Source organism: Vibrio sp. 9-16B-A1 (assembly GCF_056726165.1).
Genome location: NZ_JBSDZD010000006.1, coordinates 115344 through 173014 on the forward strand (window position 1 = coordinate 115344; position 57671 = coordinate 173014).

Annotated in this window: 52 protein-coding genes (2 of these 52 cut by a window edge); 20 read left to right on the forward strand and 32 right to left on the reverse strand. The window is 53.5% G+C overall.

The genetic code is table 11. From position 1 onward, the window contains the following. Positions 1-771, reverse strand: the 5' portion of a protein-coding gene (gene dinB / locus ACVB80_RS11740; protein WP_481081468.1) for a DNA polymerase IV. It extends 282 nt beyond the left edge of the window; the window shows 771 of its 1053 coding nt (coding positions 1-771); the start codon lies at positions 769-771; its stop codon lies off the left edge, out of view. 140 nt (positions 772-911) lie between these two features. On the opposite strand from dinB, the gene ACVB80_RS11745 reads away from it, so the two are divergent. Next, complete coding sequence (locus tag ACVB80_RS11745) at positions 912-2135, forward strand: diguanylate cyclase (RefSeq protein ID WP_481081469.1); 1224 nt, start codon at positions 912-914, stop codon at positions 2133-2135. Positions 2136-2170: 35 nt separating this feature from the next. On the opposite strand, the gene nqrM is transcribed toward ACVB80_RS11745, so the two are convergent. From nqrM to bolA, 9 genes are all read right to left on the reverse strand, one after another. Next, positions 2171-2392 carry a (Na+)-NQR maturation NqrM gene (gene nqrM, locus ACVB80_RS11750; protein WP_481081470.1) on the reverse strand — a complete coding sequence of 74 codons (222 nt, stop codon included), beginning with the start codon at positions 2390-2392 and terminating at the stop codon, positions 2171-2173. A gap of 9 nt (positions 2393-2401) precedes the next feature. Next, entirely contained in the window at positions 2402-3406 is a 1005-nt protein-coding gene (locus tag ACVB80_RS11755) for an FAD:protein FMN transferase (RefSeq protein WP_481081471.1), read from the reverse strand. Positions 3407-3677: 271 nt separating this feature from the next. Then, the gene (gene nqrF / locus ACVB80_RS11760) at positions 3678-4901 is read right to left on the reverse strand and encodes an NADH:ubiquinone reductase (Na(+)-transporting) subunit F (RefSeq protein WP_481081472.1); all 1224 of its coding nucleotides are present in this window, start codon (positions 4899-4901) and stop codon (positions 3678-3680) included. Between the two features lie 17 nt (positions 4902-4918). Then, positions 4919-5515, reverse strand: a complete 597-nt coding sequence (nqrE, locus tag ACVB80_RS11765) for an NADH:ubiquinone reductase (Na(+)-transporting) subunit E (RefSeq protein WP_481081473.1) — start codon at positions 5513-5515, stop codon at positions 4919-4921. A gap of 7 nt (positions 5516-5522) precedes the next feature. Beyond that, positions 5523-6155 (reverse strand): NADH:ubiquinone reductase (Na(+)-transporting) subunit D, encoded by a 633-nt coding sequence (locus ACVB80_RS11770; protein WP_481081474.1) that lies wholly within the window; start codon positions 6153-6155, stop codon positions 5523-5525. Next, positions 6155-6931: a Na(+)-translocating NADH-quinone reductase subunit C gene (locus ACVB80_RS11775; protein WP_481081475.1), complete on the reverse strand. Its 777-nt coding sequence runs from the start codon at positions 6929-6931 to the stop codon at positions 6155-6157. The genes ACVB80_RS11770 and ACVB80_RS11775 overlap by 1 nt, the downstream gene beginning before the upstream one ends. Further along, the gene (locus ACVB80_RS11780; RefSeq protein WP_481081476.1) at positions 6921-8165 is read right to left on the reverse strand and encodes an NADH:ubiquinone reductase (Na(+)-transporting) subunit B; all 1245 of its coding nucleotides are present in this window, start codon (positions 8163-8165) and stop codon (positions 6921-6923) included. Before ACVB80_RS11780 ends, ACVB80_RS11775 begins: the two co-directional genes overlap by 11 nt. Before the next feature lie 3 nt (positions 8166-8168). Continuing rightward, entirely contained in the window at positions 8169-9509 is a 1341-nt protein-coding gene (locus ACVB80_RS11785; RefSeq protein ID WP_481081477.1) for a Na(+)-translocating NADH-quinone reductase subunit A, read from the reverse strand. A 482-nt stretch (positions 9510-9991) separates the two neighbouring features. Next, positions 9992-10306, reverse strand: a complete 315-nt coding sequence (gene bolA, locus ACVB80_RS11790) for a transcriptional regulator BolA (RefSeq protein ID WP_481081478.1) — start codon at positions 10304-10306, stop codon at positions 9992-9994. Between the two features lie 200 nt (positions 10307-10506). Between bolA and ACVB80_RS11795 the strand changes: the two genes are divergently transcribed. The 8 genes from ACVB80_RS11795 (at position 10507) to csdA (ending at position 18156) form a co-directional block, all read left to right on the forward strand. Next, complete coding sequence (locus ACVB80_RS11795) at positions 10507-11643, forward strand: methyltransferase (RefSeq protein ID WP_481081479.1); 1137 nt, start codon at positions 10507-10509, stop codon at positions 11641-11643. A gap of 43 nt (positions 11644-11686) precedes the next feature. Further along, on the forward strand, positions 11687-12259 hold the full coding sequence (locus ACVB80_RS11800; protein WP_481081480.1) for a YajG family lipoprotein: 573 nt from the start codon (positions 11687-11689) through the stop codon (positions 12257-12259). Then, positions 12259-12801 carry a peptidylprolyl isomerase gene (locus tag ACVB80_RS11805; RefSeq protein WP_481081481.1) on the forward strand — a complete coding sequence of 181 codons (543 nt, stop codon included), beginning with the start codon at positions 12259-12261 and terminating at the stop codon, positions 12799-12801. The genes ACVB80_RS11800 and ACVB80_RS11805 overlap by 1 nt, the downstream gene beginning before the upstream one ends. Positions 12802-12855: 54 nt before the next feature. Then, positions 12856-14241: an AmpG family muropeptide MFS transporter gene (locus ACVB80_RS11810; RefSeq protein WP_481081482.1), complete on the forward strand. Its 1386-nt coding sequence runs from the start codon at positions 12856-12858 to the stop codon at positions 14239-14241. Between the two features lie 354 nt (positions 14242-14595). Further along, positions 14596-15354: an outer membrane protein OmpK gene (locus ACVB80_RS11815; RefSeq protein WP_481081483.1), complete on the forward strand. Its 759-nt coding sequence runs from the start codon at positions 14596-14598 to the stop codon at positions 15352-15354. Between the two features lie 121 nt (positions 15355-15475). Next, on the forward strand, positions 15476-16360 hold the full coding sequence (gene panE / locus ACVB80_RS11820; RefSeq protein ID WP_481081484.1) for a 2-dehydropantoate 2-reductase: 885 nt from the start codon (positions 15476-15478) through the stop codon (positions 16358-16360). Positions 16361-16364: 4 nt separating this feature from the next. Beyond that, positions 16365-16961 carry a DJ-1 family glyoxalase III gene (locus tag ACVB80_RS11825; protein ID WP_481081485.1) on the forward strand — a complete coding sequence of 199 codons (597 nt, stop codon included), beginning with the start codon at positions 16365-16367 and terminating at the stop codon, positions 16959-16961. Position 16962: 1 nt separating this feature from the next. Next, the gene (gene csdA, locus ACVB80_RS11830) at positions 16963-18156 is read left to right on the forward strand and encodes a cysteine desulfurase CsdA (RefSeq protein WP_481081486.1); all 1194 of its coding nucleotides are present in this window, start codon (positions 16963-16965) and stop codon (positions 18154-18156) included. A gap of 108 nt (positions 18157-18264) precedes the next feature. Here csdA and csdE read toward each other — a convergent pair whose 3' ends face one another. From csdE to ACVB80_RS11850, 4 genes are all read right to left on the reverse strand, one after another. Continuing rightward, positions 18265-18699, reverse strand: a complete 435-nt coding sequence (gene csdE / locus ACVB80_RS11835; protein WP_481081487.1) for a cysteine desulfurase sulfur acceptor subunit CsdE — start codon at positions 18697-18699, stop codon at positions 18265-18267. A 197-nt stretch (positions 18700-18896) separates the two neighbouring features. Next, positions 18897-19697 carry a tRNA cyclic N6-threonylcarbamoyladenosine(37) synthase TcdA gene (tcdA, locus tag ACVB80_RS11840; RefSeq protein WP_481081488.1) on the reverse strand — a complete coding sequence of 267 codons (801 nt, stop codon included), beginning with the start codon at positions 19695-19697 and terminating at the stop codon, positions 18897-18899. Between the two features lie 64 nt (positions 19698-19761). Further along, a complete protein-coding gene (gene mltA / locus ACVB80_RS11845; RefSeq protein WP_481081489.1) occupies positions 19762-20865 on the reverse strand; it encodes a murein transglycosylase A in 1104 nt (367 codons plus the stop codon). 118 nt (positions 20866-20983) lie between these two features. Beyond that, complete coding sequence (locus tag ACVB80_RS11850) at positions 20984-21415, reverse strand: DUF2850 domain-containing protein (RefSeq protein WP_481081490.1); 432 nt, start codon at positions 21413-21415, stop codon at positions 20984-20986. Between the two features lie 147 nt (positions 21416-21562). Here ACVB80_RS11850 and argA point away from each other — a divergent pair, with 147 nt between their 5' ends. Beyond that, positions 21563-22885, forward strand: coding sequence for an amino-acid N-acetyltransferase (gene argA / locus ACVB80_RS11855; protein WP_481081491.1), 1323 nt, complete (start codon positions 21563-21565; stop codon positions 22883-22885). A gap of 219 nt (positions 22886-23104) precedes the next feature. After that, the gene (locus tag ACVB80_RS11860) at positions 23105-23332 is read left to right on the forward strand and encodes a hypothetical protein (protein WP_481081492.1); all 228 of its coding nucleotides are present in this window, start codon (positions 23105-23107) and stop codon (positions 23330-23332) included. A 201-nt stretch (positions 23333-23533) separates the two neighbouring features. Here the strand turns inward: ACVB80_RS11860 and recD are convergent, their stop codons facing one another. The 4 genes from recD to ACVB80_RS11880 form a co-directional block, all read right to left on the reverse strand. After that, positions 23534-25579 (reverse strand): exodeoxyribonuclease V subunit alpha, encoded by a 2046-nt coding sequence (recD, locus tag ACVB80_RS11865; RefSeq protein WP_481081493.1) that lies wholly within the window; start codon positions 25577-25579, stop codon positions 23534-23536. Next, on the reverse strand, positions 25572-29162 hold the full coding sequence (gene recB / locus ACVB80_RS11870; RefSeq protein ID WP_481081494.1) for an exodeoxyribonuclease V subunit beta: 3591 nt from the start codon (positions 29160-29162) through the stop codon (positions 25572-25574). The genes recD and recB overlap by 8 nt, the downstream gene beginning before the upstream one ends. A 202-nt stretch (positions 29163-29364) precedes the next feature. After that, positions 29365-32787, reverse strand: coding sequence for an exodeoxyribonuclease V subunit gamma (gene recC, locus ACVB80_RS11875; protein WP_481081495.1), 3423 nt, complete (start codon positions 32785-32787; stop codon positions 29365-29367). A 123-nt stretch (positions 32788-32910) separates the two neighbouring features. Continuing rightward, positions 32911-33882 carry a TDT family transporter gene (locus ACVB80_RS11880; RefSeq protein ID WP_481081496.1) on the reverse strand — a complete coding sequence of 324 codons (972 nt, stop codon included), beginning with the start codon at positions 33880-33882 and terminating at the stop codon, positions 32911-32913. Positions 33883-33982: 100 nt separating this feature from the next. Here ACVB80_RS11880 and ACVB80_RS11885 point away from each other — a divergent pair, with 100 nt between their 5' ends. Beyond that, positions 33983-34864, forward strand: coding sequence for a LysR substrate-binding domain-containing protein (locus ACVB80_RS11885; protein ID WP_481081497.1), 882 nt, complete (start codon positions 33983-33985; stop codon positions 34862-34864). Between the two features lie 155 nt (positions 34865-35019). Next, positions 35020-35541, forward strand: coding sequence for a MerR family transcriptional regulator (locus ACVB80_RS11890; protein WP_481081498.1), 522 nt, complete (start codon positions 35020-35022; stop codon positions 35539-35541). 60 nt (positions 35542-35601) lie between these two features. On the opposite strand, the gene ACVB80_RS11895 is transcribed toward ACVB80_RS11890, so the two are convergent. From ACVB80_RS11895 to ACVB80_RS11905, 3 genes are all read right to left on the reverse strand, one after another. Further along, positions 35602-35889 carry a type II toxin-antitoxin system RelE/ParE family toxin gene (locus ACVB80_RS11895; RefSeq protein WP_481081499.1) on the reverse strand — a complete coding sequence of 96 codons (288 nt, stop codon included), beginning with the start codon at positions 35887-35889 and terminating at the stop codon, positions 35602-35604. Further along, positions 35886-36167 carry a type II toxin-antitoxin system Phd/YefM family antitoxin gene (locus ACVB80_RS11900; RefSeq protein ID WP_481081500.1) on the reverse strand — a complete coding sequence of 94 codons (282 nt, stop codon included), beginning with the start codon at positions 36165-36167 and terminating at the stop codon, positions 35886-35888. Before ACVB80_RS11900 ends, ACVB80_RS11895 begins: the two co-directional genes overlap by 4 nt. A 62-nt stretch (positions 36168-36229) precedes the next feature. Then, a complete protein-coding gene (locus tag ACVB80_RS11905; protein WP_481081501.1) occupies positions 36230-36676 on the reverse strand; it encodes a YaiI/YqxD family protein in 447 nt (148 codons plus the stop codon). A 155-nt stretch (positions 36677-36831) separates the two neighbouring features. Here ACVB80_RS11905 and ACVB80_RS11910 point away from each other — a divergent pair, with 155 nt between their 5' ends. From ACVB80_RS11910 to ACVB80_RS11925, 4 genes are all read left to right on the forward strand, one after another. After that, positions 36832-37134 (forward strand): YebG family protein, encoded by a 303-nt coding sequence (locus tag ACVB80_RS11910; protein ID WP_481081502.1) that lies wholly within the window; start codon positions 36832-36834, stop codon positions 37132-37134. 239 nt (positions 37135-37373) lie between these two features. After that, positions 37374-38405, forward strand: coding sequence for a 2,3,4,5-tetrahydropyridine-2,6-dicarboxylate N-succinyltransferase (gene dapD / locus ACVB80_RS11915; protein ID WP_481081503.1), 1032 nt, complete (start codon positions 37374-37376; stop codon positions 38403-38405). Between the two features lie 132 nt (positions 38406-38537). Then, positions 38538-38840, forward strand: a complete 303-nt coding sequence (locus ACVB80_RS11920; protein ID WP_481081504.1) for a PTS fructose transporter subunit IIB — start codon at positions 38538-38540, stop codon at positions 38838-38840. Next, the gene (locus tag ACVB80_RS11925; protein WP_481081505.1) at positions 38837-39631 is read left to right on the forward strand and encodes a PTS sugar transporter subunit IIA; all 795 of its coding nucleotides are present in this window, start codon (positions 38837-38839) and stop codon (positions 39629-39631) included. The genes ACVB80_RS11920 and ACVB80_RS11925 overlap by 4 nt, the downstream gene beginning before the upstream one ends. Positions 39632-39664: 33 nt before the next feature. On the opposite strand, the gene ACVB80_RS11930 is transcribed toward ACVB80_RS11925, so the two are convergent. Beyond that, positions 39665-40510, reverse strand: a complete 846-nt coding sequence (locus tag ACVB80_RS11930) for a helix-turn-helix transcriptional regulator (protein ID WP_481081506.1) — start codon at positions 40508-40510, stop codon at positions 39665-39667. A gap of 356 nt (positions 40511-40866) precedes the next feature. On the opposite strand from ACVB80_RS11930, the gene ACVB80_RS11935 reads away from it, so the two are divergent. Next, positions 40867-42756: a PTS fructose transporter subunit IIABC gene (locus ACVB80_RS11935; RefSeq protein ID WP_481081507.1), complete on the forward strand. Its 1890-nt coding sequence runs from the start codon at positions 40867-40869 to the stop codon at positions 42754-42756. 352 nt (positions 42757-43108) lie between these two features. Here ACVB80_RS11935 and ACVB80_RS11940 read toward each other — a convergent pair whose 3' ends face one another. The 8 genes from ACVB80_RS11940 to ACVB80_RS11975 form a co-directional block, all read right to left on the reverse strand. Next, the gene (locus tag ACVB80_RS11940) at positions 43109-44212 is read right to left on the reverse strand and encodes an ABC transporter ATP-binding protein (RefSeq protein ID WP_481081508.1); all 1104 of its coding nucleotides are present in this window, start codon (positions 44210-44212) and stop codon (positions 43109-43111) included. Between the two features lie 14 nt (positions 44213-44226). Beyond that, positions 44227-47328 (reverse strand): beta-galactosidase, encoded by a 3102-nt coding sequence (locus tag ACVB80_RS11945; protein WP_481081622.1) that lies wholly within the window; start codon positions 47326-47328, stop codon positions 44227-44229. Positions 47329-47353: 25 nt separating this feature from the next. Continuing rightward, a complete protein-coding gene (locus tag ACVB80_RS11950; protein ID WP_481081509.1) occupies positions 47354-48169 on the reverse strand; it encodes a carbohydrate ABC transporter permease in 816 nt (271 codons plus the stop codon). Positions 48170-48171: 2 nt separating this feature from the next. Then, positions 48172-49086, reverse strand: coding sequence for a carbohydrate ABC transporter permease (locus ACVB80_RS11955; RefSeq protein WP_481081510.1), 915 nt, complete (start codon positions 49084-49086; stop codon positions 48172-48174). A 64-nt stretch (positions 49087-49150) separates the two neighbouring features. Next, on the reverse strand, positions 49151-50404 hold the full coding sequence (locus tag ACVB80_RS11960; RefSeq protein ID WP_481081511.1) for an ABC transporter substrate-binding protein: 1254 nt from the start codon (positions 50402-50404) through the stop codon (positions 49151-49153). 205 nt (positions 50405-50609) lie between these two features. Continuing rightward, positions 50610-51257: a DsbA family oxidoreductase gene (locus ACVB80_RS11965; protein ID WP_481081512.1), complete on the reverse strand. Its 648-nt coding sequence runs from the start codon at positions 51255-51257 to the stop codon at positions 50610-50612. Between the two features lie 133 nt (positions 51258-51390). Beyond that, positions 51391-52680 (reverse strand): HD-GYP domain-containing protein, encoded by a 1290-nt coding sequence (locus ACVB80_RS11970; RefSeq protein ID WP_481081513.1) that lies wholly within the window; start codon positions 52678-52680, stop codon positions 51391-51393. Positions 52681-52822: 142 nt separating this feature from the next. After that, the gene (locus ACVB80_RS11975; RefSeq protein WP_481081514.1) at positions 52823-53746 is read right to left on the reverse strand and encodes a LysR family transcriptional regulator; all 924 of its coding nucleotides are present in this window, start codon (positions 53744-53746) and stop codon (positions 52823-52825) included. 207 nt (positions 53747-53953) lie between these two features. Between ACVB80_RS11975 and chrA the strand changes: the two genes are divergently transcribed. Further along, positions 53954-55096, forward strand: coding sequence for a chromate efflux transporter (gene chrA / locus ACVB80_RS11980; protein ID WP_481081515.1), 1143 nt, complete (start codon positions 53954-53956; stop codon positions 55094-55096). Between the two features lie 204 nt (positions 55097-55300). Continuing rightward, a complete protein-coding gene (locus ACVB80_RS11985) occupies positions 55301-56455 on the forward strand; it encodes an HD domain-containing phosphohydrolase (protein ID WP_481081516.1) in 1155 nt (384 codons plus the stop codon). 380 nt (positions 56456-56835) lie between these two features. On the opposite strand, the gene ACVB80_RS11990 is transcribed toward ACVB80_RS11985, so the two are convergent. Both ACVB80_RS11990 and ACVB80_RS11995 read right to left on the reverse strand, forming a co-directional pair. Next, positions 56836-57480, reverse strand: a complete 645-nt coding sequence (locus ACVB80_RS11990) for an OmpA family protein (protein WP_481081517.1) — start codon at positions 57478-57480, stop codon at positions 56836-56838. A 21-nt stretch (positions 57481-57501) separates the two neighbouring features. Continuing rightward, positions 57502-57671, reverse strand: partial view of a TadE/TadG family type IV pilus assembly protein gene (locus ACVB80_RS11995; protein WP_481081518.1) — the 3' end only. The gene runs 1102 nt beyond the window's last position; only the last 170 of its 1272 coding nucleotides appear in the window; the start codon falls outside the window, past its right edge — the gene reads right to left on this strand; its stop codon occupies positions 57502-57504.

Here is a 57671-nt window from a genome sequence, read left to right on the forward strand (position 1 = left end):
ATCAAAACTTTTGATGTTCTGGCTGAACGTGCGCTCCACACCGACGGACTTGCGCTCACGCTCGGTCACGACCGGCCGGTCATCAATGCCCTGACTGCGCTTCCACAGCGAACCACCAAGGCGGCCAAAGCGGCTCAGCAACTCACGGTAATCTCCCTCACGAATATCCAGACAGGTATAGAAACCGGCCTGATTGAGTTTCTCCAGGCTGACCTTGCCGACTCCCGGGATTTTGGACAGGTCGAGTTTATCTATCTCCTGCTGCATCTTCTCCGGTGGGATCACATACTGGCCGTTGGGTTTATTCAGATCAGAAGCGACTTTGGCGAGAAATTTAATTGGTGCCACGCCGGCAGAGGCGGTCAGCCCCAGCTCATTCCAGATTTCATCACGGATCGCCTGGGCAATATAAGTCGCGCTGCCCTGATGCTGGCTGCAGTCAGTCACATCCAGATAAGCCTCATCGAGGGAGAGTGGCTCTATCAGGTCGGTATAGCGCTCAAAAATAGCCCGGATTTGGCGGGAAATGTCTTTATATACCTGCATCCGGCCGGGGATCACTACCAGCGAGGGGCAAAGCTTAAGCGCCTGGCCGGTCGGCATGGCAGAACGCACACCGAACTTACGCGCCTGATAGTTACAGGTACTGATCACACCGCGCTGCTTTTCGCTGCCTCCAACCGCCAGCGGAACATCACGGTAAGCGGGGTTATCACGCATTTCTACCGCCGCGTAAAAGCAGTCCATATCGATATGAATGATTTTTCTCATCGCAAAAACTGTATGTATGACCAGTACCAGAATCATAGCAGTAATTGCCCGGCATGAACAATGACAGATCCAGGATCCCTGCTTAAACTTATAACTGTCACTAATCAAAAGATTACAAAAGCAGAAAGACTGAGGTTATTTTGCCAAAACGAATTTTGGTGGTAGAAGACAGCCGGACCTACCGAAACCTGCTCAACATGCAGCTTTCACATGCCGGATTTGAGGTCACCCTGGCTGCCTGTTACGCCGACGCACAAACCATACTGACTGAGACTACGGACTTCATGTGCGCCGTACTAGACTACTGCCTGCCCGATGCAGAAAACGGCGAGATTATTGACCTTGTTCTGGGAGAAGGCCTGAGAGCTATCGTGCTGACCGGTCAGTTCAGCGATGTGATACGGGAAAGCGTTATCGCTAAAGGCGTGCTCGATTACATCACCAAAGACAGTACAGCCTCTGTCTCCTACCTGCTGCCGCTGCTCAAACGCCTGGCGAACAATGACATTCACAAAGCCCTGGTAGTCGATGATTCATCCATGGTGCGCAAACACGTTCAGTTTCTTCTCGAACATCAATATATTAAAACCCTGCTGGCCAGCGATGGAAAGGAGGCGCTTCGGCTCCTCTCCGAAAATCCGGATATTTCACTGGTAATCACCGATCACGACATGCCCGAGAAAGATGGTATTACCCTCACCCGCGAGATACGTCAGCATCATGACCGCAACCACCTCGCGATCCTGGGACTTTCCGGTAACAGCAACCGGACCCTGACCGCCCGGTTTCTCAAAGCCGGGGCCAACGATTTTCTCTACAAGCCTTTTAACCAGGAAGAGTTCTACTGTCGGGTCCAGCATATTCTGGATATGAAAGATGCCACCGATGAGCTCTACCGCCTCGCCAATCAGGATCCGCTGACCAGCCTGTGGAACCGGCGCTATATCTTTGAGTTCAATGAAACCGAGGATATCCTGCAGCGCAACGTCGCCATGATCGACATCGACTTCTTTAAACGGGTTAATGATACCTGGGGGCATGAGTTTGGTGATGCGGTGATCGTTGAAGTCGCCAATCAGCTTCGTCAGCATTTCGAAAACGACCTGGTAGCCCGCTTTGGTGGCGAAGAATTTTATGTTCAGAACAATGGTAACTATGGCCGCTTTATAGGGGGGCTTGAACAGCTCAGGCAGGATGTTGAAAAACTGACAATGAAATATGACGGAGAAGAAGTCCGGGTCACCGTCAGCGTGGGGGCAGTTTGCGGCTCATGTGAAGATGAACTGAACCGGCAAATTCAGATAGCCGATGAGCGGCTCTATCAGGCTAAACAGAACGGCAGAAACCGTTTAGTTACCGGGTAGCCAAAAGCCTGCCACCCGGTTTCATCACTCAGGGATCAGATAATCTGATCCTTTTTCCACTTCGCCTGACGGGCAGCACGGGCTTCACGCCTTTTACGTGCATCACACGGTTCAGGACAGTTGCAGACCTTTTCGATCCCCACCGCCCCAAGGCCACCACAGCTGCCTTTGACCACTTTTTTCTGGAAGATATAACCCACAGCCATTGCCAGAATCACGGCCAGAAATACCCCGAAAGTGACTAAAAACGTCGTCATGCCTGGTCCTTACTTCTTCATAAAGGGTTTAAACGCCTCAGAGTACAGCTCTTTAAAGCCATCCTGAGTCTTAACAATAATCATAGCCGCGATTTGGTTCTCATTGGCCATTTTAAGGCCCTGCTCATCACCCATGACCATGATACCAGTAGCCAGGCCATCTGCAGTCATACACGACGGGTGCAGTACAGTAACCGAAACCACTTTGTGATTAATAGGCTTACCGGTCTGCGGGTTGATGATGTGAGAGTAACGTACACCATCCTGCTCGAAGTAGTTACGGTAATCGCCCGAAGTGGCAATCGCCATCTCGCCCGGCTCGATGATCTCCTGAATAGCCCGCTCTTCAACGTTCGGCTTTTCAATCGCGATACGCCATGGAACCTGTTTGCCGTTGACCCCTTTCAGGCGGATTTCACCACCGACTTCAACCATGTAGTCTTCAACACCCTGAGACTCCAGGTAATCCGCGACTACATCCACACCCCAGCCTTTGGCGATAGTAGACAGGTCAACATACAGCTCCGGCAGGGTTTTACTCAGGGTGTTACCCTCAACGCTCAGGTGAGTAATACCTGTCATCGCTTTACGCGCTGCCAGTTCTTCATCGGTTGGCACCACGTCCGGGCGGGCTTCCGGGCCAAATCCCCACAGGTTAACCAGCGGGCCAACGGTCACATCCAGCGCGCCCTGGGTCAGGTGATTGAGGCGAATCGCTTCTTTAACCACTACCGCAGTCTCTTTTGATACCTCAAAAGGGGCATCGCCACGGAACTGATTAAAACGGCTCAGCTCCGAAGTCTTGCGATAAGTCGACATCTGGTCGTTAACCTGCTCCAGCAGCTTATCCACGCCCGCCTGCAGGTCCTGAGACGACGGCGTACCCTCGCCCGGCAAATATTTAACGTTGTAGCTGGTCCCCATGGTCGGACCGGAAAAATGCACCTGCTCAGGCGCCTGGCTGCAAGCCGCAAGGGCAAAAAGAGAAGCGAATACAACAAGCCACTTTTTCACTTGTTTAACTCCTGTTGATTATTAATAGATAAAATAGGAATGAGGATGGGTACTGGGTACTGGGTACTGGGTACTGGGTACTGCAAGCAGGCTGAACTATACCAGTCTTACCATAAAGTCAGAGCTGTCAATTTTCGTGGCAGCTTCAGCAAGATCGCCCATAAACCCAGGACCTGTAAGCGAAGCGCCCCAGAATCCCCATTCTCATTCCTACTAAAAACAAATGGCTGACTCCGAAGAGCCAGCCATAGATTCAACTACTTACGCTGTGTTAGCCGCCGAAGTCATCCAGCAGGATGTTTTCGTCTTCTACACCCAGATCTTTCAGCATGCCGATAACAGCCGCGTTCATCATAGGTGGACCACACATGTAGTATTCACAGTCTTCAGGTGCTTCGTGATCTTTCAGATAGTTCTCGTAGATAACGTTGTGGATGAAGCCGGTGTAGCCATCCCAGTTATCTTCCGGAAGCGGATCAGAAAGCGCACAGTGCCATACAAAGTTGTCGTTTTCCGCCTGCAGCTTATCGAAATCTTCTACGTAGAACATTTCACGCTTCGAGCGGGCACCGTACCAGTAAGACATCTTACGCTTAGACTTCAGACGCAGCAGCTGGTCGAAGATATGTGAGCGCATTGGCGCCATACCTGCACCACCACCGATGAAGACCATTTCAGCGTCAGTGTCTTTCGCGAAGAACTCACCAAACGGACCAGAGATCGTACACTTATCACCTGCTTTCAGAGACCAGATGTAAGATGACATTACGCCCGGAGGCGCATCCGGCTTGTTCGGCGGCGGAGTCGCGATACGCACGTTCAGCTTGATCAGGCCTTTCTCTTCAGGGTATGAAGCCATTGAGTAAGCACGGATCGAAGGCTCATTTACGATTGACTCGTAACGGAACAGGTCAAACTTGTCCCAGTCCTCACGATACTCGTCAGGAATATCGAAGTCAGCGTATTTGATGTGATGCGGTTCAGCTTCAATCTGAATATAACCACCCGCGCGGAACGGAACTTCTTCACCCTCAGGGATCTTAAGCACCAGCTCTTTGATGAAGGTTGCTTCGTTGTCGTTAGAAAGAACTTCACATTCCCACTTCTTAACACCGAAGATCTCTTCAGGAAGTTCGATCTCCATGTCGGTTTTCACTGCAACCTGACACGCCAGACGCTCACCTTCACGGGCTTCACCTTTGGTTACGTGGTCAAGCTCAGTCGGCAGAATATCACCACCGCCCGCTTTTACTTTCACGCGGCACTGACCACATGAACCACCACCACCACAGGCAGAAGAAACGAAGATACCAGAACCAGCCAGGGCGCCAAGCAGTTTACCGCCAGGCTGGGTGACGATTGCCTTCTCAGGGTCGCCGTTTACAGAAATGGTGATGTCACCAGACGGTACCAGCTTGGATTTGGCGAACAGAATCACCAGCACCAGAGCCAGAACAATCAGTGTAAACATCACTACACCCAGAATAATGTCCATTGACTATTCCTTATACCTTACAGTTGCACACCGGAGAAGGACATAAAGCCCAGCGCCATCAGACCCGTGGTGATAAAGGTGATACCCAGACCACGCAGACCCGGAGGCACGTCCGAATACTTCATCTTCTCACGAATACCCGCAAGGGCAACGATAGCCAGCATCCAGCCCACACCTGAACCGAAGCCGTAAACCACAGACTCAGCAAAGTTGTAGTCACGCTGCACCATGAAAGATACACCACCAAAGATCGCACAGTTAACCGTGATCAGAGGCAGGAAGATACCCAGTGCGTTGTACAGCGGCGGGAAGAAGCGGTCCAGAACCATTTCCAGGATCTGTACCAGCGCCGCGATAACGCCGATAAAGGTGATGAAGTTAAGGAAACTCAGGTCAACACCTTCAACCAGCGCACTGTCTTTCAGTACCAGGTTGTACAGCAGGTTGTTCACCGGTACTGCAATAGTCAGTACCACGATAACCGCAACGCCCAGACCAAAAGAGGTCTTAACTTTCTTGGACACCGCCAGGAAGGTACACATACCCAGGAAGAAAGAAAGCGCCAGGTTTTCGATGAAAATCGATTTCACCAATAAGCTAATATAATGTTCCATAACGACCTTACTCCTTCGCTTCTACTTGTTCAGGTCTGATGGTCCGGATAATCCAGATCATGAAACCAATCAGGAAGAAGGCAGAAGGTGCCAACAGCATCATACCGTTTGGCTGGTACCAGCCACCGTTGCTTACCAGTGGCAGCACTTCCATACCAAACAGTTTGCCCGAGCCAAACAGCTCACGGAAGAAACCAACGGTGATCAGCACGAAGCCGTAACCCAGACCGTTGCCCACACCATCAATAAACGATGGCAGAGGAGCTGATTTCATCGCGTACGCTTCTGCGCGGCCCATTACGATACAGTTGGTAATGATCAGACCAACAAATACCGACAGCTGTTTGGAGATGTCGTACAGGAATGCTTTCAGAACCTGGTCAACCACGATTACCAGAGATGCGATGATCGCCATCTGAACGATGATACGCACGCTGTTTGGAATGTGGTGACGGATCAGGGAAACAAACAGGTTAGACAGAGCGGTTACAAAGATTACCGCCAGTGTCATAACAAACGCCGTTTCCAGCTTGGTTGTTACTGCCAGAGCAGAACACACACCCAGTACCTGCAGCGCGATCGGGTTGTTATCCACGATCGGTTCAAGCAGGTGCTTTTTCATGTCTTGTGTATTTGACATCAGTTCAGGCCTCCGTCGCGTACTTTAGCCAGGAATGGACCAAAGCCCATGTCGCCCAGCCAGAAATCGAATGTGTGCTGAACGCCGTTTGCAGTCAGTGTTGCGCCAGACAGGCCGTCAACACCGTGCTCAGAACCTTCAGGCGCACCGCCTTTCACGATCTTGATCGCTGGCTTGTGCTGCTCATCGAACAGTTTCTTGCCAACAAACTGAGCACGCCACGCCGGGTTCTCGATTTCACCACCCAGTCCAGGGGTTTCACCCTGCTGGTAGTAAACCAGACCAGACACAGTGTTACCGTCGGTTTCAACCGCAACGAACGCATACATCATAGACCACAGACCGTTACCGTGAACCGGCAGAATGATCTTGTCAGTGTTACCGTTGTCGTCTTTCACCAGGTAAACCACACCCTGATTGGCACGGCGAAGGATCTTCGCTTTGTCATCATCAGCAGTCAGTTTTACAGACAGGTTCTTGTCTTTGGCTGCTGCGCGCTGGTCGTAATCAGCCGCATCACCTTCAACAAAGTTACCGGTCGCAAAGTCCACCAGACGCGGTTCGATTTTCGCAGCGTAAAGCTCTTTCACTTCTTTATCGCTGTCCGCTTCGAAACCGGCTACTTCAACGATCTTGGACTGCTTGTCCAGAATCGCATTCGCAACCTGCATGTCTTTCAGGAATACCGCCGCGGTCGATACCACGATTGAGCACACCAGGCTCAATGAGATAACGACAGTCAGCGTCTTTTTAATACTATCGTTATTACTTGCCATAGCGCGCTTTTCTCCGCTTGATGTTCTTCTCAACCACGATGTGGTCAAACAGAGGTGCAAACAGGTTCGCGAACAGGATAGCCAGCATCATACCTTCAGGGTAAGCCGGGTTAGCCACACGAATCATCACACACATTGCACCGATCAAAATACCGTATGCCCACTTACCTTTGTCAGTAAAGGACGCCGATACCGGATCTGTCGCCATAAAGAACATACCGAATGCAAAACCACCCAGAACCAGGTGCCAGTGCCAGGCCATGTTGAACATTTGGTTAGTGTCAGAACCGATCACGTTAAACAGGAACGAGGTCGCGATCATACCGATCATTACACCGGCGATAATGCGCCAGGATGCGATGCCCATGTAAACGATCACTGCTGCACCGATCATCAGCGCCAGAGTAGAAACTTCACCAATTGAACCCGGGATGTTACCGATAAAGGCGTCCATCCAGGTGATGGTTTCACCGGTCACGTTGTTGATCAGAGCGCCTGCGCCGCCCTGTGCCCACTGGCTCAGTGCAGTTGCACCAGAGAAACCGTCAGCCGCTGTCCATACCACGTCACCGGAGATTTGCGCCGGGTAAGCGAAGAACAGGAATGCACGGCCTGCCAGAGCAGGGTTCAGGAAGTTACGGCCGGTACCACCGAAGATCTCTTTCGCAACAACAACACCGAAGGTAATACCCAGGGCTGCCTGCCACAGAGGAAGCGTTGGCGGAACAATCAGCGCGAACAGGATAGAAGTAACAAAGAAGCCTTCGTTCACTTCGTGCTTGCGCACCATACAGAACAGCACTTCCCAGAAACCACCTACAAGGAACACAGTCGCGTAGATTGGCAGGAAGTAGCTCGCACCCAGCAGCATTTTGCTGCCCCAGCCCGCATCAGCGCCCAGCGTACCGCCGACCAGCTCAGTCAGCCAGTAGTGCCAGTTGCCGGCGATAACGCCAGCCAGCTCAGCACCTGAGTACATGTGGTTAAGCGCAACAATCGCCTGATGACCCGCGTTGTACATACCCCAGAACATTGCCGGGAACACCGCGAACCATACCATGATCATGATACGTTTCAGGTCAACACTGTCACGAACGTGCAGCTTTTGCTTGGTTACAGTACCAGGCGTATAGAACAGAGTCGCAGTTGCTTCGTAAAGGGCAAACCACTTCTCATATTTGGCACCTGGCTCAAAATGATGCTCGATATCTTCAAGAAACTTTTTCAAGCCCATGACTTACCCTTCCTTCTCGATGGTATCCAGACATTCGCGAAGCATTTCGCCGAAGTCATACTTGCCCGGACATACGAAAGAGCACAGCGCCAGATCTTCTTCATCCAGCTCCAGTGCACCCAGCGTTTGCGCGCTGTCAGTATCACCGGCACACAGATCACGAAGCAGCAGAGTCGGCTCCATATCAAGCGGCATTACTTTCTCATAGTTACCAATTGGTACCATGGCGCGGTCACTACCGTTGGTAGTTGTCGTCATGTTAAACAGCTGACCCGGGAACAGGTGGCTCAGGAACGAACGGGTTACCGAGAACTTGTTCTTACCAGGCATCGCCCAGCCAAACAGCTCTTTCTCGTAACCTTCGCGCAGGGCAGACACCTGAGTGTGGTAGCGGCCAAGGTAAGCGTGAGGACCATTGGCGTTGGTACCACACAGTACCGAACCAGAGATGATACGCACGTCACCCGGCATCAGTTCGCTGTCAGCCAGCTCAGTAATGCAGGCACCGATAGAGGTGCGGATAAGACGTGGGTTGTTAACCACCGGACCCGCCAGAGAAATCACGCGGTCGGTGTACAGCTCACCAGTCAGGAACAGCTGACCAAATGCAATCACGTCCTGGTAGTTAATGCTCCAGGCTACGTGCTCCTGGTCTACCGGATACAGGAAGTGCATGTGTGTGCCGACAAGACCTGCTGGATGCGGGCCGTCAAACACATGTTCTTCGACGTTAGATTGAGTTGAGCGGGGCAGACTGTGCCCATTCTTACAAACCAGGACTTTACCGTCTGTCAGCTTTGACAGCAGGTCAAGACCAGCGACAAACGCTTCTGACTGCTCATTGATCACCACTTCCGGATCGGCAGCGAGCGGATTGGTATCTGTCGCGGTAACAAAAATGGCCTGAGTTGAAGACTCGATGGAAGGTACCTTGCTGAACGGACGAGTTCGCAGAGCGGTCCACATACCAGAATCAATCAGCTGAGTTTTGATCACTTCGCGATCAAGGTTTGCCAGTTGATCTGCAGTGAAGCTTTCGAAAGTTACCTGCTCGTTGCCCGCCACTTCAATCACTACAGACTGAAGGACACGCTTCGCGCCACGGTTTACTTCGATAACTTTACCACTTGCTGGTGCAGTGAATTTCACGCCAGGGTTCTTTTTGTCCACAAAAAGGACCTGACCTTTCTTCACTTCATCACCCACGCGGATATGCATTGTTGGACGCATGCCCACGTACTCTTCGCCAAGCAAGGCGACTTTGCTGATGGCTTTGCCATCACTAATCACCTGGGAGGGTCTGCCGGCAATCGGAAGATCCATACCCTTCTTTATTGTAATCATACGCACTTGCACTATTTTATCGGGAAAAAGATTCTTTTTTATTTGCGTAAACTACAGACACGACATTGCGCCCGTTCCCCAGTTGTTATGCCTGTTTGAAACACGACAATTGAGTGAAAAATCACAACGGGCTCTAGTGTCCGGTTCCGGCCGACACCCTGGCCAAAATCGCAACAATCCCTTAAATACCCCTTCACATAACATGGTTTCCGGGGTAATCAGGTGCGTTAGTCTAGCATCATTTAGCGATTGATTGCCATGACACAACACCCGTTAAAACGGATATTTGATGAATGTTGGTTAAAGAATGACTGGTCAAATACAAATACTTTGAACTGTCGCACAGTTGTTAAAAAACTTAAAAAGAGTACAGTCACGCATTCATAAACCGAAACAGGTTTTCTTATGTTTTCATCCTGTTCATAACCATTCACTACGCAAATATATAAAAAGCTCAAACTTGCACATTTATAAACAATGGCTCATACCAGCTTGCTGCCACCCATGCACATAGGACTGTCAGGAGCATTGCCCCTCACACTGTCCCATTCATCGGGCGTATAAGTATGGATGGAAAGAGCGTGAACATGGTTAGCCAGTTCATCGCTGAGGGTTTGATTTACCGCCCGGTGGCGGGTAATCAGGCGCTGAGACGTGAAAGATTCACTTACGATGACGACCTTAAAATGGCTCTCGGAGCCAGGCGGTACGTTATGCATGTAGCTTTCATTGATCACATCAAGGTGCTGCGGCTCAAAAGCCTGGTGCAGTCTGGTTTCAATCACAGCCTGAATCATGTTGCTTCCTTTAGGTTAATCCGGGTTCCGCCCACAATATATTGAGGGCGAAACAGTATCTGCTGACTTTGCACACTCTTGGTTGTGCTTTTGGTTGCATTTTAACGCCCTCTGTAACGACACTCCACCAAAGTTTTTAGTTCCCTGTTCAAAGTGCATTTGAGACAATACCCACATAGTTTCATCACCTGACCAAAATCATGAACACCAGCCTGACGCTGTTTGAGCGATCCCTGAACCTGCACCGCTACCCAAAACGTGCCAATGAAACCCTCCAGGCCTGGAGTGCCGGCGATGAGTACCTGATCCAACATGCAGAAGAGCAGCTTTCCCTGACAGAAGGCCAGCATATCCTGTTGCTTAACGACCACTTTGGCACCCTCGCCTGCTGGTTCTCTGAACGCTTTAACGTCACCAGCATGAGCGACTCCTTTATTGCTCAGCAGGCAGCGAAGCAAAACCTGCAGGAAAACGACTGTAATGACGTCACCTTCCTGCGCTCAACCGATGAGATCCCGGCCGGTATTGACCTGGTGCTGATGCAGTTGCCAAAGAGCAACCGCTACCTGAGCTGGCAGCTCAGCCAGCTGCGCCAGTTCCTGCCTGAAGGCTGCCCGGTGATTGGCGTAAACAAAGCCAAAGAAATCCATACCTCGACCCTGAAGCTGTTTGAAAAGCACCTTGGCACCACCACCACATCTCTGGCATGGAAAAAGCACCGGCTGGTGTTTGCCGGGCCGGACTGCCAGCCAGTCAACCCGGTTAGTCCTGTGACTGAATGGCAGGTGGAAGGACATTCCATAGAACTTAAGAACCTGGCCAATGTCTATTCCGGTGAAAGCCTCGACCTTGGCGCCCGCTTTATGCTGGAGCATATCCCGCAGGATCCGGAGCTGAAGCACATTGTTGATCTCGGCTGCGGTAATGGTGTCCTGTCGGTCAAAGCAGCCCGGCTTAACCCACAGGCCCGCATCACCAGTGTGGATGAAAGCTTTATGGCCGTGGCCTCAGCCGCCATGAACATGGAAGCCAATCTGGAGCATGCTGCGGAACATCAAACCGTTGCCAACAACTGTCTGGATGGCTTTGAAGCAGCCAGTGCAGACCTTGTGCTGTGTAACCCACCGTTTCATCAGCAACTGGCCATCACCGACCACATCGCGTGGCAGATGTTCTGTGATGCAAAGCATGTTCTGGAAACCGGCGGCAAGTTAATTGTTATTGGCAACCGCCACCTGGGCTACGATATGAAATTGAAGCGCTTATTTGGTAAAACCAATGTGAAGATCATTGCGTCGAATAAGAAATTTGTTATTTTACAAGCTACTAAATCTTAAAGCGCGCTGCGCACCGGATGAGACAACCAAAGGAAGAAATCCAATGAGAAAACTGATTTTAGCTGCATCGATTTTTATGCTGGCAGCCTGTGTTTCTCCACAAAAAGAACAACAGATCGACGTCAACCCTCAACCTGCCCTGTCCAGCACCAAGCTGGTCGATGGCATCACTTTTAAACTGAGCAGTAATGACTCACGTACCGCTCAGTACGTCGCCCTGGTTCAAAGCGGACGCAAGAGCACTCAGCCAATCCACGCCCGTCAGAACATGCGTGTGGCTATTGAAACCGCACTTTACGAGCAGCTGATTTCTCAGGGCTTCCAGATGATGGTCAGCAGCAACAATACCCTGACCGTCGACATCGAACAGGCGCTGGTGAACGTATCCAACACCCTGATGGACTACGAAATGGACGGTGAAGTCGTTCTGAAACTGACCGCTGAAACGCCAAAAGGCAAGTTCGTGAAAACCTACACTGGTACCGCGAAGAAAACCGGCTCTATGGCGGCTTCAGACGAGGAAATCGCAGAAGTGCTGAACGATGTGATCAACCTGGTACTGGCTGAAATCGCCAACGACCAGGAGCTGCTGGCATACATGAAGGAGCGCTTCTGATGCGCGGCCTTCTCCTGGCAACCCTGCTCGCAGCCAGCGTTCCGGCGCTGGCTCAGTCTGTGGTATTTGAAACCAGCCTTGGCAGTTTTACCGTTGAGCTGAACGAAGAGAAAGCACCGGTAACCGTTGAGAACTTCGTTCGCTACGTTAAAGACGGCAGCTATGACGGCAGTATTTTCCACCGCGTGATCCCGGGCTTTATGGCTCAGGGCGGTGGTTTTACTGAAAGCATGCAGCGCCTGCCAACCTATGCCCCAATTCGCAATGAAGCGGATAATGGTCTGGACAACGACACCGCGACCATCGCCATGGCCCGCACCGGCGACCCGCATTCAGCGACCCGTCAGTTCTTTATCAACTATAAAGACAACGGCTTTCTTAACTACGCCATTGGTAACCACGGTTATGCCGTGTTTGGCAAAGTCACCAGTGGTTTTGAGGTCGTGCAGGCCATGGCAGAAAAGCCAACAACTGTCAGAAAAGGGATGCGGGACGTACCCGTAACTCCAATCGTGATCAACAAGGTCACCCTGCAACAATAATCTGCTCAGCTGGCCGTTCTGGCCAGCTTTCTTTTGCGCAACAAGGAGCGTGCCATGACATCTCAAACGTCCTGGGCTGAAACTTTCCGCAGCTATCTTGATAAACGTCTTCTCTGGGTCTTCATGCTGGGTTGTTCCAGTGGTTTTCCCTGGGTTCTGATTGGCTCCAATATGTCCGGCTGGCTGAAAGACGCCGGTTTAACCCGTGCCGCTATCGGCTACTTTGGCTCAGTGTTCGCCGTTTATGCTATCAACTTTCTCTGGGCACCACTGGTAGACCGGGTAAAACTGCCACTACTGCACCGCTTTCTCGGTCAGCGCCGCAGCTGGGTTCTGCTATGTCAGTTTGTAGTCCTGATCTGTACCCTGGCCATTGCCGGTGTGAACCCGGCCAACAACCTGATGTTCACCTCTATGCTGGCGCTGGGCATTGCCATCGCGTCCGCGACCCAGGACATCGCCATTGATGCCTACCGTATCGATACTTTCCCTAAATCAGAATCCAGCAAACTGCCTCAGGCTTCAGCCATGGCCGTGATCGGCTGGTGGACCGGTTACTCTCTGCCTGGCTATCTGGCGTTTATCAACGCAGACAGCATCGGCTGGAACGGGGTGTATTACGGGATGGCGGCAATTGTCGGCGTTCTGATGCTGTTCACCCTGCTGGTGGGTGAGCCGGTTACTGCCCGTGACCGCCTGCAGCATCTGGCAGAACAACGTCACGCAGAAGTCACCGGTTCACGCGTTGTCGCCTGGCTGACCGTTACTGTAGTGGAGCCTTTCCTCGACTTCTTCAAGCGCAATGGCGTACGCGTTGCCCTGACCCTGCTGCTGTTTGTGTTCCTGTTTAAGATCGGTGAAGCTTTCCTTGGCCGGATGTCGATTACCTTCTACAAGGAAGTGGGCTTCTCTAACGAACAAATTGGCTATTACTCGAAGCTGCTGGGCTGGGGGATCACCATCTTCTTTACCCTTGTTGGCAGTATGTTCAATGTCCGCTTTGGTATCGTTCGCGGTCTGATGATCGGTGGTATCGCGATGGCGAGCAGTAATCTGATGTTCTCCTGGATAGCCCAGGTGGGCCCAAGTGAGCCCCTGTTCCTGGCAACCCTTATCGTGGATAACTTCACCTCTGCGTTCTCAACCGTGGCCTTTGTCTCCTTCCTGACGGTACTGACAGGCCAGGCCTTCTCGGCAACCCAGTATGCGCTTCTGGCCTCGCTGGGTAACTTTGGCCGTACCACCCTGGCCTCGTTCAGTGGTGAACTGGCGGACTACCTCAACGACTGGTCGCTGTTCTTTATCCTGACCGCTGTGATGGTGATCCCAAGTTTGCTGATGCTCTGGTCTCTTCGTCACTACTTTACCGAGTTGCTGGACAAAGCCCACCAGCGTCACCAGGAAGAAGAGAAAGAACAGCAAGCAGACGCGGTTAACTGACATTTCTCTTTTCAAAACAACACATAGCCGACCTGAATAGGTCGGCTTTTTCATATCAAACCACCAGCTCAACCTGTTGCATTTCAGTTTTTACTGATATTGGTGAAAACAAGACCGAAAACGATTGTTTTTTATAAACCGACTTGTGAAGCGCCAGATCCCGTCTACTATTGCAGCTGTTCGACAAAGTTCCATAAATTAAATAAATATGAGATCTACGTCACGTAACCGTTTGCCTTTTTGCAATGCTACGACTTCCAATTTTGATTCCGGTCGATAAAATAGCCAGCAAAGGATAGCAGTGACGATGGATCGACGGCTGATACATTCATTTTTTGAAAGAGTAGACATCTTATGCGTAAATCAATTTTAGCTCTAAGCCTGGTTGCTGCTGCTGCAGCTGTCCCAGCACAAGCAGAATACCTGTTTGGTTTCGGTGGCATGTACCTGGATCACCAGGCATGGGATAACGGCATCGAAAATGACCACGGCTACCGTAACAAAGCTGTACTGGGTATCGAAGGCGGCGCTGTATTTGACTGGGGTCAGATGTACGGCTTCTACGACTACGAAGGCGTAGACAAAGCTCAGGATAACCGCGGTGCATCACTGAAAGGTTCTATCCACTACAATCTGGGCGACACTGGTGCATCTCTGTACGCACAGGTTTACAACACTGATGGTGACGCTTTTGCTTTCCACGAGCAGAACCGTGTTGTTGGTTTTGGTTACACTGGCCTGAGCGGTGATGGTTGGGGCTTTACTCCATTTATCGGTGTTCATCAGGTAAACACGTCTAAGACCAACAAAGACAAGTCTGTATCTGCAGTAAATGGCGCAAACGGCGGCATGGCTGGTTGGGTTGGTTTCTACAACACAGATATCGCTGGTCAAAGCTTCACGTTCTCTACCTGGGGTGAGTATGAATTTGGTCGCAGCGACGAATACGCAGAACTTCAGGGCGGCAAGCAAGGTCTGAACGGCAGCCTGAATGCAATGTGGAACTTCCACAAAGACTGGTCTACCGGCGTACTGTACCGCTTTACCCACAACAAACTGGGTATCAAAGACTACAACGACCTGGTTATCTACCGTATCAACTACAAGTTCTGATTTCAGAACTTACAGATACTGAAAATGGCGCTCCCGGAGCGCCATTTTTTATACCTGCGACTTGGCTTAACGCCCCCTCCCCGCTATCCTTTGCCCCATCATTTCCAGTCCGGATAACAGATTGAATATTACCGTATTAGGCCCCGGTGCCATTGGCTCGCTGTGGGCAGTTAAACTGGCCCTGGCCGGGCATAATGTGATGCTGTGGCAGCGCCGCACGGCTGACAAAGCTGAACTTCAGCTTGATGACGACAAAGCCCTGGAGTTTCCGGTCAATCAGAAAGAGCAGCTAAATGAATGCGACCTGCTGCTGGTAACGGTAAAAGCCTGGCAGGTGGAGCAGGCCCTGTTACCCCTGCTGCCTGAGCTTGCCCCGGAAACGATTATCGTCCTGATGCACAACGGCATGGGCGCAGTGGACACACTGGCGAACCAGTTGGGTGACTTTCCGGTAGTACTGGCGACCACCACCCAGGCTGCGCTGAAAACTGCATCAGATAAAGTCAGACACACTGGAAATGGCACAACTCAGCTTGGCGGCTGGAATGAAGCCGGAAAGCGCTGCGATTTTCTGGCGGACGTGTTTAACCACGCCCTTGATCAGGCCATCTGGAACCCGGATATAAACCAGGCCCTGTGGCAAAAGCTGGTGATCAACTGCGCTATTAACCCGCTGACCGCGATTCATCAGTGCCCAAATGGCGATCTGGCCCTGGAGCAGTACCATCCGGCAGTAAAAAAACTGGTTGAAGAAACCTGTCAGGTAATGAACGCCGAAGGCATGAGCGCCAACAACAAAGAAATGCTCGCGCTGGTGAATCAGGTAATCACTGCCACTGCGGCCAACCTGTCATCCATGAATCAGGATATCGCCCATAACAGGCCAACTGAGATAGACTTTATTAACGGCTACGTTGTAAAGTGCGCCCGCAGGCACGCACTGCCTGTACCCGCCAACCAGCAGATGGTTGATGAAGTAAAACAAATTGAACAGACCCGGAGCTGACCCTATGAGCCATAAAATTCTTATCCCCATCGCTGCCGGCAGCGAGGAAATGGAAGCGGTTACCATCATCGATATTATGGTGCGTGCCGGTTATGAAGTCGTGGTCGCCAGCGCCGAGTCAGACGGCAGCCTGACCATGAAAGCCTCCCGTGGCGTCACCCTTACCGCAGACTGTCGCCTGGTGGATGTGGCTGATGATGAGTTTGATGCCATTTTACTGCCTGGCGGTGTGGGTGGCAGCGAAGCCTTCCGTAACAGCATTCTGCTGACAGAGATGATCCGCCAGCACATGTATGACGGCCGCCTGCTGGGCGCTATCTGCGCCGCCCCTGCAGTCGTCCTTCAGGAAAACGGTCTCTATACCGATGCCCTGATGACCTGCCACCCGGCGTTCGCAGAGCGTATTCCGGCGGACAAGTACCGGGTCAAGCGCGTGTTTATGGACGTAAACCATAACCTGATTACCAGTCAGGGGCCGGGCAGTGCACTGGAGTTTGCCATGGAAGTGGTGATCCGCCTGTCAGGCAAAGCGCATGCATGGAGCATTGCCGAGCCGATGGTGACCCTGCCTAACCTTAACTATCACGATCTGGGCCAGTAAGATGCAAAACGTCCGCTCTCAGTTTCCGTCGATCACCGGCAGTGACCTGGTCTATCTCGACAGCGCTGCCACCACCCAAAAACCTCAGGTGGTGCTCGATACGCTGCAACAGTATTACGCCAGCCAGAACGCCAACGTTCACCGCGGCAGTCACAGCCTGACAGCCAAAGCCACCAGCGCATTTGAAGACGCCCGGGAAACCGTACGCAGCTTTCTGAATGCCGCCAGCAGCAAGGAGATAATCTGGACCCGCGGCGCTACAGAAGCAGTAAACCTGGTCGCCCAGACCTGGGCACGCAGCACACTTAAACCCGGTGATGAGATCCTGGTGGGTGAAATGGAACACCACGCCAACATCGTGCCATGGCAGATGGTGGCGGGTCAGACCGGCGCTAAGGTAGTGAAGATCCCCATGACCCCCACCGGGGAACTGGACATGGATACCTTTGAGGCCCTGCTAAGTGACAAAACCGCGCTGGTTGCAGTCGCCCATATCACCAATGTGACCGGTTACCGCCAGCCAATCGAAACCATTATTGAGAAAGCACACGCCAAAGGCGCAATCGTGGTGGTCGATGGCGCGCAGGGTATTGTTCACGAGAAGGTAGACGTACAGACTCTGGGCGCCGACTTCTACCTGTTTTCCGGCCACAAGCTCTATGCCCCAACCGGTATCGGCGCGCTTTATGGAAAACAATCCCTGCTTGAGCAGATGCCCCCGTGGCACGGCGGCGGAAAAATGGTGGAAAAGGTCACCTTTGAACAGACCACCTTCTCCGGCCTGCCAGGCAAATTCGAAGCCGGCACCCCAAACATCGCCGGAGCCATCGCCATGGCGGCTGCGATTAAGTGGTACAACAGCTTTGACCGCAGTGAAATAGAAGCCCACCTGCATAAACTGCAGCAAACCGCAGCGCAAAAGCTCCAGGCACTGGACGATGACCTGCGCCTGCTCGGCTACCAGCAAGACGCCAGCGTGCTGACTTTCGTGATCGATGGTATCCACCACCAGGACATCGCTACCCTGCTCGACCAGCAAAACATCGCCGTACGCGCAGGCCACCATTGTGCCCACCCACTGATGGACGCTTTCGGTGTCAGCGGCACCGTCAGGGTGTCATTTGGGATCTACAATACGATGGAAGATGTGGAGAAGCTGGTGGCGGGAGTTGAGAAAGCGCTGGAGCTGCTATAGGCAGAAATAAAAGAGGGAATATCAGGTTCTATGGTTCTATGGTTCTATGGTTCTATGGTTCTATGGTAACAATCCACAGGGCCATAGCACCACAGAACCACAGTACCGCTAGTCGTCCTGAACAAGCTGCTGAATCTCTTCCACAATCGCCTTCAGCCCGTTCCCTCTCGATGGACTCAGGTGAGCGATCAGGCCGGTGGCTTCAAAATAGGCATCAATATCAAAACCGCGGATTTGCTCTGCGGTTTTTTCGTTATAAGCCGCCATCACCAGTGCGATCAGGCCGCGAACGATACGGGCGTCAGAATCGGCGCAGAAGTGCCACACGCCATCAACACACTCACTCACCAGCCAGACCTGGCTTTCACAGCCTGCGACTGTCACCTGCTCGGACTTCAGCTCATCGGGCATCTTCGGCAGTTTTTTCCCCCACTGGATCACCTGACGATAGCGGTCTTCCCAGCCTTTAAAAGACTGCATGGTAGTCCGGACTTGCTCAGCGGTGATTTCGGAGCCGAAAGGGGATGGGGGTAAAGTTGTCATAGTTTGTTCTGTTTTGGTAGTGGAGGTTGCGGTACTGGGTACTGGGTACTGGGTACTGGGTACTGGGTACTGGGTACTGGGTACTGGGTACTGCAAGTATGAGAAAAAAAACTCTCAGGTCAACCCGAATTAAACAGAGTTTCTCCGTTATAACAACGCGCTTCCCCCAGGATCCAGGACCTGAAAACCCAGGACCTCTATTTCCTCGTCAGCTTTTCAACTATCCGCGATACCGCAACAAACCCAAACGTCGCAGTAACAACGGTCGCTGCTCCAAACCCGCTGGCGCAGTCCATGCGTTTCGGGCCTTCGGCGCTGGATTTGGCGGCACAGACGCTGCCGTCTGCCTGTGGGTATTTCAGCTGCTCTGTAGAGAACACGCAGTCGATACCGAACTTACGCTGAGGATTCTTGCTGAAATTATAGAAGCGGCGCAGGTTGTCTTTGATTTTCTTCGCCAGCGGGTCCTGAATAGTGCGGGCCAGGTCAGCGACTTTAATCTGAGTCGGGTCTACCTGACCACCGGCACCACCGGTCGTGATGATTTTGATCTTATTGCGCTTACAGTAAGCCAGCAGAGCAGCCTTGGCTTTTACGCTGTCGATAGCATCAAGCACATAGTCGAACTCTTTGGTGATGTACTCTGGCAGGTTGTCCGGTGAGATAAAGTCATCAATCAGGTTAACTTTACACTCCGGGTTGATCAGCTTCACCCGCTCAGCCATCACTTCAATTTTACTCTGACCGACGGTGCCGTTCATGGCGTGGATCTGACGGTTAATATTGGTCACACACACGTCATCCATGTCGATCAGCGTCAGCTCACCGATACCGGTACGCGCCAGCGCTTCCACCGCCCAGGAGCCAACACCGCCAATGCCCACCACACAAACATGGGATGCCCTCAGCACTTCCACCTGATCATGGCCATACAGACGGCGCGTGCCGCCAAAGCGCTGGTCATAGTTTTCGGAGGCTGGAGTTGTCAGTTCACGCATGAGGCTAACCCTGGATTCAATAAAACAAAAGAGTGCGTTTTATACGCACTCTTTGTAAAAATGTCTACTGCTGTTTTTCCGGTGGCATCGCCCAGGGAGCCTGTGTTGGCGTGCTCTGCAGCCCCAGCTTCCATACCCGGCCAAAATGCTTGTAGTGCCCGGCCTGGGTTCCGGCAAATGCGCCCATGCCATGGTAGAGGTCCAGATGGTTCTCTTTCACCGCACCACCGGTATCAAGCACCAGCAGCAGTCGCAGTTCATGAGCACCGCTCCAGCTGCCATCAGCATTCAGCAGCGGTACTTCGGCCAGCAGAGGTGTGCCCATAGGGAACAGGGAACGGTCACCGGCTACCGAAGCCATCGGCAGCAACGGAATACCTGCTGTGCCCGTCACCGGCGCGGCTGAGCGCGGCTCAAAGAAGACATAAGAGGTGTTATGCTCCAGAAGCTCACGTACCGTCGCTTCGTCCTGGGCCATCACCCACTCTTTAATCGCTTTCAGTGACATCTTTTCACGCGGCACTTCACCACGCTCAATCAGCACCTTACCAATACTCACATAAGCGTGGCCGTTCTTGCCACCGTAAGCGAAATACTCAAGGGTGTCATCATCGCCAAAGTGAACAAAGCCACTGCCCTGCACTTCCATGATAAACGGGTCGATCATGTTCGCGGCGTAGCCCAGCTCCAGCCCCTGCCCCTCCAGCGCACCGTCATTTATTTCGGCGCGGGTCGGGCATCGCTCGCCACACTCCGGCATACGGTACACCGGGTAACGAAACTCTGCGTCCGGCTGGTGTTTCAGTTCAATCACTGGCGAGAAGTAGCCGGTAAACAGTACGTTACCTTTTTTGTCGCCACCGCCAAGCTGGGCCAGCTGAATACCATAGTTCGCCAGTTCATCCGGGTTACCGCTCTGCTGCGCCCAGACTTCCAGCTGCTCATACAGGGGCTGATAAATCTGAGCCATAGACGGAGAACGGCTCACTACTTCATGCGCCTGGCGGCTGAACTTGGTGAAATTACGCGGAACGTTGGACTCAATGGTCTCCGCTTTATTCAGATTTCTGGAAAACTCGCCGTCCTGGTACTGCTGACCACGATCAGTCGGTTGTGCACAGCCAGCCAGCGTCACAATGACGCCGAGAGAGAGGATTTTCTTGATCACGAAATGACTTCCCTTTGTTGATTCTGTTCAGGATGACAAAGGGATTTCACGCGCGCAAGCAGAGGTTTGTAAATAATTAAGATTTACCGGCTGACTGGGCAGCCGGTAACCAGATGAACTACCACCCTGCGTCCATCACCTCCAGCGGTGGTGGCGGGCTGGTGTTGATAAATACAGATTCATAGTGCGCCGGTGCGGTACGCTTGAGCTTGGTCATCGCCGCATTCACCACTTCAAAACGGTGTATCTGACCACCAACCGAAAACTCCAGCGTCACACCATCAAAGTCATATTTCGAAGAAACCTGCCGCTCTTCGATAAAAACGCCTTCCGGGGTAATGGTAAAGCTGTCTGCGGCATACCCAGCGACATTTTGCTCCACCCAGGTGCCATACACCTGCTTACTGTAAACTTTTGCCACCTTTTGCTGATCGAGGTAGAGCTTTGCCCCTCCGTACCCGAGGCCCATAAAGATGATCGCGACCAGAAACCACACCCGAAATGAGTAGAACATGGAGCGTGGCTGCTGTTTTTTTGCTGGCTGTTTCATAATTTGACTAACAGATGAACGCATAATTTAAGAGTAATACAGACCGTCAGCCCGTGGGCTGAAAAATTGAACAAATCTCTGATTCAGGGTTGCATGTCAGTGAATTTATAGTCATTATTATCGCATAAATAAACAAGGATGCTGCCCGTGAAAATCAGAAGTACCGCCCTGGTGAAAGGCTTTCGCCAGTCCGCTCCATACGTTACCGCACACCGTGGAAAAATCATGGTGATTATGCTCGGCGGCGAAGCGTATCAGGACCAGAATTTCAACAATATTATCAGTGACATTGCGCTGCTGCATAGTTTAGGGGTCAAAATCGTACTGGTTCATGGAGCAAGGCCACAAATCAGCCACCGCCTGGCCCAGCACGGTATCGAAACGCCTTACCACAAAGGGATCCGGGTCACAGATGCAGAGGCACTGGTACTGGCGATGCAGGCAGCCGGGCAAATGCAGCTCGATATTACCGCCAGGCTCTCGATGAGCATGAACAATACCCCAATGGCCGGAGCCCAGCTCAACGTGGTAAGCGGCAACTTTATCGTTGCTCAGCCGCTGGGGATCGATGACGGAACCGACTACTGCCACAGCGGCCGTATTCGCCGTATCGACAGCGACGGCATCAACCGTATGCTCGACCAGGGCTCCATTGTGCTGCTTGGCCCGCTTGGCAGCTCTGTAACCGGCGAGAGTTTTAACCTGCTCTCCGAAGAGGTCGCGACTCAGGTGGCGATAAAGCTCAGAGCCGACAAACTGATCGGCTTTTGCTCTGAACACGGCATCCTGGATGAAAACGGAGAAGTACTGGCTGAACTCTTCCCTCACGAAGCCCAGGTGATCCTGGCAAGAATGCAGTCTGGTGAGAGTGATTCCGGTTCAGTCCGCTTTCTTCGCGGGGCGATTGCCGCGTGCCGGGCCGGCGTCCCGCGCAGTCACCTGGTCAGCTATAAAGCCGACGGTGCGCTGATTCAGGAACTGTTCTCTCTGGACGGTATCGGCACCCAGGTGGTGATGGCCAGTGCAGAGCAGATCCGCCAGGCGGGGATTGATGATATTGGCGGTATTCTGGATCTTATCCGCCCGCTGGAGCAGCAGGGCGTACTGGTCCGCCGCTCAAGGGAGCAGCTGGAACAGGAAATTCACCACTTCACCATTATCGAGAAGGATGGCCTGATCATTGGTTGCGCCGCGCTCTACCCCTACCCGGAAGATGCTTCAGCGGAGATGGCCTGCGTTGCTATTCATCCCGATTACCGGGATGGTAACCGCGGGGTTCACCTGCTCAAACACATCCATCAGCGGGCCAAAGAGCTGTCACTCAAAAACCTGTTCGTACTGACCACCCGAAGCCTGCACTGGTTTCTGGAGCAGGGCTTCACCGAAGTGAACATTGAGTCCCTGCCTAAGGGAAAACAGGGGCTGTACAACTTCCAGAGACGCTCAAAAGTACTCAGGCTGGTGGTTTAACTGAGAATTTACAAAATCCAACTCTATGATAATTAAGAGATTGGTAAAATAGTACTGATATGCTGCTAATTGCGGGTGTTTTTTAACCAAACCGCTGGTACAATCTGCGCCCGCAGCTGGGGAGTGACCACTCTCCTGCTGCCTGTCACACGGAGGTTACTCATTTTCGAGAAAATGCCAGGACGCGGGTAATAAACACGTGCGAGCATAACTGACATAATGAAAACCGTGATTTGCAACTCTCCCCAGAGCTTCTGGGATATGGCGGACAACCAGTTTCTGGAAGGAATGGACGTGCACTGCGTTTTTCCTGCAGACAAAAGCATGCAGCGCTTTATTTTGTCCTACCAACAACGCTGCAATATTAAAAACATCTCTTTTTCTGAAATTTTTGAACGCCCTGCTGCCGGCCAGACTTCCCAAAAAAAGGAAAGCCAGGCCAGCTAACCGATAATACCAGGGATGGTATTTTGCTCTCTCCCCTTCTTATACCAATCTGGATAAATATCTGGTCAGTCATTGCGCAGGAAAATTCGTTGTTTTCAAGGCGGAGATTGCAGTAACTAGTGGCGCTAATTACAAAATCTCCAACGCGGAAAACGGCGAATTTAACCAGCAAGGGCGACCTGATACTTATGTAGATTGGTATTACCCCAGCTTCTCAGCCAGTCCGCTGCTTCGCCTTGTACGAATTTTCACGCCCCGGTTCAAAACCATCTCAGAACAAAACAGATCCAGCTTCTTCTTCGCCCGGGTCAGTCCGGTATAAATCAGCTCGCGGGTCAGAAGCGGAGAAAAGTCCGCTGGCAACACCATAATGGTGTGCTCAAACTCACTGCCCTGAGATTTGTGAATCGTCATCGCCCAGGCGGTTTCATGCTGGGGAACCCGGCTTGGCAATACGCTTTTCAGCGTGCCGTCCGGCAGTTCAAAGTACACTCTCAGCCTTGGTTCATCACCGCTTTCATCGAGCAGACACAGGCCGATATCACCGTTAAACAGCCCGAGGCCAGGATCGTTTCGGGTCACCATGACAGGACGCCCCGCGTACCACATCTCCTCGGTCTTCGGGATAAGGTTCGCCCGTTTCAGGCTCTGCTCAATCCTCTGATTCAGCCCGGCAATACCAAATTCTCCTTCGCGCAGGGCGCACAGCACCCGGCAGCGGGCAAACTCAGACAGTGCTGTACGGGCCAGCGCTTCATCGGTTTTCCCTGCGTGAATGGTTTCAAGACAGCTGCGGTAGCCCTCTCTGGCCATGGCGATCATCGCACGGTAGCTTTCCACCGACATCGGGTGCAGGGCGATATCCTCAAATCCCTGGTTCCAGACCGCTGCCAGGCGCGACGGGTCTCCGGCGTTGACCGCTTTGGCCAGCTGGCCAATACCGGAGCGGGCGTCAAAACGGTAGCTCTTTTGCAGCATACACAAACAGTCTGCCAGCGGTGCATTGTGTGTGGCCGCGTGCTGTTCCAGCCACTGATAGCCGGTAAGGCCACTCAGTTGCTGACTGTGTACCTGGCTGTAACCCATGCTGAGATAAGAGCAGATATCCCCCAGTACGGCACCGGCTTCCACCGACGCCAGCTGATCTTTATCCCCCAGCAGAATTAGCCGCGCATGCGGCGGCAGCGCCTGGGTCAGCTTATACATCATTGGCAGGTCCACCATTGAGGCCTCATCGACCACCAGCACATCCAGATGCAGCGGATTACTGCGGTTATGACGAAACTCCGCACTGCCTGCCACTGCGCCCAGCAGTCGGTGAATGGTTCCTGCCGTACGGGGAATCGCATCACGCAGTTCCGGTTCAACCGGCAACTGATCAATCGCCGCGCCGATGGACTCGGTAAGTCTCGCCGCCGCTTTACCGGTTGGCGCCACCAGACGAATGACCGGCGTCTCTTCACCAGCCTGTTTAACCAGCGCCGCAAGCAATTTGGTTACGGTTGTCGTTTTACCTGTACCCGGTCCACCAGAAATCACTGCAAAGCGGCGGGTCAGCGCGGTCGCGGCCGCTACTTTCTGCCAGTTGAGGCAAACAGAGAGCGGTATCAGCCCGGACAGGGCCTCAAGATCTGCCGAACTGCGTGCACCGGTCAGTATCTGGTCGATGGCCTGCCAGTTCAGGGAATCCGGGGCAACCACGTCCAGCATATCGCACACCAGTTGCTGTCTTTGCACCTGATTGCTGCCGGTCTGTGCTTTGAGCGCATGAAACAGAAATCCGTACTGAGGAGCAAACAGCTGACTGAGCAGTTGCTGCATCTCTGCAAACTGTGTGCTGCCCAGTTCCACCGGGCTCGCCAGGCTGCGCAGGTGTTCCGCCAGCGCTGACTCGTACTGCCAGTAACGGTGCAGGTACAGCTTGTCTTCCTGCAGGACCAGCGGCGTAGCGGTACTTCCGTCACCAGTACATCGCGCCTTTTCCAGCGCCAGTTGCCAGCCGCTGCTGTTGAGTTTCGCCTGCAGCCGCTCCGCACTTTCGCCATACAGCCCCAGTTTTTCGCTCAGGTCGAGTCCGCCAAGTTCGAGACATATATGCCCGCGGCCAAGTTCATAGCTCGCCAGCGCGGCGATAAAGCCCACCAGTTCGCCCTGCTCTTCTTCCAGAGAAGAGATAAAGCGGCCAAACTGATAATCCAGCTGACGGATCACACCCGCATCGCACCACTCTTTGAGGATATTAAGCATTTTCCACCTCACCATCGATCAGCCGGTCAAATTGTTCAATAAACGCCTGTGGCGGCCTGGCAGAGAAGACGCCGTGGCCACTCTCCCCGTCCATACCGCGTAAAAAGACATAGTAAACCCCGCCAAAATGGCGCTCAAAGTCGTAATCTGCCAGACGGGATTTAAGGAAACGGTGCAGCGCCAGCGCGTAAATCTGATACTGCAGATCATAGCGGTGATCCGCCATCGCCTCACGCAGTGCCTGACCGTGATAATCGGTAACGCTGTCGCCCAGATAGTTCGACTTCCAGTCCAGCACGTAAAAGCGTCCTTCGTGCTCAAACACCAGGTCGATAAAGCCTTTCAGCATGCCGCGCACGGTGTAGAAACCGAGCTCTCCGGCAGCTTTAGACAACTCATCGTAGCTGTGTGCCAGCTGGTTAAACAGCGGCGCAGAGAGCACTTTGATCGGCAGCAGAAACTCCATCTCCACCAGCCGCTGAGCCGGCGGGACCTGATTGAGTTTAAGCTCACCACCGTCAAGCGGTGTGCTCAGTACCCTGTCTGCCATTTCCGTCAGTACCGGCAGCCACTCACTGTCAAACTGCTCTTTTTCCAGCAGTTCTTCAATCGTCTGCTGCGTTGCCTCACAGCCTGCCGGGTCGGTATATTCGATCTCTTCAAAAAGGGTGTGCAAAAACGTACCCGGGCGTGCGCCGCGCGGGAAAGTAAAGATGCTGCGCTCCGGCTCAACAGAGGGAGCCTGATTCTCCTTCGAATCACTGTCCCCTTCGGTCAGCGACACTTCAAAGCCACTCTCTTTGCCATGGCTGCCCTGACGGGCCAGACCGGAATAACTGCTGATCCGCCAGTCGCGTTCAATCTGACCGCCAAACTCACGCGCGGCCAGCATTTCGCTCTGCTCCTGTGGCGGCTGATAGCGGGAGTCTTCTGTCTCAGGCATGGTCACCCAGGCCATACCGCTGTGACTTTCGGCCAGGGCGGTCAGCCTGCCTGCAAGCTCTGCCGCGGCCAGTGATTCAGCATTTTGCACCAGGTAGCCCATCGCACTCTGATCCACCCCGCTCGGGTCTTTGGATGAGCGGCCTTTGCGGATAGGCGTCATACCCACATAACTGCCATAGACTGCACGGGTCAGGGCGACATAGATCAGACGCAGATCTTCGGCGAGACGTTCTTTGTCTGCCGCTGCCAGTGCGTCATCCCCCAGCAAAAGGTCTACCACTGTCTTTCCGCTCTGCTCGTCGTGATAACGCGCTTCCTGAGCCGGACGACTGGCACAGACAAACGGCAGGAACACCAGGTCATACTCCAGACCTTTGGACTTATGGATGGTGACGATCTGCACCAGGTTGCGTTCAGATTCGAGGCGCTGGATCTGCTCATCCGCAGCACCAGCCAGCCCCTGAGTTACATCGGCGATGGTCTCAGCCAGCCAGCGCACCAGGCCGTGGTCGCTGTCGACTTCCTGAGCGGTCTGCTGCAGCAGTTCGCCAAGGTGCAAAAGGTCAGTCAGCTGACGTTCACCTTCACCGTCCTGAAGCATTCGCTCGGCGATCTCATTTTTCACCATCACTGCGCGGATCATCGGCATCACGCCGCGCTGCTGCCAGAGCTGGCGGTAGGTACGAAACTCATTCAGGGTGTTTTCCCACACGGTTTCATCCTGATTCAGTCTGTCCAGCGTTTCGGCGGTCATGGCAAACAGGGAAGAGGCCAGGCATGCGCGCAGGTTACGGTCATCTTCCGGGTTCAGTACCGCCTGGAGCAAACGCAGCACGTCCTGAGCCAGCGGGCTCTGAAACACGCTGTCGCGGTTGGAGAGATAGACGCTGGCGATACCGCGCTCAAACAGCGCCTGTTTGACCATCCGGCCCTCATGACCGGTGCGCACCAGTACCGCGATATTCCCGGCTTTAAGCGGCGCTTTTTTCCCGCTTTTTTCCAGCCAGGCTCTATCCTGATCGGCGCAGGTCAGGATATGACAGATCTGCTCTGCGGTGGCTTCCGACATCCGCTCCAGATAGTCACCTTTGGTAACCGGCTTGCCATCTTCACTCTCGTGCAGCCAGAAATTCAGTGCAGCCTGCTCCTGCCCGTCACACACCCACTTGCGTCCATCGGCACCGGGGGAGGATTTGACCGGCAGAAACGGAATGTCCTGGTCATAGATAAACGGGCTGTCAGCGGCTTCAAACACCCGGTTCACCGCACCGACCATCTCAGCAGAAGAACGCCAGTTAGTCCCAAGGGTGTAGTGATCGGTCACTTCATTACGGGCGCGGATATAAGTAAAAATGTCCGCGCCGCGAAACGCATAAATCGCCTGCTTGGGGTCACCAATCATAAACAGGCCGCACTGCGGCTCAGGCAGATAGATACGACTGAAGATGCTGTACTGCTGCGGGTCGGTATCCTGAAATTCATCGATCATCGCGACCGGATAAAGCGAGCGGATCCGGCTGGTCAGCACGCCGCTTTCATCCTGCTCCACCGCGCTGCCGAGCTGGGTCAGCAGATCATCAAACGACAGCCAGTTCTTTTCCCGCTTAGCCTGAGCCAGCATAGCGCGGCACTCCAGCACCGCGTGTGCCAGCAACGGCTCTTTAAGGCTGGAAGACTCAGACAAAAACTGATCGATAGCGACAAACACCGGGTGTTCCGGTGGCTCGCCTTTTGGCGTTTTGCTGTTCAGTTCCTGCTGGCCAAAGCGGTAAAGGTTCTCCGGGAACCGCCCTGAACTGGTTTCGCTCAGCGCCCAGGCGGAGACCTGCTCAATCCAGTTTGGCAGGGATTTTTTGGTGTAGCTGCGTTTGTTAATACCGGAGTTTGCAATCAGATCATGGATATCCGGCTGCGCGTCGCGCCACAGTGCCTTCAGCTCACCAATACGCTCAAGATTTTGCTGGTACGCCTCTGCAAGAGAGCCGTCCAGCGGCGGAGTGGTAAAGCAAAGTTCACCACCACTCAGATACGGGGCGACCTGGCCCAGCAGGGCCTGCGGGGTAGCCCAGAACTCTCGCACCTGACCAGAAAGCTCGCGGGACAAGGGATAGAAATGACGACGCCAGTAGTCCGCTACCACCTGAGCTTTGAGCTTGCTTTCATCGGTCACAAACTCGTTGTTAAACCGGCTGCCGGACTCAAACGCATTCTGGGTCAGCATCCGCTGACAGAAACCATGGATGGTGTAAACCGCCGCTTCATCCATCTGCCGCTCGGCTGCCAGCAACAACTGCTGGGCGTAGCTGTGATCAACAGTTGCCTCCAGCAGAGGGGCTATTACCGGGTCGCTGCTTTCACCACGGGCAAAAGCCAGCCGGGCATCATGGATTCGGGCGCGGATGCGGTCACGCAGTTCAGCGGTAGCGGCCTCGGTAAAGGTCACTACCAGGATCTTATCTACCGTCAGCGGCTCGCTGTGACGGGTTTGCTCATCGCCATGCCCCAGCAGCAGGCGCAGGTACAGTCCGGCAATGGTAAAGGTTTTACCGGTACCCGCCGAGGCCTCAATCAAACGGGCGCCGTGCAGCGGGAAAGTCATGGTATCAAGCTGATTTACTGATCCTGTTGTCGTTGTCATATCGCATACTTTTGTGTGATCAAACACTGAAAAATTAAAACCATTGGTGCATTGGCAGCAGATTATCCGCTCCGGTGAGATCTGTCTCACGGCATGCAGATAAAAGTGTCGTTACTATCCCTGCCATCGAATTTGGGTACCTCTGACCCTGTGGTCGCACAGCAAACACCCTACATAAAATAATGAGTTGCTGGCGACCACCCTACTCCTCTTCCCGTATCTCCATAACCATCAATGCCGCCTGAAGAACCAGAGCGCTGTTTTGCCATACCTGCTCTGCAAGCTCTTCACTCCACTGCGGCCAGATGCGGCGGATATACTCATCACTGCCCTCACCCGGGAAGAAGCCATCTTCAAACGCTCCGGCCATTTTCTTCAGCGCGTCTTCTTTCTTGTCATCCAGCCACTCGCCCTCTTTGATGCAGGCATCCAGACCGGCTTTGGCGGTTTTCGGGAAATAAGCCAGCGGCACGTTCAGCCCCTGGTGATACAGGCGCACCAGTTCTGTCAGTGCAGCGCGGGCCTGTCCCGGTTCAACCGGGGCAAAACGGCAGTGCACGGTACCGGCTTTTTTGTCATATCCAATCAGGTTCGCCGGGGTACTTTCCCCCATAGACGCAAGACTCAGGTGGTCAATCCAGGTCGCCAGAATATCCTGCGGACGGACAGCGCCCACCCGGTAGCGCAGCAGGCCGGACTGATAGCGCTGCTTCAGCCAGCCGTTTAACTGCCACTCACGACCATCAATGGTCAGGCTGAGGCGGACTTCTTTATCCTCCAGCGGGGCGCCAGTCAGCGGGATCAGAGCGTTGAACAGGGCTTCGGTCTGGCCATGGATCTGGGCAAACTCCAGCTCACCAAACGCGCCAAACGGCAGACGCCCCTGTGCGCGCTGTTGGGTTACATAAGCTTCCACCGCCTGGTCCGGATTGCCCGCGTTCGCCAGCATGGTTTCCAGCAGGCCGTCGCGCAACTGGTATCCTTCCAGTCCGCCAAGCGCGAATGGCTCATCATCTTCCACTCCGCCCTGTGGCGGATTAAAAAACACTTTCAGGCGGCGGTTAAAGAAGTACTGAACCGGAGAGCGCCAGAAACGCTGCAGTTCAGCCAGCTCCAGCTCTACTGGCACCTCCGGTGAAAACTCTGCCAGCGCATCGCCCAGCGGGGTAATAAACGCCTGCGCGGCCTGACCATCACGATTGGCTACCGGCAGCCACTCACGTGCATAACTGGCTGAATCGCCACAGAATGCCTGCGGGCTGAACGGGGTCATGGAATGATGATGTGTCAATTCTGCCAGCAGTCTGTCACCGGAAACATCCACTTCCAGCCCCTCATCACCGGTAAAGCAGTAGTTCTGATGGCAGTACTCCATCAGCTCAGAGACCAGTACCGACGGTACTTTCTCGCTGTTGTCCTGAATCGAACGGCCCACATAACTGATATAGAGCTGCTGACCGGCAGAGAGCAGGGCTTCGAGGAACAGATAGCGGTCATCATCCCGGCGGGAACGGTCACCTGCCCGGGTACGGCCAACCATAAGGTCAAAACCCTCCGGCGGCACGCTGCGCGGATAGGCATCATCATTCATTCCAAGCAGACACACGACTTTAAACGGAATCGAGCGCATCGGCATCAGGGTACAGAAGTTCACCTGACCGGCCAGGAAACGCTGGCTGACCCGGCTGCCGGACAACCGGTTAGTCAGGTAATCACGCATCACTACCGGGCTGATTTGCTGCTCAAAACAGGCGTCACTGAGCTGTTCGGCCAGCTGGCTGAGCGCATCGCGGATGTTTTTCAGCGCCGCTTCATCCTGCTCTGTGCCAGTAAAGAAATCATCCAGCAGGGCATAAATTGTCTCATGCCAGGTTCTGGCATCGGCCGGGGTATCGAGTTTGGTGCGATAGTCAATCAGGGTCTGAACATAGTGAGCCAGCTTACCGGCCAGTTCAGCGTCCATACCCTGCACTTCTCCATACGGCGCGATCGCGTCTTCCCCGTCACCAAACAGGCCCGCCTGGTCAGACATAGCGTAACCAAGCAGCGCACGGCGGATACCAAACAACCAGGTGTTATGGGTCAGCTGTGGCAGCTCCAGGTTTTCTGCAGTGCTGCCGTCGAGTCCCCAGCGCACGCCCATATCCTCAATCCAGCTTCTGGCCTGTTCAAACTGCATTGCATCAAGGCCAAAGCGGGCCGAAATCGCAGGGACTTCCAGAAGCTCTAAAAGCTGCGACGCCTGACAGCGGCTTTGTGGCAGGGCCAGCAACTGCAGGAATGCGCTCAGCAGCGGACTTTCCTGGGTGGCGCTGCGGTCAGAGACCGAAAACGGGATATAGCGGTCACCCGGCGCGTTGCCAAACACTGCCTGAATCGCCGGGCTGTAGGTGTTAATGTCCGCCACCATTACAATCACATCGCGGGGATTGAGCGTTGGATCAGCCTCAAACATCTCCAGCAGTCTGTCGTGCAGCACTTCCACTTCCCGCATCGGACTGTGGCAGACGTTAAGCTGCAATGAGCGGTCTCCGGCGCTGACCGGCTGCTTATGCAGGCTGTCAGTCAGTTTGTTATCGTCCTGGTGCTCTTCAAGGTTGAGGATATCGGCCTGGATATGGTGCAGCAGACTGTCCCGGGGCTGGTCGACAAAGGCTTCCACCTCGTGAGCTTCCAGCTGAGAGAGCAGATAATGGTTATCCCGCCCAAGCTTGCCCATCGACGCCAGCAGACCGTTACCCACCTCGATAACGTGCAGGTTCTCATCCAGCGAGCCTTTAAGCTGCTCACTCTCACCGGCCTGCTCAAGCCTTCCACCGCGCCACTCCATATGCTGGCGGGCGCGTGCGGCAAGCCGGGCCAGATACTTACGGTCACGCACTTCACCCCAGTAGTAACGGCATGGGTTGGTAAACATCAGGTGAACATCAGTATGCTCACCGATGGCTTTAAGCGCATCCATATACCGCGGCGGCAGTGAGGAGATACCGAACACAAACAGCCTTTTCGGCAACTGCCCCGGTTTGGCCTTCGCCAGCTGTTCAATAAAGTGCTGGTACATGTTGGCCCGGTGATAATGGGACTGACCCAGCTCCCGGGTATGCTGATAGAGCGAGCGCCACAGCACCGGCTGCCACGGATGCTCACCCTCAAGCTCCGCGACCTCTTCACCTGCTTCCCACGCAGCAATCCATTCCGGACGATACACCAGATAGCCATCAAAAATATCGGCGATTTTCTCTGCCAGCTGATAGAGCTTATCGCCGTCACTGTCGCCTTCAAGATAGCGCTGAAGCGGGGCAAAGCTCTCCTCATCAAGATGACCGGGCAGCAGTGACATCAGCTTCCAGGTCATGGCTTCTTTATTGAATGCACTGCGCTCAGGCACACCGGGAAGCACCCGGGTAAACATATCCCAGATAAAGGTCGCCGGAAGGGGGAATTCCACGTTGGCAGCAATGCCCAGTTCGTCGGCCAGGGCCATTTTCAGCCACTGGGACATACCCGGGCTCTGAACCAGAATTTGCTCGGCCTGGAACGGGTGATCCAGCGGATCGCGGCGGATCAGTTCCACCAGCAGGGATTTAAGCAGATCGACTTGATTGGAGTGATAAACGGTAAACACGGGGCGCTCATTCTGAAGGCGAATATCAATTCGCACAGAGTAGCACAGCAGGGGCGAAAAGGTTGACAAAACAAGCTTGTAAAACGGTGAAAACCAGCCTGTTCCGGCTGGTCTTTTCAGTGATTAAGCAGGCTGGTTTTCCGGAGCTGCGGGTAACAGATAGTGACCAAGGTAACGCAGGGACACATAACTCACTACCAGGGTTGCCACAATAAGCTCAAACAGCGCAAGAGTATGTATCTGGCTGACATAGCGGGCCGCCACACCTGTGCTTTCCAGCCATTGCGCCATCTTAAACAGGGCGGTCGCTCCGATCACCATCGGGAAGGTGAACGCCGCGTAGCCAGGGCTGAAAGGCAGACGCATCAGATGAGTAAACGCCAGATAGATAACGAAAGTCATCAGAACCGCAATACCAAACAGCAGTGCAACCAGTACCGGTGAAGGCTCAGCTGTCACGGTAAGATAACCGGCCAGTGACAGGCTGGCTGGCGCTGCCAGAATCGCGATGGTCGGTTTGGCAGCGTCCGGCACCTGCTCACCAAATACAAGACGGTAAATCATCACCGGCAGCAAAATAGCGTAACTCACCAGCCCAAACATCAGTACGGCATTGGCGACCGGAGCCAGAGCCTGTGTGCCTGAAAAGGATACATCTGCAACGATAAGGCCTACCGGTGGCACAAACCAGCCCGGAACCATGTGATGAAGCTCAAACTCTTTAGCGCGATGCCAGACAAAACTTATCAGGAAGGCGACATGCAGCCCCACCGCCAAAAGCCACAGACTGTCTCCAAGAACAGGAATAAACTGACCGGCTGAGTGAGAAACCACCATCAGCGCCATTGCAAACGTCGGCACCACGCTGCCAACCACCGGGTGAGCCAGATCCTGACGCAGCAGGTGACGATGAAACAGAAACTTCACCGCAAGGATCACCAGCAGAACAGAGGCAACCGCAGCACCTGCCCACTGCCCTATTCCGTGCAACGACGCCGCGTTTTCCCAGCACCAGCCAAGGCTGGCAATACCCAACGCCAGACCAGCCATTGGAGTCGGCGCGCCCATTGTTTTTCTTGCAACAGTTCGGATCATGTTTTCATCCTCAGTTCTTTAGCCTGAATAAATTGTAATCTGCGCCGTTCATTAATAATATCTGAATATATTTAATGTATCGTTAAGTCAGGTTGAACATATGTCAGTCTCTTTAAAACAGCTGAGTGTCTTTGTCACCATCGCCCGGGAAAAAACCATCACAGCCGCGGCAGAGAAGTTATTTCTGACCAAAGCGGCGGTCAGTATGGCACTCTCCGAGCTGGAAAAACAGCTGGGGCAGAACCTGTTTGACCGGGTAAATAACCGTCTGGTGCTGAACGTACAGGGTAAACAGATGCTGCCACTTGCCGATGAACTGCTGCACCGTTCACAGGACATCAGTCAGCTGTTTGCCGATGACCAGCCTCTCACCGGGGAACTGCACCTTGGGGCCAGCGATACCATCGGCAACCAGGTCGTGCCTTATCTGCTGAGAGATTTTCGCGCAGAAACCGGTCACCGCAACCAGAGCCTGTTTATCTCCAACACCGCACAAATTTGCCAGAAGCTGCTCGACTACGAGCTTGATGTCGGCCTTATCGAAGGTAAAACCCAGCACCCGCTGCTCACAGCAACCCCCTGGCACTTCGACCGGATGAGCGTGATAGCCGCCCCGGACCATCCTTTGGCCGCAGAGGAAACCGTACCGGTCGAAGCGCTGGAGCAGAGTGAATGGATACTGCGCGAGCCCGGCTCCGGCAGCCGGGAGTTTTTCCTCCAGCGTATCGCGCCACGCATCGACAGCTGGCACGAAGCGTTTGAGCTCAATACCACCGAAGCGATTATTAACGCCGCCGGAGCCGGACTGGGTCTGGCCTGCCTCTCCCACCGCTCCGCCAGATGGGCTATTGAAGACGGCCGGGTAACCGAACTCAGCCTGCCACTGGATATGCAGCGCCGCTTTTGGTTACTGCATCATAAGGAGCGGTATCAGAGTCCGTTGATTGAGGCGTTTGTGGGGTTTTGCGCGGAGTGGGAGTAAACGGTTCTGGGTTCTGGGTTCTGGGTTCTGGGTTCTGGGTTCTGGGTTCTGGGTTCTGGGTTCTGGGAATATTTTCACCACCCCAGCTTGACCCGTCTACTGGTGAAGGGCTGATACTGGATTCTGGTGACAGGTAATAACTAAAAGGTAACGCTATGCTGACCGTCAGCCAACTGGCGAAAGAACTGAATATCTCCCGGACTACGGTGCTCTATTACGAACGGGCCGGGCTGCTGGAGCCTGCGCTGCGGGCAGAAAATGGCTATCGCTGGTACGGGGAGAAAGAGCTGAAACGTCTGCAGGATATTCTGGCTTACCGCTCCTATGGCGTGCCGGTCAGTGAGATTGCCACATTGCTTGCCACCCACGATAACCAGACCCAGGAGCAGGTGCTTAAAGCACAGTTCAACGCCCTGGAAGGTGAAATCCAGAAACTACGTCAGCAGCAAAAAGCCATCGTACTGCTGCTCGAACAAACGACGCTACAGGAGCTGAATATGGTAAACAAAGACCGTTGGGTGGAAATCATGCGCGCCGCCGGCCTGACCGACCAGGACATGAAAAACTGGCACACCCAGTTTGAGAAAATGGAGCCGGAATCTCATCAGGAATTCCTGGAATCACTGGATATCCCGGCTGATGAGATTAAGCGGATTCGGGAGTGGGCAAAAAGTTAATCCTCACCAACTCTTCATCGTTACCACGCTCCGGCGTGGTAATGCATACCGGAGTCAAAATTACACATCATCTTCCGTCAGGATCTGACGACAATTACGCACTGTCAGAATTCGTATTTCATTGCTGATACTGTAAATAATTCGATAGTGACCAAAGATGATCTCGCGGTAGTTCGTATGTGCCAGCTCCGGTACAAACCGCCCCATTTCAGGCGCACTTCCCAGGAGCTCCGCTTTATCAAACACTTCATTTACCCACTTTTCTGCAGCAGAAGGATTATCCAGCGAGATAAACTCTGCAGCATCGCCAAGTTTTTGAAGTGCCAGCGGAGACCAGATAACTTTCATTTCCGGATGCGCCCTAACACCTGAGCACGCGCATCTTCATTCGAAACACCCTGGCCAGCAGCCAACTGTGCCTCAGCCGTCCGCATTTCCTCAAGCAACTCAATCTTCTCCTGCATTGCTTCATACTCCGCAACATCAAGAACAACGGCAACACCTTTACCCCGCTGAGTAATCACCAATGGGCGGCGGGTCTCGTTGATCTGCTTAATGTATGAGGCAACACCAGCACGAAACTCAGACAGAGGCTGAATATCCTGGTCAAATCGAATACGGGTCATACTGAACTCTCAACGGTACAAAATAATGTACAAATAATAGTCCAACAACAGATTTTCAGCAATTACTTCCTCTTCGCCAGCCACCGGTCCAGATGATTGGCAAAATTCTGCTTATCCGCCTGGCTGAGCGGAGCCGGGCCGCCGGTCTGAATGCCGCTGCTGCGCATGGTTTCCAGAAAGTCACGCATGTTGAGGCGGGATTTGATGTTCTCAGTTGTGAACAGCTCGCCGCGTGAGCTCAGTGCCAGCGCGCCTTTGTCGATCACTTCCGATGCCAGCGGGATGTCACTGGTGATCACCAGATCATCTTTCTCTGCCAGCTTAACGATCTCGTTATCCGCCACATCAAAGCCTTTTTCTACCTGACGCATGGTCACATAGGGTGACTGAGGCAGGCGGATAAACTGGTTGGCGACAAATACCGCCTGGGTCTGGGTACGGTGAGCAGCACGCACTATGGTTTCCCGGACACTTACCGGGCAGGCGTCTGCGTCTACATATATTTTCATGGTTACCTCCACAGCGGAGTGTGGCACAAACCGCCGCAGGAAAACAGAACGGCTTTCGACCGCCCTCCCACTTCTCCCGGCGCAACTGGACATACCGGCCCCAAATCTGTATAAATGCCCAGTAATTCGCGACAGAAAATTTAAGAGGATAAACCATGGCTGTAATCGTCAAGTACGTGGTGGAGCGCAACGGAGAAGAAAAGATGACTTTTACCTCTAAGGCAGAAGCCGACGCTTATGACAAAATGCTGGATATGGCAGATGAGCTGTTCTCTCTGCTGAGTGAAAGCAATCTGATTGAAGACGAAGAGAAACAGGAAGAGCTGTCTCTGTACCTGGCTAAGCACAAAGAAGACGTGCTGGTTGCTCTGGGCGCCAAAAAGCGCAAAGCGGCACCTAAGAAGCCAAAAGCAGTTGAAACTGCTGAAGAAGATTCAGAGCAGGAAGACGCGGCTTAATCCGGCCCGGTCCGCTTTGAGAGCCACTGCTTATAAATAGCCAGCCATCGCTGGCTATTTTTCTTTCCAGCGATATTATATCGCTAATCGGACAGCCCATATCTATCGGCAGACTCAGCGCCGAAATGCCCTTTTCGGATTGGATTTGGGTCTTTATGATGCTTTTAACAATTTTATGATTGCCGGTGTGAAGGGATACGGCTTCCGGCAAGCTCAACACAATTTAAGGAGATCAATTCATGGCTCATTTTTCACTGGCCTTTGGCACCGCGACCAAAAACCGCGACGGCAAAATCATCGAAGCTTTCTTCCCTGCTCCGGTACTGAATCCTTCTGAAGCACTGGTTAACGCAGTCGCTGAAGTACTGGACTACCAGGGCGGCAACGAAGCGATTGAAGTATCTGCGGCGCAGTGCGAAGCGCTGGCAGCAGCATTTGCAGCTAACGACCAGGCAGTCAACGCGGCGTTTGCCACCAAAGCAGCCAGCTCTGAGCAGCCACTGGTAGCGGTTATTCTTGAAAGCGATGAAAAACCACAATCTGTGGCAGAAGGCTTCCTGAAACTGCAACTGATCTCTCACCGTCTGGTGAAGCCTCACGGCACCGTACTGGACGGCATCTTCGGCCTGCTGCACAACATCGCGTGGACCAGCCAAGGCCCAATCGACCTGCCTGAACTGGCAGAGCGCCAGATGGAAGCGCGCCTTGCAGGTGAAACCCTGAGCGTGGATTGTGTCGACAAATTCCCGAAAATGGTGGACTACATTGTTCCGACCGGCACCCGTATCGCCGATACTTCACGCGTTCGCCTGGGTGCGCACGTGGGTGAAGGCACCACCGTTATGCACGAAGGTTTCATTAACTTCAACGCAGGTACTACCGGTGTGAGCATGGTTGAAGGCCGTATTTCTGCTGGTGTTGTAGTAGGCGATGGCTCTGACATCGGCGGCGGCGCATCTATCATGGGTACTCTGTCTGGTGGCGGTAAAGTCGTAGTTTCTATCGGTGAAAACTCACTGCTGGGTGCAAACGCTGGTCTTGGTTTCCCTATGGGTGACCGCTGTACTATCGAGTCAGGTCTGTATGTGACCGCAGGCTCTAAAGTACAAATGCTGGATAACAGCGGTAAGCCGGTTGAAACCGTGAAAGCACGTGACCTGGCAGGCGTTCCTGATCTGCTGTTCCGCCGCAACTCAATGACCGGCCAGATCGAGTGTCTGACCAACAAGAGCGCAGTTGAACTGAACCACGAGCTGCACAGCAACAACTAAGCTAATGCCATTGGTATAAATGCTATTTTTAACGCCAGCCTCCGGGCTGGCGTTTTTGTTTGTGATCCCGATCGTTGACTGTGAAGAAATTCGGGAGACAATGCCCCTTTCTTCCGCTTAATAAGATCTGCCATGAGAATTGTCGCTGTTACCGCCTGCCCTACCGGCATCGCTCACACCTATATGGCCGCTGATGCGCTCAACAAAGCCGCACACAAAGCCGCTATAACCATCAAAGTTGAAACCCAGGGCGCGATGGGCATCGAGAATCAGCTCAGCACTCAGGATATTGCCCGTGCAGATCTGGTACTGATCGCTTCTGATATAGAAATCGAACAGCGGGCCCGCTTCAGCGGCAACAAAATTCACTGCGTGACGATAGAAGAAGTGCTGACGGATGTGGACTCCGTACTGGAGCGTTGCCGCCAGTTATGATTGAACGCCGGATCACTTTTGTCCTGCCAGAAGATGGCTTTGCAAGCTGGAAGCTTAACCGGCTGAAAGTGCTGGGAGGCATGTTTCGCTCGGTGATCATGCTGGTTAACGTGACCCGGCAGAAAATGGTCAACGCTGAGCAGAGCCTGCAGGTCATGGCGCTTGGCGGCCAGCAGCACGACCTGTGTCAGCTGCATATCGAAGGCAGTGATGCCGAGCTGGCCTGCATGGTAATGACCGATTTTGTCTCTGAACAATTTACCCTGGTCAATACCGCTCATAAGAGTAACGCCAAAACCAATATCGCCCTGCTGCGTCAGCTGCCAACATTCAGCCTGCCGTTTACCCTGCACTATCATTACGAAAAGCTGAGCCACCACTTTGACCATAAGATAGAGCTGCTGGCAGAGGTCGCCAAACAGGTTAAACCGGATGGCTGCGATGCCCTGCTTGATGAACTGGTCACAAGGGAAAAGGTTTCTTCAACCGCCATCGGCCACGGTATCGCCCTGCCTCATCTGATCACAGACCAGGTCACCCAGCCTGAACTGGTGGTCTATAAACTCCCGGAGCCACTGGACTGGCAGTCAAAACTAGGCAAAACAGAACTGGTCATCGCCCTGCTGCTTCCCAAGCCACCACAAAGGGATATGCTGATAAGCATCACCAGCCTGACCCGCTGGCTGCTCAACCCCGAATACTGCCACCTGCTCACCAGCAGCCGCGAACCGGAAGCGATCAAAGCGCTGCTCATTCACCGGCTGGCACAGGGGCACTGGCAAACTAACTAACAGATTTCTCTCTGCTAATTCCGGCTTTGATATCTATTCGATGATCCGATACTCGCTGGGCGTATGCCCGGTCCGGCTCTTAAATACCCTGAAGAAGTAGTTCACATCCTGAAAACCGCAGCGCAACGCAACTTCTGCCAGGCGGAAATCGTATTTACGCAGCATAAATTTGGCCCGGTCGATACGGACCCAGGTGATGTAATCGGCCAGGGTCATGTGGCCCTGCTGGCGGAACAGGCGTGACAGGTGGTTGGGAGAGATACAAAAGCGCTTCGCGATACTGGCGCGGCTTATTGAGCGGTGGAAGTTCTCCTGAATATAGATACAGATCCCCTGATAGAGGTCTTCACTGCGCTTTTTGGCTGAGGTATCCGGCACGCTCAGCATCTGCTGGCTGTAAGTCAGCAGCGCGGCCAGCAGGTGTTCATCCATCGGGGCACGCACCGGCTCACGGGCCAGGGCGTTAAGGGCAGCAAGGATGTGGTCGATAGCATGGCCGGTACGGGTCTGGATACTGTGCTTCTGCACATCCACAAAACCACTTTCGCCTTTGCGTTTACTCACCAGACTCAGACCCAGCTGACGGCGGCCAAACAGAAAACTCACCACCGAGCAGTCCCCTTCCCAGTTGGGCTTGTTCCAGCAGTTCGGCGGTATATAGAGCGCATCACCGGAGAGTACTTTAATCGTCGAAATACCCTGCTCTCCATCCTCTATCTCGTTCTCATATTCTCCGCTGACCACCAGTTCCAGGCGGGGAAAGTTCACCTGATAGCTGAAAGGGGGCGGCGTATGCTGATCAGAGGCAAACCAGATACGGTTGAAATGCTCCCGTTCAGACAGCAGGGTGTCGAGAAGATCGCGAAAAACCTGACTCATTTCGGCTCCGGTTGTGCAGTGTTCTGAGGTTAATCAGGGGAAAAACGTGATTCAAATCACCAAAAATGACAACGGATCACAGGGTACTTATATCTAGTCAGTGCAGTTCTGGCAATTAATAAAATCCATTTACAGCATCGCAAAATACAGTTTAATCACTTCAACCTAATGATATTAAATGAATTTTGAGCAGTTTATATATTGAGCAGCCACAAACCTGGAGTTTGACCCGGATCACACCAGAGGCAGCATGTTACAATAATCCAGTAAATGCCTTTCTGGTGCACTAACAAAATCCCTTGCGCTCACCGACAATAATCCCATAAACAAAGAGACAAACTGAACTGGGGTATCACATGATTACGGACTTAATCAACCAACGGCTAATATGCCTGGATTTGAAAGCCACCAACAAGGACGACGTTTTTGCTGAAATGATAGAAATGCTGGATAAAGACGCCCGCATCAGCGACAAAGCACAATTTCTGGCAGACATTTACGCCCGTGAAGAGATCGGTAATACCGGTTTTGAAGACGGCGTTGCCATCCCACACGCTAAAAGCGCAGCGGTCAGCCAGCCAGCAGTCGCCATCGGCATCAGCCGCCAGGGCATCGACTACGGCGCGGAAGACGGCCAGCCTTCAAAACTCTTCTTTATGATCGCTTCGCCTGACGGCGGTGCAGACCACCATATCGAAGTGCTGGCAGAACTCTCTTCCAAGCTGATTGAAGAAGGCTTTATCGAAGCTTTCCTGAACGCACAAACCGAAGAGCAGGCACTGGAACTGCTGCTGGCGAAAAGCGAAGCGGCCGATGTACCGGAAGCCGACCAGGGCTTTATTATCGGTGTAACCGGTTGTCCTGCCGGTGTGGCGCATACTTACCTTGCCGCTGAAGCGCTGGAAAAAGGCGCGGCAGAGCTGGGCTACGAAGTCAAAGTAGAAACCAACGGCTCTATCGGGGTGAAAAACAGCCCGACAGCTGAAGAGATCGCCCGTGCCGATGCGATTGTGGTGGCATGTGACAAGCAGGTGGACATGACCCGCTTTGCCGGTAAACGCGTAATTGAGACCGGTGTAAAAGCGGCTATCAAAGATGCACCGGGTCTGATTAAACAGGCGCTGAATGCCCCTGAGTACGTGGCGGACCAGAAAGCAGCAAAATCCGAAAGCACCAGCAGCGCCCGCTCAGACCTCTACCGCTACCTGATGAACGGTGTATCTCACATGATCCCATTCGTGGTGACCGGTGGTCTGCTTATCGCACTGGCACTGGCTGTCGGCGGTGAACCAAGCGCGGCAGGCATGGCGATTCCTGAAGGCAGCATGTGGCAGAAAGTACTGGATGTGGGTGTGGTCTCCTTTACCCTGATGATCCCGATTCTGGCCGGCTATATCGCTTACGCTATCGCTGACCGTCCGGGACTTGCTCCGGGCCTGATCGGTGGCTGGATTGCCAACAACGGTTCTTTCTACGGCGCAGAAGCTGGTACTGGTTTTATCGGCGCGATTATCGCCGGTCTTCTGGTGGGTTACTTTGTCAGATGGCTGACCAGCATAAACTACCATAAGTTTATTCAGCCGCTGGTGCCGATCATGATCGCTCCTATCGCCGGTTCGCTGTTTATTTCCAGCTTGTTTATCTTTGTTATCGGCGCGCCTATCGCGAGCCTGATGGAAGGCCTGAATGCCATGCTGACCAGCATGAGTACCGGCAACGTGATTCTGCTGGGTATCGTACTCGGTGGTATGGCCGGCTTCGATATGGGCGGTCCGTTTAACAAAGTGGCATTCCTGTTCTCAGTCGGCATGATCGCCAGCGGCCAGACTCAGTTTATGGGCGCCATGGCGTGTGCTATCCCGGTAGCGCCTCTGGGTATGGGCCTTGCAACAGTACTGGGCCGCAAACTGAACCTGTTCGAAGAGTCTGAACTGGAAGCCGGTAAAGCCGCAGGCGCTATGGGTCTTGTAGGTATCTCTGAAGGTGCGATTCCATTTGCAGCGCAGGATCCTATGTCGGTTATCCCGGCCAACGTACTGGGCTCTATGGTTGCAGCTGTAATGGCATTCTCATTCGGCATCACCAACAGCGTTGCACACGGCGGCCCGGTTGTGGCTCTGCTGGGCGCAATGAACTCACCACTGCTGGCACTGGTCTGCATGGCAGCCGGTACTGTGGTAACCGCTCTGGTTTGTCTGTCACTGAAGAAGATGCGCAAATCAAAAGCGGAGCTGGCGGTAGCTTAAGCCCACCAGCAAACCCAAAGCTTTTTATTCTGTCAAAAGTGCCCCCTATGCACTGATAAACCAAAGCCCCCCGAGATGCTCCTGGGGGGCTTTTTTTGTTAGGCGCTGGGCGCTGGGCGCTGGGCGCTGGGCGCTGGGCGCTGGGCGCTGGGCGCTGGGCGCTGGGCGCTGGGCGCTGGGCGCTGGGCGCTGGGCGCTGGGCGCTGGGCGCTGGGCGCTGGGCGCTGGGCGCTGCAAGATGTTTGTTGGTGGCTAAGCTGTCGTCAAGACACTAACTTAAAAAAGAGCATCATCATCAAAGCGCTCCCCCCCAGGGCCCAGGAGCGAAGCGCCCCAGAGCCCAGGGCCTTTATCATTCCCACCTCTTAGTCTCAATATTCGAAATACACACCCCGTCCTTAAACAGATGACAGTCCACCGGGTTGAAGCTCAGCGTCAGGGATTCGCCGCGTTCTACCCGTTTGTCGCCCTGGATATGGACCTTGTAGTTGCTGTGGCCGCCGACGGCGCCGAACAGATAGGTGCTGTTGCCTAGGCGCTCTACCGCTTCCACATTCAGCTTCAGGTGCAGTTCGCCCTGGCCGTCGACACTCAGGTGCTCAGGGCGCAGGCCGAAGGTGACTTTATCGCCGACCACGGTTTTGCGCTCATCAGCCGGTACGGTGACCACCTGGTCATCGGGCATACGGATGGTCACAGTACGGTTGCCTACATCCACCACTTCGCCTGGCAGCATGTTCATTTTTGGTGAGCCGATAAAGCCGGCCACAAACTCATTCGCCGGGCAGTTATACAGCTCCAGCGGTGAACCGACCTGCTCTACCCTGCCGTCGCGCAGCACCACGATCTTATCGGCCAGAGTCATCGCTTCAACCTGATCGTGGGTTACGTAGATCATGGTAGTCGCAAGCTCACGGTGCAGGCTTGCTATCTGCAGGCGCATATCCACCCTGAGCTCCGCGTCCAGATTGGACAGGGGCTCATCGAACAGGAAGACTTTCGGGTCACGGACAATGGCGCGGCCTATGGCAACCCGCTGTCGCTGACCGCCGGAAAGCGCTTTGGGTTTGCGGTCCATCAGATGGTCAAGCTGGAGCGCTTTGGCAGCGCGATCAACTTTGCTGTTGATTTCATCTTTCGGAAAGCCGTTCATCTTCATGCCAAACGCCATGTTTTCCCGCACACTCAGGTGTGGGTACAGGGCATATGACTGGAACACCATCGCGATACCGCGCTCTGCCGGGTCTACGTGGTTGACCATCCGGTTGTCGATTTCCAGCTCACCGTCGCTGATCTCTTCCAGACCGGCAATCAGGCGCAGCAGGGTGGATTTACCACAGCCCGACGGGCCGACGAACACCACAAACTCGCCGTGTTTAATATCCAGATCCACACCGTGGATCACCGTAGCATCGCCATAACGTTTCACGATGTTGGTCAGTTTAATATCTGCCATTTTTAATTCCTTATTTACTGCGCCGGGGTAAGGGTAAGCTGATAGCGGTACAGACCCCGTTCGAGTCTGAATTCGTCATGCACACTCGGTGTCCATGAGTCATCACCACCTACGCCCATGTGGTATCCGTCGAGACGAACAAACAGGCAGTCGCTCATCTCCAGTTCATTGGTGTGTCTGGCCTGCGCCAGGTTCTGCTGGCTGTAACGGCTGACGGCAAACTGGAAGTCACCGGTCACCTTAATACCGCCCACGCAGAGCTCGCGTACGTCGCAGCGCAGTCCGCTGTCACTGGGATAGATATAATCCGTGTGCATCTGCTCAGGCGCGGCACTGTAGCGGCCAATATGAGCGGACAGCTTACGGTCCGGGTAGTTTTCATGCGGGCCACGGCCAAACCATTCCACCGGTTTCTCACTCAGCGGCAGGGCCAGCTCCAGGCCAACCCGTGGCAGCGACGGCAGCCCGGGAGCCACGCGGACTTCCACATCCAGGCTGATTTCCCCGTCATGGTTAATCCGGTAGTGCCACTCTGACTCAAACAGTGCCCTTCCTTCAAAGCGGTGGGTAAAGCAGGAGGTGATTTGCACCAGGTGGCGGAGACGGTCCGCTTCCACCCGGCTGCATTCCACTTCCAGATCATTAAGACCACAGGCTGCCCAGCGGGCTACCCAGGTGTTGGGGTCAACCCTGTCCACTTCACTGGTACCGATATCGTTATCCAGTGGTGCACGGAAGAAGTTATCTTTCGGCGTCGTCACCAGCAGACTCACCCCGTTTACCTGCCAGTCGGTCATACAGCCGGTTTCGGTATTGAACTCGCACATAAAGTCTTTGCCTGCCACCTGGATAAGGTGGGCCTGCTCAACCATCTGCGGCGCATCATCACGGCGCTGCTCACGCAGGGCAAGGCTGCTTATGCCAGGCAGGCTTAACTGCTCAGCCGCCGTGCTATGCCCCGCCTCACACCAGGCGGTGGCTCGGGTGCGCACCACTTCCAGGTTAAGGTGATACTCACAGCCCGGCTTGCGCTCAGGCAGCAGGTTGCACAGGCTTATCTGCGCGCTCTGCTCCGGCCCGAGCACCAGTGGCAGCAGCCCCTGCTCAATCACCCGGCCGTCTTCGGTGATGTTCCACTCAAGCTGCTCGTTTTCACTGACGGTAAACAGGTTCTCGCTGCGCGCTTCGATAACCAGCGGCTCGGTGCTCTGCAGGCTGAACTGATAAAACTGCTGCGCTTTTTTTACTTCCAGCAGGGTTGGGTGAACCGTGCGGTCCGGGAAAATCAGGCCATTGATACAGAACTGGCGGTCATTAATGGTGTCACCAAAATCGCCGCCATAGGCCCAGTACTGTTGCCCTTTGTCATCGGTTTTGGTCAGCCCCTGGTCTACCCAGTCCCAGATAAAGCCGCCCTGCAGGCGCGGATACTGGCGGAATGCCTGCCAGTACTTGTCAAAGCTGCCGAGACTGTTACCCATGGCGTGAGCGTATTCACACAAGATGAGCGGACGTTCTTCGCCCGGCATACCAATCCATTTTTTGATCGCGTATTTCGGCGTCACCGACGGGTCTTCATGGTGAACCTGATCGTTCTCCACCCGCGAGTACATAGGGCAGATAATGTCGGTGGCTTCGGTGTTGGAACCGCCGCCCTCATACTGCACCGGACGGGACGGGTCACGGCGTTTGATCCACTGATACATGGCGTGATGGTTACCACCGATACCGGACTCGTTCCCCAGCGACCAGATGATCACCGAAGGGTGGTTCTTATCACGCTCAACCAAACGCGAGATACGGCGCATGTAGGCGGTCAGCCAACTGGTGTCATCTGAGATACGACACATAGGGAACTGACCATGGGTTTCGATATTGGCTTCGTCCACCAGATAGAGGCCGTACTCATCACACAGCTCATACCAGCGCGGATGATTCGGATAGTGTGCGGTACGCACGGCGTTGAAGTTGTGCTGTTTGAGCAGGCGAATATCTTCGAGCATGCTCTCTTCTGTCATGGTATGGCCGAGCTCAGGGTGGTGCTCGTGGCGGTTGACCCCACGGAGCAATACCGCTTTACCATTGACCGTCAGCAGGCCATTTTTTATCTCCACCTGGCGGAAACCCACCTGGCAGGCTTCGCAGTCAGCCAGCTCACCGTTTTCATCCAGAAGGCTCACCACCAGCCGGTAAAGGTACGGCGACTCGGCGCTCCATTTGTGCGGATTTTCCAGCTTAATACAGGCGGTGGTGCGCTCACTCCAGGCACCTTTTTCATCCACAACCCTTCTGCCCAGTTCATCGCTGACAAGGCAGGCTACCCGCAGGCGGTTTGCATCAAACAGTTCCAGCTGAAGCGAGTAACCATCAGGGGCCGGAGCATTAAGATCACTGGTGACCCAAAGCTCACCGTCCTGGTAACAGGCATCGAGTTCTGTACGCACACACAGGTCTTCAATCGCCAGTTTCGGCTTGGCCAGCAGGGTCACATCACGGAAAATACCGCTCAGCCACCACATGTCCTGATCTTCAAGGTAAGAGCCGTCACTCCAGCGCAGTACCATCACCGCCAGCTGGTTGGTTCCCGGCTCCAGAAACTCACTCAAATCGAACTCAGCCGGCAGGCGGCTGTCCTGGGAGTAACCCACCCAGCGGCCGTTACACCAGAGGTGAAACGCGGAATTCACCCCGTCAAAGTTCAGCCGCAGGCTTTTATCTTCAAACGCCTGTGGCAGCTCAAACGCAAGCCGGTACAGCCCGGTCGGGTTCTCCTGCGGCACATACGGCGCGTTATCCGCAAACGGGTATTTCACGTTGGTGTAGATGGGTTTGTCATGGCCCTGAGTCTGCCAGTTACCCGGCACGGTGATCATCTCCCAGCCCGAGTCATCGAAATCGCGGCTGACCATCTGTTCTTCAAGCAACTCTGGCTTATCCAGCAGCTTAAAGCGCCACAGGCCATTCAGGCAGAGCTGATTGCCGGAAGGCCTGCCTGCCAGCGCTTCATCGCGGCTGGCATAGCCTTTGAGCGGCGCGTGGGCCGGCAGGGTGTTGTGATGGACCACATGCTGATTCTCCCATTCGCGGGCAGCGAGGATCTGTTGCGTGGTTCTCAGGTGTTCGGTTCGCATGTTTTACTCCTTATTTCACCGAACCGGTCATACCGGCCACAAATTGTTTCTGCATCAGGAAGAACACCGCCAGGGTTGGGATGGTTGCCACCACAGTTCCCACCATAATGATGCTGAAGTCCGGGAAGTACGCCGAAGAGAGCGAGGAAAGCACCAGGTTGATGGTTTTCAGCTCCGGCGACTGCAGCACGATAAGAGGCCACAGGAAAGCATTCCAAGAGGTCATAAACACGATGATAAACGCCGCCGCATAGGTGGTTTTCATCACCGGCATGTAGATGTACAGATAGATTTTCCAGTCCTTAACTCCGTCTACCCGGGCCGCATCAATCAGCTCCGACGGAAACGACTTGGTGCACTGACGGAAATAGAACACGATAAACACAGAGGCGATGGTTGGCAGGATCACCGCGATATGGGTATCGAGCAGCTGCATTTTCGCCATCAGGGTAAACAGCGGGATCATCAGCGCGGCAAACGGGATCATCATGGTCAGCAGCATGGCACCGTAGACCCGGTCACGCACCCGGCTTTTGTACACCTCAAAGCCATACCCGGCCATGGAGGAGATCAGCAGGGTTACCAGGGTACTGACGACGGCGATCTTGGAGGTGTTCCAGAAAATCAGCCACAGGTCGACCTGCTCATTGAGCCTGGCGATGTTAACCAGCAACTGATCACCAAAAGTAAATTTACCCGTGTTGATCTGAGTGGTGGTATTGGTACTGGAAACAATCATCCAGTAAAACGGAAACAGCGACGCCAGTGATACCAGGCTGAGAAACAGATACATCAGGGCGCGCAGGAACTTATTCTTACTGCTCATGATTATTTATCCTTAGCAATCCGGAACTGCAGCAGCGCCAGAATGGCGGCAAAGAACACGATGACGTAAGAGACCGTCGCAGCGTAACCAAAGTTAGGCACAAACTTGAACGACAGGTTGTAGATGTACATCGACAGAGTCAGGGTCTCATTGGCCGGTCCGCCGAGGGTAATGTTCATCACCTCATCAAACAGCTGCAGGGTACCGATAGTCGACATCACGGTGGTAAACAGAATCACCGGTTTGAGCAGCGGCACTGTAATAAAGAAGAACTGCTTCACCGGACTGACGCCCTCAATACGCGCCGCCTCGTAGATCGACTTATCGATATTCTGCATTGCAGAGAGGAAGAAGATCATGTTGTAACCGGTCCAGCGCCAGGTAATGGCGATGATAATCGTCACCTTGGCCCAGAAAGGGTCTGCCATCCAGGGGATGGGATCAGACACAATCCCGCTCCACATCAGAAATGAGTTCACGATGCCGTCGTAAGCAAACATACTCTTGAACAGAATCGAGTATGCCACCAGTGAAGTCACACACGGCAGGAAGATCGCCAGGCGGAACAGGCCGCGGAACTTAAGGTTCGGCGAGTTCAGGCACGATGACAGCATCAGTGACAGGAAGATCATGATCGGCACCTGGACGATCAGGAAAATAAAGGTGTTCGACAGGGCTTTGAGAAATACCGGGTCGTGAAACAGACGCTCGATATTGCCAAAACCAACAAACTCCATGATCACTCCGCGACCGGAGTGCATTGAGATCCACAATGAATTGAGGATCGGGTAAATCATAAACAGGGCAACCAGGCCAACCGCAGGCAATACAAATGCCCAGCCGTTGATGTCATAAAAGCGCTGGAATGAGTTTTTATTGCTTTTATGCTCTCTGGATTTTTCTGCTGCTAATTCCATATCGGCCTCACCAGATTTGCAAACGAAGGGTCAGCCGGGCGCACGGCCCGGCTTGTGTCGGAGGTTATTGGATTTGGTATTTCAGTTGCTGCTCAACACTGGCGAGCACTTTATTGATAGGTGCGCCCTGAATGATGGATGGCATCTGCGCAGCCAGCGCCGCATCCACTTCATAGGTGAACATACCGTAGTTCACCGCCGGGATCTCGGTCGCCCATTTGTTGAACTTGGCGTAGATACGCTGATTGTTAAAGAAAGCATCTTCATACTGGTAAGCCGGGGTCTGGCCTGCCGGAATAAATGAACCTACCGCACCCTGCTTCTTCAGGATTTCCTGGTAGAAGTCCACGTCAGAACCAAAGGTCTCTTTCAGGAAGTTGATCGCCTGCTCTTTCTCTTTGGAAGTGCTCATGACATACCAGCTTGAACCGCCCAGGTTTGAGCTGTTCACACCACCTTTGATGTCGATACGCGGCGTTGGTGCCAGCATCCACTTGCCCTGCTGGTTTTCACCGGCTTTGACCGATGCGGTGATCCACACGCCGGTGGTAATTGAAGCTACGGAACCGTTGTTAGCGCTGCCCACCCACTCAGACCAGCCAACAGTTGGCAGAACGATACCTGCAGTATGCAGGTCACGGTAAACGCGAAGGGACTCAGACAGGCCAGGGTTGTCTGAAATGTTCAGGCTGCCGTCTGGCTTAAAGTACCACTGGCCGGTGGACTGAAGCATGACGCGCAGCAGGCCAAGGTCAGACGGGTTGTTACCCAGCATATACTTGCCGGTTTTAGCTTTGACCGCTTTACCGATCTCGATGAACTTATCCCAGGTGATGTTCTCAAGATCTTTTTCGCTGTAACCGGCCTCTTTCAGCAGGTCACTGCGGTAGTACATACCGGTTACACCCGTATCAAACGGCAGGCCATAAACTTCGCCATTCACCGTCATTACGTCCACTTTATACGGGGCAAATTTGCTGTAATCAACAGCGCTGGTCATCGGGGCAAATGAACCAGGGTAAGAGAGCAGATATTTCTGCGCGTTGTAGTCTTCGATGAGAACCACATCCGGCAGCGAGGAGGTCACGCCTGAAGCGAGCATAGTGTGCAACTTCTTCTCGATGTCATCTTTCGCGAAATCGACCACTTTGATGTCTACACTAGGATGCGCTGCTTCGTAGCGGGCAGCCGCTTCTTCCATGATGGCAACATTGAAGTTTGGATCCCATGCCCAAACCGTTACTTCCTCTGCAGCCTGTGCGTAGCAAGCGAAGCCCACAGATGCAGCAATCATTCCTTGTAGCAATGCTTTTTTCATATTGTTATCTCTTTTATGTATAGGGTTTTACGTAGTGGAAACGTTTACATAAAAGAGGTTACCATTCAGCCAGCGGAGAAAACTTGAGTTTCTGCACATTTTTCAGCCGACAAAGTTATCAGGAAGTGAAAAGTGTCTAAAGGATCACCAAAACAACAGTCATTCACATGATGAATGACTGCCATTTTGATGAAAACAATTACATTCAGGAGGGAGTTTCTGCGAGATCCCTTAGCGCTTCTACCAGAGTTTCCACCGGCTGAAGACCACTGATCAGGTGCTGCTGGTTAACGACCAGCGCAGGAACGGCATGCACACCAAGCGATAACCACTGCAGTTCAGCCTCGTGGACTTTCTCTGTCCATTGCGGGCTTTCAAGCACCTCTTCTGCCTCTGTTGCCGGCAGGCCTGCGTTTGCGGCGCACTCCAGCAATACCGGAGTTTCATCCAGCGCCTGACCGCGGACAAAATAGGCTTCAAACAGAGCCTGCTTCAGTGCGGTTTGCTGCCCGCTCTCTGCTGCCCGGAGCAGCAGCTTGTGCGCAGCGCGGGTATTATAGATACGTGACTGGTGATTAAGATTCATCGCAAGGCCAGCAGCTGTGGCCTGTGCAGCCAGGCCGGCGTACTGCTGCTCAATAGCCGCTTCATCCATGCCATAACGTTTGGCCAGAAACAGATCCAGCGGAACACCCTGCTCAGGCAGGTCGAGGTTGATCTCAAACGGGTGCCAGCTGAGCTGGTAACTGATTTCGCCGGACAGTTGCTCCAGTGCGGATTTAAGATGACCAAATCCGATATAGCACCACGGGCAGGTAACATCAGCGATAAATTCCAGTTCAACGCGGGGCATGGGATCTCCTCGGGCAGCAGCAAAAAAATAATCTGCCCACTACTCTACCCCATTCTTACTATGATTAAGAATAATAAAGAAAAAAAAGGGATCCTGCGCCAGAAATGCCTGGCGGCAGGTTACCGGGCCAGGCTTAACAGGAAACACTGACAGGCATGGCGCATGAATCGGTGGAGATCTGATACATCTCATGCCCCAGCTCAGAGATTAGCGCAAATATATGCCTGTCGAGCTGCCCTCTGGTGACCATCTCTTCCATGATCGCAAGCATTTCATCAAGGCTCATCCTGCCCCGATACGGCCTGTCCTGAGAGAGCGCCTGAAAGACATCCGCCATCGCCACTATCCGTGACGGCACATCCAGTTCACTGTGAGTTTTGCGGTTAGGGTAACCCGAACCATCGAGGCGCTCGTGATGATTGGATGCCCATTCGCAGATTTTACTGTTTGGGAACACCTTGTTCAGTGCCAGCTCGGTATCTATGGTGTGACGTTTGATCCGTACATACTCACTTTCATCCAGTTTGCCGGGTTTGTGCAGGATCTCATCGGGGGTTTTCAGCTTGCCAATATCGTGTACCAGTCCGGCGATAAAGATCATCTTCTGCTCAAGCAGTGGCAGATCAAGTTTGTCGGCGATATAGCGCGACAACTCAGCCACTTTAAGTGAGTGCTGATAGGTAAAAGGACTTTTGGCATCAACAATACGCGCCAGAAAAATACCCAAATGGATCAGGTCATCCACCGACAAAACCTGATCGAGCCAGAACCGGCTTTCAAACCGCAGGCCAATTTCTTCAATGTTGTCTGAGTCCATGGCAAACCAGAAACCATCGGTACAGATAAGGTCGCACATTGCCAAAGCCATCTCAGGCTGGAACAGGCTGCCGGAATAAGCCATCACGTTTTCAGCTATCATCTCCTCGTGCAGGGTCACCATGTCGGCGTGGCAGTCAGAGATATAGCGGGCACGGAGGAAGTCTACCCGGTCAGCAAGAAAGACAAGCGCGGCCAGATCTCTGTCATCCTGACTCAGATCCAGATTCTGGAGCTCATCCCAGTGGGTGTGGTGATACCGGACAACCGTTGCAAAACGTCTCAGTACCGGGCAGCTGCGCAGGGATTTATACCCCCGGATACAGTGCGCCTCTGCATTTTGCGGGGTCATATCTTTAATAAGCCGGAGGTGCTCGCGGGATTCGGACACCCCACAATCGTGGATCAGGCCACCAAAAAACGCCTGCTGGGTTTTCTCTTCCGGCCAGCCCAGACGCCGCGCGCACTGGTAAGCTATATACGCGACGCGGTGCGAATGATAGACGTCATCCACTCCCACGTAATCCAGCGCCCTGGCGACCCAAATCAGGCCATGGCGCAAATCTACCCTGAAGGTAGCCAGATGTTCACGGTTTAATGCGTCCATCTTCTCTCCTAACCCTGTCACGTTGCTGCGGCCTCACTGCGTTGTTTTTTATAACATTATTATCAGTGCAGTCAGTTTTATATTTTAAGTATAGTTCAGCAACAGGCTCTGCCAGGAAATTAGTTACAATTTTGTTACTAACTTATCCTTTTGAGGCAGAGCAAGTTTCAGCCACCAATTTTTTCAACCAGTTATGCTTATCCTTTGTGCCATTTTGCCTGCGCCAGACCAGACTTATTTCGAAATCTGGCACCGGAACTGGTGGACGGGTACAGCTTAGGCCATCAGCAAAGTCCAGCCGTGCCATTCGTGCTGGTACCACCGCCAGCATAGAGCGGGAAGTCAGCAGCCTGCGAACAGTGAAAAAATGCCCGGCAGCTACCCTGACCTGACGCTCCGTACCCAGCGCACTTAACAGCCCGTCGACACCGGAGACCAGGCTGCCATCGGCACTGACCAGTGCATGCGGATAACGGGTGTACTCTTCAAGCGTCACCGGGCTGGAGAAGGAGACTTTTTGCGGGTCATACAGACAAACATGTTGCTCGGTATAGAGGGGCTGCAGTTCAAATCTTGGGTCGAGCTGGTCAAAGCTGCCGATGATCAGGTCCAGCTTCTCCTTTTCAGCGCGCTGCAGGTAATTACTGCGGTTTACGTTGATAAACGACACCTGACAGCCAGGCGCTTCACGGCTGATACGGTCAAAGATCTCAGGGGCAAAAATAAACTCGGCGTAATCACTCAGCCCTATCCGGCACACCCCGGTGTAATGCTGTGGGTCAAACTCCCGTCCGGCAGAGAGCTCATTACTGATCTGATCCAGCACGCTTTGCGCCATCTTAGCCAGCTCATGCGCCCGCTCGGTCGGTTCCATCACATTCCCCTGGCGCTCAAACAGCGGATCATCAAACAACTGCCGAAGCCGGCCAAGACTGTGACTCATCGCCGACTGGCTGACAAACGTCTTCTCCGCCGCCAGCGTCACACTGCGGCATTCATAAAGAGCAGCAAAAGCGACCAGCAGATTCAGGTCGACAGATTTCCAGGGAACAGAAGCGGGGAGCATGGGGAACCTCATACTAATGATGGTTTGAGAACCGAGAACCGAGAACCGAGAACCGAGAACCGAGAACCGAGAACCGAGAACCGAGAACCGAGAACCGAGAACCGAGAACCGAATTATTTTAATTCATAGCCCCAATCAAATCTATCAATTTGAGTAATTCTCACCTCCCTTTTAAAGTGCTCTCAAACCCTAATTGAGAATGAGTTCATGTGGTCAGTTTTTAAAATCTTCTTTGCCCTTGGCTGGGTCAGTTTTGGCGGGCCGGCGGCGCATATCGGGTATTTTCGTAAAGCATTTGTGGAGCAGCGGGGCTGGCTGAGTGATGAGGAATACGCTCAGCTTGTAGCGCTGAGCCAGTTTTTGCCCGGCCCGGGCTCAAGCCAGGTGGGGTTTGCACTTGGGTATAAGCGCGGCGGCCTGACCGGGGCTGTTGCGGCATTTGCCGGGTTTACCCTGCCATCTGTACTGATGATGCTGACACTGGCACTGGTCAGCAGCCAGGTAACGGACACGCCCCTGTTTATCAGTATCATTCATGGCCTGAAACTGCTGGCTGTGGTGGTGGTCGCGGATGCGGTAATAGGGATGTATAAAAACTTCTGCCAGACTCAGCTCAGAGTCGCCCTCTGCCTGCTGACCGCTTCAGCCCTGCTGATCGCCCCGGGACTAATTACGCAGATCCTGGTGCTAATCGCAGCGGCTCTCGCTGGTCTGAAATGGCTACAAAGTGAGTCAGAGAGTAAAACACAGCCTTTCCGCTTCCACTGGCTTCCGCTTGGCCTGTTTGCTGCTCTGCTATTCGGACTGCCACTTATCGCAGGTCAGAACGGACCGCTGGCTCTGTTCAGCGACTTCTTTCAGGCCGGCAGCCTGGTGTTTGGTGGTGGCCATGTAGTTCTGCCTCTGCTGCAAAATATCGTGGGTGACCAACTCACTCAGGACCAGTTCCTGACCGGTTATGCCGCCGCACAGGCCGTGCCAGGTCCTATGTTTACTTTTGCCACCTACATCGGCTTTCACCTTCTGCCTGGCAGCCCTGTTGCTGGTGCTGTGATAGCCACCCTGGCAGTATTTCTGCCGGGTTTCCTGCTGCTGCTTGGCGTTTTAAACAACTGGCAGGCGCTGGCAGCCAAACCGGGTCTGGCGGGAGCAGTATCCGGGGTTAATGCGGCGGTGGTCGGTTTGCTTATCGCAGCCCTGTACGATCCGGTATTTACCGGCGCGGTCACTGGCGGGCTGGATATGGCGCTGGTTCTGGCGGGATTTTTCCTGCTGAAACAACGCAAAGTCTCCATCCTGACTCTGGTCGGGTTCTTTGTCCTCAGCTGCGCTCTGATGAGCTGGATTTGATACAGATCACTCAGCCATGAGTTAGTGCATTTTTTCGCGCTATTTTTGAGCAAAATGCACCAGGCTCTCCTACACTTATTGGGTAAGAATGTACCTGCGATAAGCGGGTATACGAATGCGGAACATCGACCCCGGGGCTGTGAAGTGGGATTGGTATTAAGCTCACTTCCATAACGGGGGAGACTCATGGCTGAGGATCGGGACATGTTTAGTCAACAAGCACAGGTATTCCACTCATTTCCAAACAAGATGAGTTCACTTAACCGGCGTCTTTATGATATTCACCACTCAATACGTGAATATCAGCCGAACGTGGATCGCGTCTCTTTCAGCCTGTATGACTCTCACCTGGATATGCTGCGCATCTATGCGGCCAGCGAAGTGAGCGAATCCCCGCGCGGAACGTTCAATCCTATGCACCTTGAACACTGCCCGCATCTGAAAAAATGCGCTGAAAGCCACAGCGTCCGTATTATTGATAACCTGTCCACGTCAGATAACGATGTCCGCAGCTACTCCCAGTGGCTGGTTGAACAGGGTTACATGTCCTCTTACTCCGTGCCCTGCTACCACCAGCAGGCGTTTATCGGCTTTGTTAATTTCAACTCATTTGAGACCAATGTTTTTAACCAGGAGGTTCAGGAAGAGCTGCAGCCTTTCTGTGAACAGGTCAAAGCGCTGATAAGCGAAGAGTATTCGCTGGTTCATTCGATTATTGAGTCCGCCGAAATGGCCAAAGAGCGCTACCCCAGCGCCAGCAGCCAGGATTCTGCCCGTCATGTATCACGTATCAGCCTGTTTGCCCATCTGATCGCCCAGGACCTGGCCCAGGTATTCCAGCTCGACAGTGAAACCATTGAGCACATTCACCTGTTCTCCCGCCTGCATGATATCGGCAAGATCACTATCCCGGATATGATACTGCTGAAACCGACTCCGCTGACCGATCAGGAGCGCCGCATCATGCAGAGCCATATCGAGAAAGGGGTCATGATCATCGAAGGGATACTGACCAAACTGGGTTCACCCAGTCATCAGTGTGTTCAGACCCTGCGGGATATCCTGACCTGTCACCACGAGTTCCTGGACGGCAGCGGATATCCTAACGGTCTTTCCGGAGAGCAGATCCCGCTTTCTGCGCGCATCGTAGCGGTTGCCAACATCTTCGATGCCCTGACCAGCCACCGCCCTTACCAGCAGGCCTGGAGCGTTCCGGCCGCACTGCTGGAAATGGAGAAAATGGTCGCGATGGGCAAACTCGATGGCCATTGCGTGAATGTACTGCGGGACCATCAGGACTACATTGATGATGTGCTGAACCGTTACCCCGAGCAGGACCCGCGGGAAAACTGGATGTAGCACCACCCATAAATGAATAAAGCCGGTTTAACACACCGGCTTTTTAACGCTTGTCTGTCGCCCATTCCCACTCAGACTGTTCCCATGGTTCTCAGTGGAAATACCTGCACTGGTGCTCCTTTAACAATAATACGTCATCTGCAAAACTCAGAAGCCGTGCCAGCCTTATACTCTGGTATGCTTTCCCACGCAGAGCGTGGGAACGAGTCCCTTGAAGTTCCTCAAACCACGTCCCAGTACCCAGTACCCAGTACCCAGTACCCAGTACCCAGTACCCAGTACCCAGTACCCAGTACCCAGTACCCAGTACCAGAATAAAAAAAGAGCCGGCAAAGACAACCGGCTCATAAATTATGGGCTGCGTTATGAACGCTTATTATTTACTCACTGTCTAACAAATCCACCCGGCGGTTTTTCGCCCGGCCAGAGGCGGTATCGTTGGTCGCAATTGGCTGTTTTTCTCCTTTGGAAATCGCAACCAGTTGCTTAGGATCCACGCCTTTCTGCTTAAGGTATTCCACCACTTTCTGCGAGCGTTTCAAACCAAGGGTGAAGTTGTAACTGTGAGTCCCGATCGCATCGGCATGGCCTTCAACGATCAGATCCGTTGGCTGCTCTTTCAGCCTTTGGGTGACAGAGTTCAGCACATAGCGGGAGTTTTTGGTCAGCACATACTTATCAAAATCAAAGTAGACCCGGGCATACACATCCCCGCCACCGGTTGCGACTTTAGCTTTGGTCATCAGGTACTCAGCGCATTCTGAACTCAGGCCAAGCTCAACCAGCCCGTCAGAAATGTACTCTACCGTGGCTTTATAGTCGCTCGGTTTTTCCAGCTGGTAGAACTGGCCGGTTTTCAGCACCACAGTGCGGGGCTCACCAAGAGTCACCGTCTGGCGATATTCCGCATTAGGAGCATTACAGTACTGCTCAAGAGACTGATTCACATCCTGGGCAGCCATGGCAAAAGGCGCCGCCGATCCCTGGCAGCTTATCAAAAACCACATCGCTAATTTGTTTTTCATCGCTTCGGTTCCTTATTCGTTCTATTTCAGGTGACCGATCTCTTCACTGATCAATTCGAGAATCCGGTTAAGAATGTCCTGCTTGTTTTCTGCTTTGTAGACATTACCCACCCCGGCGCAGTTTTGCAGCGCGGCGTTGCTGTCCACATCGTAATCAAATCCGATAACCGCTATTTTGGACTTCACTGCGG

Bases quoted from the DNA above. Each gene is read 5' to 3' on its own strand.
- nqrM (WP_481081470.1), bottom strand. From the start codon at position 2,392: ATGACGACGTTTTTAGTCACTTTCGGGGTATTTCTGGCCGTGATTCTG.
- nqrF (WP_481081472.1), bottom strand. From the start codon at position 4,901: ATGGACATTATTCTGGGTGTAGTGATGTTTACACTGATTGTTCTGGCT.
- nqrE (WP_481081473.1), bottom strand. From the start codon at position 5,515: ATGGAACATTATATTAGCTTATTGGTGAAATCGATTTTCATCGAAAAC.
- ACVB80_RS11770 (WP_481081474.1), bottom strand. From the start codon at position 6,155: ATGTCAAATACACAAGACATGAAAAAGCACCTGCTTGAACCGATCGTG.
- ACVB80_RS11775 (WP_481081475.1), bottom strand. From the start codon at position 6,931: ATGGCAAGTAATAACGATAGTATTAAAAAGACGCTGACTGTCGTTATC.
- ACVB80_RS11780 (WP_481081476.1), bottom strand. From the start codon at position 8,165: ATGGGCTTGAAAAAGTTTCTTGAAGATATCGAGCATCATTTTGAGCCA.
- ACVB80_RS11785 (WP_481081477.1), bottom strand. From the start codon at position 9,509: ATGATTACAATAAAGAAGGGTATGGATCTTCCGATTGCCGGCAGACCC.
- bolA (WP_481081478.1), bottom strand. From the start codon at position 10,306: ATGATTCAGGCTGTGATTGAAACCAGACTGCACCAGGCTTTTGAGCCG.
- ACVB80_RS11795 (WP_481081479.1), top strand. From the start codon at position 10,507: ATGAACACCAGCCTGACGCTGTTTGAGCGATCCCTGAACCTGCACCGC.
- ACVB80_RS11800 (WP_481081480.1), top strand. From the start codon at position 11,687: ATGAGAAAACTGATTTTAGCTGCATCGATTTTTATGCTGGCAGCCTGT.
- ACVB80_RS11805 (WP_481081481.1), top strand. From the start codon at position 12,259: ATGCGCGGCCTTCTCCTGGCAACCCTGCTCGCAGCCAGCGTTCCGGCG.
- ACVB80_RS11810 (WP_481081482.1), top strand. From the start codon at position 12,856: ATGACATCTCAAACGTCCTGGGCTGAAACTTTCCGCAGCTATCTTGAT.
- ACVB80_RS11815 (WP_481081483.1), top strand. From the start codon at position 14,596: ATGCGTAAATCAATTTTAGCTCTAAGCCTGGTTGCTGCTGCTGCAGCT.
- ACVB80_RS11825 (WP_481081485.1), top strand. From the start codon at position 16,365: ATGAGCCATAAAATTCTTATCCCCATCGCTGCCGGCAGCGAGGAAATG.
- csdA (WP_481081486.1), top strand. From the start codon at position 16,963: ATGCAAAACGTCCGCTCTCAGTTTCCGTCGATCACCGGCAGTGACCTG.
- csdE (WP_481081487.1), bottom strand. From the start codon at position 18,699: ATGACAACTTTACCCCCATCCCCTTTCGGCTCCGAAATCACCGCTGAG.
- tcdA (WP_481081488.1), bottom strand. From the start codon at position 19,697: ATGCGTGAACTGACAACTCCAGCCTCCGAAAACTATGACCAGCGCTTT.
- ACVB80_RS11850 (WP_481081490.1), bottom strand. From the start codon at position 21,415: ATGAAACAGCCAGCAAAAAAACAGCAGCCACGCTCCATGTTCTACTCA.
- ACVB80_RS11860 (WP_481081492.1), top strand. From the start codon at position 23,105: ATGAAAACCGTGATTTGCAACTCTCCCCAGAGCTTCTGGGATATGGCG.
- recD (WP_481081493.1), bottom strand. From the start codon at position 25,579: ATGCTTAATATCCTCAAAGAGTGGTGCGATGCGGGTGTGATCCGTCAG.
- recB (WP_481081494.1), bottom strand. From the start codon at position 29,162: ATGACAACGACAACAGGATCAGTAAATCAGCTTGATACCATGACTTTC.
- ACVB80_RS11880 (WP_481081496.1), bottom strand. From the start codon at position 33,882: ATGATCCGAACTGTTGCAAGAAAAACAATGGGCGCGCCGACTCCAATG.
- ACVB80_RS11885 (WP_481081497.1), top strand. From the start codon at position 33,983: ATGTCAGTCTCTTTAAAACAGCTGAGTGTCTTTGTCACCATCGCCCGG.
- ACVB80_RS11890 (WP_481081498.1), top strand. From the start codon at position 35,020: ATGCTGACCGTCAGCCAACTGGCGAAAGAACTGAATATCTCCCGGACT.
- ACVB80_RS11895 (WP_481081499.1), bottom strand. From the start codon at position 35,889: ATGAAAGTTATCTGGTCTCCGCTGGCACTTCAAAAACTTGGCGATGCT.
- ACVB80_RS11900 (WP_481081500.1), bottom strand. From the start codon at position 36,167: ATGACCCGTATTCGATTTGACCAGGATATTCAGCCTCTGTCTGAGTTT.
- ACVB80_RS11905 (WP_481081501.1), bottom strand. From the start codon at position 36,676: ATGAAAATATATGTAGACGCAGACGCCTGCCCGGTAAGTGTCCGGGAA.
- ACVB80_RS11910 (WP_481081502.1), top strand. From the start codon at position 36,832: ATGGCTGTAATCGTCAAGTACGTGGTGGAGCGCAACGGAGAAGAAAAG.
- dapD (WP_481081503.1), top strand. From the start codon at position 37,374: ATGGCTCATTTTTCACTGGCCTTTGGCACCGCGACCAAAAACCGCGAC.
- ACVB80_RS11920 (WP_481081504.1), top strand. From the start codon at position 38,538: ATGAGAATTGTCGCTGTTACCGCCTGCCCTACCGGCATCGCTCACACC.
- ACVB80_RS11925 (WP_481081505.1), top strand. From the start codon at position 38,837: ATGATTGAACGCCGGATCACTTTTGTCCTGCCAGAAGATGGCTTTGCA.
- ACVB80_RS11930 (WP_481081506.1), bottom strand. From the start codon at position 40,510: ATGAGTCAGGTTTTTCGCGATCTTCTCGACACCCTGCTGTCTGAACGG.
- ACVB80_RS11935 (WP_481081507.1), top strand. From the start codon at position 40,867: ATGATTACGGACTTAATCAACCAACGGCTAATATGCCTGGATTTGAAA.
- ACVB80_RS11940 (WP_481081508.1), bottom strand. From the start codon at position 44,212: ATGGCAGATATTAAACTGACCAACATCGTGAAACGTTATGGCGATGCT.
- ACVB80_RS11950 (WP_481081509.1), bottom strand. From the start codon at position 48,169: ATGAGCAGTAAGAATAAGTTCCTGCGCGCCCTGATGTATCTGTTTCTC.
- ACVB80_RS11955 (WP_481081510.1), bottom strand. From the start codon at position 49,086: ATGGAATTAGCAGCAGAAAAATCCAGAGAGCATAAAAGCAATAAAAAC.
- ACVB80_RS11960 (WP_481081511.1), bottom strand. From the start codon at position 50,404: ATGAAAAAAGCATTGCTACAAGGAATGATTGCTGCATCTGTGGGCTTC.
- ACVB80_RS11965 (WP_481081512.1), bottom strand. From the start codon at position 51,257: ATGCCCCGCGTTGAACTGGAATTTATCGCTGATGTTACCTGCCCGTGG.
- ACVB80_RS11970 (WP_481081513.1), bottom strand. From the start codon at position 52,680: ATGGACGCATTAAACCGTGAACATCTGGCTACCTTCAGGGTAGATTTG.
- ACVB80_RS11975 (WP_481081514.1), bottom strand. From the start codon at position 53,746: ATGCTCCCCGCTTCTGTTCCCTGGAAATCTGTCGACCTGAATCTGCTG.
- chrA (WP_481081515.1), top strand. From the start codon at position 53,954: ATGTGGTCAGTTTTTAAAATCTTCTTTGCCCTTGGCTGGGTCAGTTTT.
- ACVB80_RS11985 (WP_481081516.1), top strand. From the start codon at position 55,301: ATGTTTAGTCAACAAGCACAGGTATTCCACTCATTTCCAAACAAGATG.
- ACVB80_RS11990 (WP_481081517.1), bottom strand. From the start codon at position 57,480: ATGAAAAACAAATTAGCGATGTGGTTTTTGATAAGCTGCCAGGGATCG.